Origin of the sequence: Flavobacterium sp. 22659 (assembly GCF_052044235.1) — a bacterium.
In the GTDB taxonomy this organism is placed as follows: Bacteria; Bacteroidota; Bacteroidia; order Flavobacteriales; family Flavobacteriaceae; genus Flavobacterium; species Flavobacterium johnsoniae.
In genome coordinates this window covers 57,672-115,342 of record NZ_JBQEMU010000005.1, presented here as the reverse complement: position 1 = coordinate 115,342, position 57,671 = coordinate 57,672, and the positions used below count along the sequence as shown (strand labels likewise).

At 34.7% G+C, this 57,671-nt stretch carries 49 protein-coding genes (2 of these 49 cut by a window edge); 23 read left to right on the top strand and 26 right to left on the bottom strand.

The genetic code is table 11. The features are described from left to right. The 3 genes from ACTJIW_RS07335 to ACTJIW_RS07325 all read right to left on the bottom strand — a co-directional run. Positions 1-1,555: the 5' portion of a fumarate reductase/succinate dehydrogenase flavoprotein subunit gene (locus ACTJIW_RS07335; RefSeq protein ID WP_440715941.1), read on the bottom strand. It extends 356 nt beyond the left edge of the window; only the first 1,555 of its 1,911 coding nucleotides appear in the window; its start codon is at positions 1,553-1,555; its stop codon lies beyond the left edge, outside the window. Between the two features lie 92 nt (positions 1,556-1,647). Then, positions 1,648-4,566, bottom strand: a complete 2,919-nt coding sequence (locus ACTJIW_RS07330) for a PQQ-dependent sugar dehydrogenase (protein WP_440715940.1) — start codon at positions 4,564-4,566, stop codon at positions 1,648-1,650. A 178-nt stretch (positions 4,567-4,744) separates the two neighbouring features. Next, a complete protein-coding gene (locus tag ACTJIW_RS07325; protein WP_012025308.1) occupies positions 4,745-5,116 on the bottom strand; it encodes a winged helix-turn-helix transcriptional regulator in 372 nt (123 codons plus the stop codon). 107 nt (positions 5,117-5,223) lie between these two features. Here ACTJIW_RS07325 and ACTJIW_RS07320 point away from each other — a divergent pair, with 107 nt between their 5' ends. Continuing rightward, the gene (locus ACTJIW_RS07320) at positions 5,224-5,835 is read left to right on the top strand and encodes an FMN-dependent NADH-azoreductase (protein ID WP_012025307.1); all 612 of its coding nucleotides are present in this window, start codon (positions 5,224-5,226) and stop codon (positions 5,833-5,835) included. Between the two features lie 91 nt (positions 5,836-5,926). On the opposite strand, the gene ACTJIW_RS07315 is transcribed toward ACTJIW_RS07320, so the two are convergent. Continuing rightward, entirely contained in the window at positions 5,927-7,207 is a 1,281-nt protein-coding gene (locus ACTJIW_RS07315; protein WP_440715939.1) for an acetyl-CoA C-acetyltransferase, read from the bottom strand. Between the two features lie 200 nt (positions 7,208-7,407). Between ACTJIW_RS07315 and ACTJIW_RS07310 the strand changes: the two genes are divergently transcribed. Further along, the gene (locus tag ACTJIW_RS07310) at positions 7,408-9,831 is read left to right on the top strand and encodes a TonB-dependent siderophore receptor (protein WP_440715938.1); all 2,424 of its coding nucleotides are present in this window, start codon (positions 7,408-7,410) and stop codon (positions 9,829-9,831) included. A gap of 225 nt (positions 9,832-10,056) precedes the next feature. Here ACTJIW_RS07310 and ACTJIW_RS07305 read toward each other — a convergent pair whose 3' ends face one another. The 4 genes from ACTJIW_RS07305 to ACTJIW_RS07290 all read right to left on the bottom strand — a co-directional run bounded on the left by ACTJIW_RS07305 (position 10,057) and on the right by ACTJIW_RS07290 (position 13,692). Further along, positions 10,057-11,079: an LLM class flavin-dependent oxidoreductase gene (locus ACTJIW_RS07305; RefSeq protein WP_440715937.1), complete on the bottom strand. Its 1,023-nt coding sequence runs from the start codon at positions 11,077-11,079 to the stop codon at positions 10,057-10,059. 85 nt (positions 11,080-11,164) lie between these two features. Then, a complete protein-coding gene (locus ACTJIW_RS07300) occupies positions 11,165-11,572 on the bottom strand; it encodes a DUF1634 domain-containing protein (RefSeq protein ID WP_012025303.1) in 408 nt (135 codons plus the stop codon). After that, positions 11,559-12,395 carry a sulfite exporter TauE/SafE family protein gene (locus ACTJIW_RS07295; protein ID WP_012025302.1) on the bottom strand — a complete coding sequence of 279 codons (837 nt, stop codon included), beginning with the start codon at positions 12,393-12,395 and terminating at the stop codon, positions 11,559-11,561. The genes ACTJIW_RS07300 and ACTJIW_RS07295 overlap by 14 nt, the downstream gene beginning before the upstream one ends. 304 nt (positions 12,396-12,699) lie before the next feature. Beyond that, the gene (locus ACTJIW_RS07290) at positions 12,700-13,692 is read right to left on the bottom strand and encodes a helix-turn-helix domain-containing protein (protein ID WP_149207616.1); all 993 of its coding nucleotides are present in this window, start codon (positions 13,690-13,692) and stop codon (positions 12,700-12,702) included. A 136-nt stretch (positions 13,693-13,828) separates the two neighbouring features. On the opposite strand from ACTJIW_RS07290, the gene ACTJIW_RS07285 reads away from it, so the two are divergent. From ACTJIW_RS07285 to ACTJIW_RS07270, 4 genes are all read left to right on the top strand, one after another. Beyond that, positions 13,829-16,174 (top strand): TonB-dependent receptor plug domain-containing protein, encoded by a 2,346-nt coding sequence (locus ACTJIW_RS07285; protein ID WP_440715936.1) that lies wholly within the window; start codon positions 13,829-13,831, stop codon positions 16,172-16,174. Between the two features lie 25 nt (positions 16,175-16,199). Continuing rightward, positions 16,200-17,465 (top strand): hypothetical protein, encoded by a 1,266-nt coding sequence (locus ACTJIW_RS07280; protein ID WP_440715935.1) that lies wholly within the window; start codon positions 16,200-16,202, stop codon positions 17,463-17,465. A gap of 170 nt (positions 17,466-17,635) precedes the next feature. Then, complete coding sequence (locus ACTJIW_RS07275) at positions 17,636-19,552, top strand: tetratricopeptide repeat protein (protein WP_440715934.1); 1,917 nt, start codon at positions 17,636-17,638, stop codon at positions 19,550-19,552. 81 nt (positions 19,553-19,633) lie between these two features. Next, positions 19,634-20,026 carry a hypothetical protein gene (locus ACTJIW_RS07270; protein ID WP_073409359.1) on the top strand — a complete coding sequence of 131 codons (393 nt, stop codon included), beginning with the start codon at positions 19,634-19,636 and terminating at the stop codon, positions 20,024-20,026. 66 nt (positions 20,027-20,092) lie between these two features. Here the strand turns inward: ACTJIW_RS07270 and ACTJIW_RS07265 are convergent, their stop codons facing one another. After that, positions 20,093-20,527, bottom strand: a complete 435-nt coding sequence (locus tag ACTJIW_RS07265; RefSeq protein ID WP_012025296.1) for a DoxX family membrane protein — start codon at positions 20,525-20,527, stop codon at positions 20,093-20,095. Between the two features lie 146 nt (positions 20,528-20,673). After that, positions 20,674-21,234 carry an N-acetyltransferase family protein gene (locus tag ACTJIW_RS07260; RefSeq protein WP_440715933.1) on the bottom strand — a complete coding sequence of 187 codons (561 nt, stop codon included), beginning with the start codon at positions 21,232-21,234 and terminating at the stop codon, positions 20,674-20,676. Between the two features lie 351 nt (positions 21,235-21,585). Between ACTJIW_RS07260 and ACTJIW_RS07255 the strand changes: the two genes are divergently transcribed. The 6 genes from ACTJIW_RS07255 to ku all read left to right on the top strand — a co-directional run bounded on the left by ACTJIW_RS07255 (position 21,586) and on the right by ku (position 27,228). Beyond that, positions 21,586-22,599 (top strand): zinc-binding alcohol dehydrogenase family protein, encoded by a 1,014-nt coding sequence (locus ACTJIW_RS07255; RefSeq protein WP_440715932.1) that lies wholly within the window; start codon positions 21,586-21,588, stop codon positions 22,597-22,599. 151 nt (positions 22,600-22,750) lie between these two features. Continuing rightward, positions 22,751-23,137 carry a DoxX family protein gene (locus tag ACTJIW_RS07250; protein WP_440715931.1) on the top strand — a complete coding sequence of 129 codons (387 nt, stop codon included), beginning with the start codon at positions 22,751-22,753 and terminating at the stop codon, positions 23,135-23,137. Positions 23,138-23,307: 170 nt separating this feature from the next. Continuing rightward, positions 23,308-24,534, top strand: coding sequence for a PQQ-dependent sugar dehydrogenase (locus ACTJIW_RS07245; protein WP_012025292.1), 1,227 nt, complete (start codon positions 23,308-23,310; stop codon positions 24,532-24,534). Positions 24,535-24,693: 159 nt separating this feature from the next. Next, the gene (locus ACTJIW_RS07240; RefSeq protein ID WP_440715930.1) at positions 24,694-25,539 is read left to right on the top strand and encodes a helix-turn-helix domain-containing protein; all 846 of its coding nucleotides are present in this window, start codon (positions 24,694-24,696) and stop codon (positions 25,537-25,539) included. Positions 25,540-25,838: 299 nt separating this feature from the next. After that, positions 25,839-26,333 (top strand): hypothetical protein, encoded by a 495-nt coding sequence (locus ACTJIW_RS07235; protein WP_149207608.1) that lies wholly within the window; start codon positions 25,839-25,841, stop codon positions 26,331-26,333. 115 nt (positions 26,334-26,448) lie between these two features. After that, entirely contained in the window at positions 26,449-27,228 is a 780-nt protein-coding gene (gene ku, locus ACTJIW_RS07230; RefSeq protein ID WP_149207607.1) for a non-homologous end joining protein Ku, read from the top strand. A gap of 9 nt (positions 27,229-27,237) precedes the next feature. On the opposite strand, the gene ligD is transcribed toward ku, so the two are convergent. The 4 genes from ligD to ACTJIW_RS07210 all read right to left on the bottom strand — a co-directional run bounded on the left by ligD (position 27,238) and on the right by ACTJIW_RS07210 (position 31,790). Continuing rightward, positions 27,238-29,796: a DNA ligase D gene (gene ligD / locus ACTJIW_RS07225; protein ID WP_440718445.1), complete on the bottom strand. Its 2,559-nt coding sequence runs from the start codon at positions 29,794-29,796 to the stop codon at positions 27,238-27,240. Then, positions 29,783-30,265, bottom strand: a complete 483-nt coding sequence (locus tag ACTJIW_RS07220) for a hypothetical protein (RefSeq protein ID WP_012025287.1) — start codon at positions 30,263-30,265, stop codon at positions 29,783-29,785. The genes ligD and ACTJIW_RS07220 overlap by 14 nt, the downstream gene beginning before the upstream one ends. Before the next feature lie 114 nt (positions 30,266-30,379). Next, a complete protein-coding gene (locus ACTJIW_RS07215; RefSeq protein WP_440715928.1) occupies positions 30,380-31,270 on the bottom strand; it encodes a DMT family transporter in 891 nt (296 codons plus the stop codon). Then, a complete protein-coding gene (locus tag ACTJIW_RS07210; RefSeq protein ID WP_440715927.1) occupies positions 31,263-31,790 on the bottom strand; it encodes an N-acetyltransferase family protein in 528 nt (175 codons plus the stop codon). The genes ACTJIW_RS07215 and ACTJIW_RS07210 overlap by 8 nt, the downstream gene beginning before the upstream one ends. Before the next feature lie 62 nt (positions 31,791-31,852). Between ACTJIW_RS07210 and ACTJIW_RS07205 the strand changes: the two genes are divergently transcribed. Further along, entirely contained in the window at positions 31,853-32,716 is an 864-nt protein-coding gene (locus ACTJIW_RS07205; RefSeq protein WP_073409380.1) for a LysR family transcriptional regulator, read from the top strand. A 7-nt stretch (positions 32,717-32,723) separates the two neighbouring features. Here ACTJIW_RS07205 and ACTJIW_RS07200 read toward each other — a convergent pair whose 3' ends face one another. From ACTJIW_RS07200 to ACTJIW_RS07190, 3 genes are all read right to left on the bottom strand, one after another. Beyond that, on the bottom strand, positions 32,724-33,170 hold the full coding sequence (locus ACTJIW_RS07200) for a GNAT family N-acetyltransferase (RefSeq protein WP_440715926.1): 447 nt from the start codon (positions 33,168-33,170) through the stop codon (positions 32,724-32,726). Between the two features lie 168 nt (positions 33,171-33,338). Further along, positions 33,339-33,665 (bottom strand): DMT family transporter, encoded by a 327-nt coding sequence (locus tag ACTJIW_RS07195; protein ID WP_012025280.1) that lies wholly within the window; start codon positions 33,663-33,665, stop codon positions 33,339-33,341. A 72-nt stretch (positions 33,666-33,737) separates the two neighbouring features. Further along, positions 33,738-34,301 carry a Crp/Fnr family transcriptional regulator gene (locus ACTJIW_RS07190; protein ID WP_274253251.1) on the bottom strand — a complete coding sequence of 188 codons (564 nt, stop codon included), beginning with the start codon at positions 34,299-34,301 and terminating at the stop codon, positions 33,738-33,740. Positions 34,302-34,574: 273 nt separating this feature from the next. Between ACTJIW_RS07190 and ACTJIW_RS07185 the strand changes: the two genes are divergently transcribed. Further along, entirely contained in the window at positions 34,575-35,633 is a 1,059-nt protein-coding gene (locus tag ACTJIW_RS07185) for an NAD(P)-dependent alcohol dehydrogenase (protein WP_121361484.1), read from the top strand. 102 nt (positions 35,634-35,735) lie between these two features. On the opposite strand, the gene ACTJIW_RS07180 is transcribed toward ACTJIW_RS07185, so the two are convergent. The 7 genes from ACTJIW_RS07180 to ACTJIW_RS07150 all read right to left on the bottom strand — a co-directional run bounded on the left by ACTJIW_RS07180 (position 35,736) and on the right by ACTJIW_RS07150 (position 43,763). Further along, positions 35,736-36,542, bottom strand: coding sequence for an SDR family NAD(P)-dependent oxidoreductase (locus ACTJIW_RS07180; RefSeq protein ID WP_440715925.1), 807 nt, complete (start codon positions 36,540-36,542; stop codon positions 35,736-35,738). A 114-nt stretch (positions 36,543-36,656) separates the two neighbouring features. Further along, positions 36,657-37,244 carry a TetR/AcrR family transcriptional regulator gene (locus tag ACTJIW_RS07175; protein ID WP_440715924.1) on the bottom strand — a complete coding sequence of 196 codons (588 nt, stop codon included), beginning with the start codon at positions 37,242-37,244 and terminating at the stop codon, positions 36,657-36,659. Between the two features lie 141 nt (positions 37,245-37,385). Beyond that, entirely contained in the window at positions 37,386-38,600 is a 1,215-nt protein-coding gene (locus ACTJIW_RS07170; RefSeq protein ID WP_440715923.1) for a hypothetical protein, read from the bottom strand. Between the two features lie 36 nt (positions 38,601-38,636). Continuing rightward, positions 38,637-39,539: a DUF4625 domain-containing protein gene (locus tag ACTJIW_RS07165; RefSeq protein ID WP_440715922.1), complete on the bottom strand. Its 903-nt coding sequence runs from the start codon at positions 39,537-39,539 to the stop codon at positions 38,637-38,639. A gap of 28 nt (positions 39,540-39,567) precedes the next feature. Further along, positions 39,568-41,760: a TonB-dependent receptor gene (locus ACTJIW_RS07160; protein WP_440715921.1), complete on the bottom strand. Its 2,193-nt coding sequence runs from the start codon at positions 41,758-41,760 to the stop codon at positions 39,568-39,570. Between the two features lie 9 nt (positions 41,761-41,769). After that, complete coding sequence (locus ACTJIW_RS07155) at positions 41,770-42,273, bottom strand: DUF4625 domain-containing protein (protein ID WP_440715920.1); 504 nt, start codon at positions 42,271-42,273, stop codon at positions 41,770-41,772. A gap of 899 nt (positions 42,274-43,172) precedes the next feature. Further along, entirely contained in the window at positions 43,173-43,763 is a 591-nt protein-coding gene (locus ACTJIW_RS07150; RefSeq protein ID WP_012025270.1) for a hypothetical protein, read from the bottom strand. A gap of 264 nt (positions 43,764-44,027) precedes the next feature. On the opposite strand from ACTJIW_RS07150, the gene ACTJIW_RS07145 reads away from it, so the two are divergent. Genes ACTJIW_RS07145 through ACTJIW_RS07135 form a run of 3 tightly spaced genes read left to right on the top strand, consistent with a single transcriptional unit; the run spans position 44,028 to position 48,212 of the window. Then, positions 44,028-45,509 carry a DUF1254 domain-containing protein gene (locus ACTJIW_RS07145; RefSeq protein WP_440715919.1) on the top strand — a complete coding sequence of 494 codons (1,482 nt, stop codon included), beginning with the start codon at positions 44,028-44,030 and terminating at the stop codon, positions 45,507-45,509. 21 nt (positions 45,510-45,530) lie between these two features. Then, on the top strand, positions 45,531-47,930 hold the full coding sequence (locus tag ACTJIW_RS07140) for an arylsulfatase (protein WP_440715918.1): 2,400 nt from the start codon (positions 45,531-45,533) through the stop codon (positions 47,928-47,930). 39 nt (positions 47,931-47,969) lie between these two features. Continuing rightward, on the top strand, positions 47,970-48,212 hold the full coding sequence (locus ACTJIW_RS07135) for a hypothetical protein (protein WP_052295196.1): 243 nt from the start codon (positions 47,970-47,972) through the stop codon (positions 48,210-48,212). Positions 48,213-48,309: 97 nt separating this feature from the next. Here the strand turns inward: ACTJIW_RS07135 and ACTJIW_RS07130 are convergent, their stop codons facing one another. Next, positions 48,310-50,769: an ATP-dependent Clp protease ATP-binding subunit gene (locus ACTJIW_RS07130; RefSeq protein ID WP_121361473.1), complete on the bottom strand. Its 2,460-nt coding sequence runs from the start codon at positions 50,767-50,769 to the stop codon at positions 48,310-48,312. A gap of 7 nt (positions 50,770-50,776) precedes the next feature. Continuing rightward, positions 50,777-51,829, bottom strand: coding sequence for a PKD domain-containing protein (locus ACTJIW_RS07125; protein WP_440715917.1), 1,053 nt, complete (start codon positions 51,827-51,829; stop codon positions 50,777-50,779). A gap of 346 nt (positions 51,830-52,175) precedes the next feature. Between ACTJIW_RS07125 and ACTJIW_RS07120 the strand changes: the two genes are divergently transcribed. The 6 genes in view from ACTJIW_RS07120 to ACTJIW_RS07095 are tightly spaced (at most 52 nt apart) and all read left to right on the top strand, a layout consistent with a single transcriptional unit that may run on beyond the window. Next, positions 52,176-52,817, top strand: a complete 642-nt coding sequence (locus tag ACTJIW_RS07120; RefSeq protein ID WP_044047808.1) for a C40 family peptidase — start codon at positions 52,176-52,178, stop codon at positions 52,815-52,817. After that, on the top strand, positions 52,801-53,745 hold the full coding sequence (locus tag ACTJIW_RS07115) for a type VI secretion system baseplate subunit TssG (RefSeq protein ID WP_440715916.1): 945 nt from the start codon (positions 52,801-52,803) through the stop codon (positions 53,743-53,745). The genes ACTJIW_RS07120 and ACTJIW_RS07115 overlap by 17 nt, the downstream gene beginning before the upstream one ends. A gap of 2 nt (positions 53,746-53,747) precedes the next feature. Beyond that, the gene (locus tag ACTJIW_RS07110) at positions 53,748-54,719 is read left to right on the top strand and encodes a TssN family type VI secretion system protein (RefSeq protein WP_012025262.1); all 972 of its coding nucleotides are present in this window, start codon (positions 53,748-53,750) and stop codon (positions 54,717-54,719) included. An 18-nt stretch (positions 54,720-54,737) separates the two neighbouring features. Next, entirely contained in the window at positions 54,738-55,811 is a 1,074-nt protein-coding gene (locus ACTJIW_RS07105; RefSeq protein ID WP_440715915.1) for a LysM peptidoglycan-binding domain-containing protein, read from the top strand. A gap of 52 nt (positions 55,812-55,863) precedes the next feature. Next, positions 55,864-56,358: a DUF4280 domain-containing protein gene (locus ACTJIW_RS07100; RefSeq protein ID WP_440715914.1), complete on the top strand. Its 495-nt coding sequence runs from the start codon at positions 55,864-55,866 to the stop codon at positions 56,356-56,358. A gap of 11 nt (positions 56,359-56,369) precedes the next feature. Next, positions 56,370-57,671: the 5' end (the start) of a L,D-transpeptidase family protein gene (locus ACTJIW_RS07095; protein ID WP_440715913.1), read on the top strand. Its footprint extends 1,320 nt past the window's final position; only the first 1,302 of its 2,622 coding nucleotides appear in the window; the start codon lies at positions 56,370-56,372; its stop codon lies off the right edge, out of view.

The window sequence follows — 57,671 nt, the reverse complement described above, 5'->3', positions numbered from 1 at the left end:
GGCTTCTGGATAAACCGCATTTTTCATACAAAAGCCTGCCAATGGTTTTATGAAAATAATCAGCACTAAGAGTTCCTTTACTGTTTAAAAAATTATCCAATTGTTTTCTGACAGCGCTTTCTGCTTCATCAAAAGCAGGATGCGTAATAGCAGCTTTAGGAGCATTTAATTCTCCGGCTAAATAATTTGGAATGGTATAAGGAGCAATAAAATAACCGTCTACACAGGCTTGAAGTAATGAATTGGCACCAAGCCGATTCGCGCCATGATCTGAAAAATTAGCTTCTCCAAGAGCAAATAATCCCGGAATTGTGGTCATTAGTTCATAATCGACCCAAAGTCCGCCCATAGTAAAATGAGCCGAAGGAGAAATAAGCATAGGTTCTTTGTAAGCGTTGATTCCGGTAATCTTTTCATACATTGCAAAAAGATTACTGTATTTGGCTTCGATTTTATCTTTTCCCTGCGCTTTTATAGCATCGGAGAAATCCAGATAAATAGCATTTTTCATTGGGCCTACGCCATGTCCGGCATCGATTCTTTCTTTTGCGGCACGCGATGAAATATCTCTGGGAGCAAGATTTCCAAAAGAAGGATAACGTCGTTCCAGATAATAATCCCGTTCTTCTTCGGGAATTGAATTTGGGAGTCGGTCATCTGCAGCTGTTTTGGGAACCCAGATACGTCCGTCATTACGAAGCGATTCTGACATCAAAGTAAGTTTCGATTGATTGGTTCCATGCTGGGGCAGTGAAGTAGGGTGGAACTGAATCCAGCTTACACCAGCCATATAAGCACCTTTTTTGTGAGCTCTCCAAATGGCAGAACTATTACAGCCCATTGCTAATGTAGAGAGATAATATACTTTTCCGTAGCCTCCGGATGCCAAAACTACAGCATCTGCAGCATGGCGTTCGAGTTCTCCGGTTTCAAGATTTCGCGCAATAATTCCTTTTGCTTTTCCGTCAATTACGACTAAATCGAGCATTTCATGACGGGTATGTAAGCTTACTTTTTCTAATGAAACCTGTCTCATTAAAGCCTGATAAGCACCTAATAAAAGCTGTTGTCCGGTCTGTCCGCGTGCATAAAAAGTTCTGGAAACCTGAACACCGCCAAACGAACGATTGTTTAAATATCCGGCATATTCTCTGGCAAAGGGAACGCCTTGTGCCACAGCATGATCTATTAAGGCAGCAGAACATTCGGCTAAGCGGTACACATTAGCTTCGCGGGATCTGAAATCGCCGCCTTTTATGGTATCATAAAACATTCTGAAAACACTGTCACCGTCGTTTTTGTAATTTTTGGCAGCATTAACACCGCCTTGAGCGGCAACAGAATGGGATCTTCTGGCTGAATCCTGAAAACAGAATGATTTTATATTGTAACCCTGTTCGGCCAAAGAGGCAGCGCAGGAAGCTCCCGCAAGTCCGGTGCCAACAACGATTATGTTTAATTTTTTTCGGTTGGCCGGATTTACGAGTTTAGCTTTTGCTTTATAAGTATTCCATTTTTCGGCAAGCGGGCCTTCGGGTATTTTTGACTCCATCATTTTTTAGCGGTTTAAAATGAATTCATGCAAAATTTTAAAAGTAACAGTACTTTAGAACCCTAAATTTAATATAAAAATCTTATAAAATGAAATTATTGTTTGCTGATTATTATTGCTTTAGCTGATGCATTTGTTTTTAAGAAATAAATTCCGGATGCCTGTTCAGAAATTGAGATTTCGTTTCCTCTGCCTTCTTTAATTTTACTTCCGGAAACAGAAAACACGGTCCACTCTAATTCTTTTGACAAATGAAATAATCCTTTTGACGGATTTGGATAAACAATAATCCTGTTTGATTCTTCATTTGGATTTTCGACACCCAAATTACAATTATGCACCTCAAAAGGAGAATTGTTTTTAGTATTGCTTCCAATAGAATTGCTGACTGTTAATGAAACAGTTTTAGTTCCTTCGGTGCCGTAAATCACTGTATGCGGTCCAATTCCGGCTGCGGTTGCGGGTTGAGCACCTTCACCAAAATTCCAAAGATAATTGTCTACCGTTCCTACTGAAACTGATGTAAAAGTTACAGGCGTATTTATACAGCCCATTTGAGGCGTTACTTCATAATCAGCGATAGGAGTGGTTGTACTTCCTGATAATACAAACTCCATTTTATTTACATTCGTGTCGTTTTCATCAAAATATAAAGTAATAACGTGATTGCCCTGCGTTAATGGAATATTTGGAATTGCAACAGTCTGCCAGTTCTGGAAACCTCCTGTGTTTGGAATATTCACGACTCCGGTAACATTTACACCATCGACTTCAAGATGTAATTTTCGGGTATTATATGGAGTGGCAACTCTTAGGTTTATAGTATAATTTCCGGTTGTATTTACTTTTGCAGTATATTTCAGCCATTCATCTTTTGCAACATAGGCAAGATTAAAACCGCCTTCGTTGCAGACTTCAGTTCCTACGCCGTCGCCTGGTCTGTAAGCCGTATCTCCGCCGCCGTTTTTATCCAGAAAGGCACCTGGGCCCACATCATAATTTTCAGCTTCAATAATACCCGGAATTTGGGCAATTAATCCTTGATAAGGTGCATTTTGAAGGACTGTTTCAGTATAAAATGCTGTGTATGTTATTGTTCCTGTGGCAGGAGCTTTAAATGTTTGATTGGCATTTCCTCCCTGGCTCCAATGGTCAAAATCATAGCGGATATTCCCAATATATTGAGGTGTAGGTGCATTTAAAGTTTGTAAAGCAGCATTTGCCACAACTTGTTTTGTTGAAGGTGAGGTAACTGGTTTTTGGTTGAATTCTAAATTAAGCGGAACTGGCGAACTTGCCGCTGTAACATTAACTAAATTGGGTTTAATGTCTACAAAAGCAGTTCCTGTTAAACCATTACTATCAGTTACTTTTACGGTAAATCGATACCAGACATTTGGTGTTTTTTCTCCTTGATTTGAAGCGGTAAAATTTCCTGATTTTACGCCTTGCGGACTCGCGCCCGGATGTGAGTGTCCGGCTCCGGGAATGTCTTCGTGAAAAAGATCAATATTCCATGAAAATGCACTTGCTGGTAAAGTTCCGTCTTCAACATCTGATGCCGTGGCTTCAAAAGCAACAACATCATCGGCATTCCATTTTAATGCTGGTAAAGGAGAAATAATAGATACAGTTGGCGCATTACTAAATGGCGTAACAGTTAAAACGGCAGGATTACTGGTTATATTTCCGGCAGTATTGGTAACTATAACTCTGTAATTTCCGGCATTTGCATTTGTAACACTCGGAATTGTATAGGTTGCTGCAGTTGCTCCGTTTATATTAGCATTGTTAAACTGCCATTGATAAGTTAATCCTGTACCGCTAGCCGAAACTGAAAAAGTTACAGGATTGGTTTCCATTATAGATTGAGAAACAGGATGATTAACAATTGTAGGAGCCGCTGTTTCAATATAATCAAGTTTAATTAACGAGCCGTTATTTCCGTAAGCACAGTAATAAATATAGCCATCGTTACCTAACATCATTCCGAGTGCCTGCTGCTGCGGTGCGGTAAAGAATACTGTAGAAACCGGATCGGCAATATTAGGATCAAATGATCGTATTTCTGTTCGAACATAATCCTTAATTATAAATTTCCCCTGAAGATTAGGATAACGAGAGATTGCCGGATTATAAAGTACGCCGTTTGTTAAAGCATTTCCAATACTTCCTGTTGCGTAGGTAAAAATTGGATTGGTAAAAAGATTGATTTCAGTTTGTTTTCCATCGCCTCCCTGCGGATGTCCCCATGCATAATTGCGAATAGAAGGATTGCTTATTTCGTTTACTTCTTCCCATGAAGTTCCAACATCTAAAACAAACAATTTATTGGCTGTTTCATTAGCAACCAATCGCCATGGATTTCTAAAACCATAAACCCAGATGCTTTGTCTTTGTACAGAACCGCTTCCGTAAAATGGATTTCCCGGCGCCGGCTGTCCGTCTTCAGTCAAACGAAGGATTTTTCCTTTGTAGGTATCTAAATCCTGCGAATTTGAAGCCTGCTGACTGTCTCCAACGGTTACATAAAGATAGCCGTTGAAAAATTTTAAATCGCCACCATTGTGAAATCCGCCGCCAATAGGCTCTAAAAGTAAAATTTCCTGTCTGCTGACAACCTGATTATTAGTATCGATTTTGATTCTTTCAATTCTATGTCTTACCACACCATCGTTAATGGCATAGAAAACATAAATATAGCCGTTTGTGGCAAAGTTGGGGTGAAGTGTGAGCCCAAGTAAACCTTGTTCAGCATCTGTTAATGTAGTTACTGTAAAAACTGTCGATACCGTATTGTTTTGAAAAACTTTGACAATTCCGGCTCTTTCTGCAATAAAAATTCTTCCGTCTGGAGCTTGTTCCAATGCAAGTCCTTCTTTTATGACAGCAGTGGGAGCAAGGTTTTGGGTTATGTATTGAGAATAAGATTGAGTTGAAATTAATAAAGCAGAAATCAGTAGGAAATAACTAAAAAAGTGCTTCTTAATGTTAAAATGTAAACTTTTTTTCATAATTATTCAGAAATTTTAGTGATTTGGGTAATCAAATTTAGTCTATTTCTGTATAATTATTTGTTTTACTAAAATTTCTTTACGATATCGATTGAGGACTTCAAAAGGTGCAGATTTACTACGAAACAGAGGCACAAAGTTTTTTGATGCAGATTAATTTCTTCTGTAATTCAAGGGTTTACTTACCAATAATTTCTTTTCGATGCAAAGTTCCCCATTCGTTTAATGCACTTATAACATTATACAAAGTATGACTGTGTTCTGTTCTGGCGTACTCAACAGTTGGCGGAAAGGTATCATAAACTGTTCTGGTAACCAGTTTATTTATTTCCAGATCTTTAAGTTCTTTAGAAAGCATTTTATCTGTAATTCCGTTTATGTCTTTCGAAATTTCCTTAAAACGTTTCGGTCTGTTTGATAAGGCAATTAAAATTGGGAGTTTCCATCTGCCGCTTAAAACTTCCAGAGCATCTCTTACGGGTAATAATGCAGCAAGACATTCCTCTGGCTGACAGTCCATTTCTTTTGTTAGTTCACCTTTTGTTTTCATACTAATTATGTTACTATCCTCAATGAAAGCGCTATCCTTGAGGATAGTACTATAAAAGAGATAGCAAATGTAGATAAGTTTGTATCGTAAAACAAATTATATAAATTATGAGCCAAAAAATTCTACGCATAATTACCAGTACCAATGGTGATACTTCATTTAGTAATCAGCTTTCGAATGCTGTTATTGAAAAATTAACTGCAGGAAATCCTGAAACTGAAGTAAAAACTCTTGACCTTACTAAAACACCTTTACCATATTTGACTAATTCGCATATAAGTGCTGTATATGCTCCTGAGGAAACTCATACTCCGGAACAGAAAGAAGCATTAAAATATTCAAATGAAGCAATAAAAACTTTATTAGAATCGGATGTAATTGTAATTGGTGTGCCTTTGTACAATTTTGGTATTCCGGCTGTTTTAAAAGGCTGGATTGATCAGATTGCGAGAGCAGGAAAAACTTTTAGTTACAGTGCCGAAGGACCAAAAGGATTGGTAACTGATAAAAAAGTGTATTTATCAATTGCGTCTGGTGCTATTTTTTCTGAAGGGCCTTACAAAAGCTACGATTTTTCAGAATCGTATCTTCGAGCGGTATTTGGTTTTTTAGGAATGACGGATGTTACTACTTTTCGTGTAGAAGGAACTGCAATTCCTGATTTTGCCGAAAATGCTTTACCAAAAGCCTTATCTTCTGTAGAAGAATTTGCTTTTTAAGATAAACTATAATTACGACGGTTGAACATTCTCGTATGTAGTAAACCCGGCAGGTTTTTAAAATCTGCCGGGTTTTTAATATCAAAAATAATTACTTTTCGATTATCATAGTAACACCTTGTCCGCCAGCAGCACAAATCGAAACAAATCCTCGGCCTGAACCTTTTTCGTTTAGTAATTTAGCCATTACGCCAATTATTCTGCCTCCAGTTGCTGCAAAAGGGTGTGCGGCTGCAAGACTGCTTCCTTTTACATTTAATTTTTCGCGGTCTATTGCACCAAGTGTTTTCTTTAAGCCTAACTCTGCACTTAATTCCGGGCTTTCCCAAATTTTTAAAGTTGCCAATACCTGTGCGGCAAAAGCTTCATGAATTTCATAATAATCAAAATCCTGTAAATTTAATTCAGCTTTTTCAAGCATTCGGCTTGCTGCAAATAAAGGCGCCAGCAAAAGATTCTGTTGATTTTTTACATATTCTATCGCTGCAGCTTCAGCAAAAGTAATATATGCCAAAATAGGAAGTCCGCGTTCTTTTGCCCATTCTTCACTCGCTAAAAGTACACAAGAAGCGCCATCGGTAAGGGGAGTAGAATTTCCGGCAGTTAAAGTTCCGTTTACTTTATCGAATGCCGGTTTTAGTTTTGCCAGTTTTTCGATCGAGCTGTCTTTTCTCAGATTATTATCTTTTTCCAGTCCGTTAAAGGGCGTAATCATATCATTAAAAAAGCCTTCATCATACGCTTTTGCCATATTCAAATGACTTTTAAGTGCAAAATTATCCTGATCTTCCCTTGAAATTTTATAATATTTTGCCGTAATCTCAGTATGTCCGCCCATTGAAAGTCCTGTTTGCTGCTCTTCATTTTTCGGAACTAAAGGCGAAAGGTCTTTCGGGCTTAATTTTAAAAATGCTTTGATTTTTCCGCCCAGCGATTTTGCCTGACGGGCTTCTAACAAAACTTTCCTTAGTTTTTCACTTACAGCCATTGGTATATCGCTGATAGAATCTACACCGCCGGCAATTCCAGATTCAATTTGCCCCAAAGCAATTTTATTAGCAATATAAACTGCACTTTCAATTCCGGTATCGCAGGCCTGTTGTAAATCGCAGGCAGGAGTGGCGGGATCTAGAGCGGTTTTCATTACACACTCTCTGATTAAATTATTATCGTAAGTATGTTTGATTACAGCACCTCCGGCAACTTCACCTAATAATTGGCCCTGCAGATTATACTTATCGACAAGTCCGTTTAGGGCGGCAGTCATCATTTCCTGATTTCCAACAGATGCATAAGCGGTATTTGCTCTTGCAAAAGGAATTCGGTTGTAACCTACAATAGCGACTTTTCTAACTGTTTTGCTGGTATTCATAAGATTTTGTTTTGACGGATTTGTTTTTGCAGGATTAAAGATAAGCAGACTTAATTAAAAATTAGCAATAAAATTCGGGTTTAGAATTATTTCACTAAAAAGCAGTTTTTAATTATATTTATTTAGAATGAATTAAAATAATTTGGAAAACAAAATATTTGAATCTACTTTTGCCCAACAAAACTTAAAATTTTACTAAAATGAGCATGTCTATTATTAAGAAAGTCTGCTTTTTTATAGTTCTTTTAACATCATTTAATATGATGAGCCAGGAATTAGGAAAAGTGAACGGAAAAGTTGCTTTAAGCGGAAATGAACCTTTAGAAGGTATTTCGGTAGTTCTTAAAGGAACCAAACATTCGTCTGTTACCAATGCAAACGGTCAATATGAAATCAGAAATGTAAAACCAGGTTCTTACACAATTAGTGTTCGTTCAGTAGGTATTCGTCCGCTTGAAGATGCAATTGTTGTTACAGCAAAACAAACTACAGTAAAAAACTTTTCACTTTCTGAAACTCAGGAAGATCTTGATGAAGTAGTAATTACAAAAAATAAGTACAAACAAGATAAGCCGTCGTTGTCATTGCGTCTTCAGACTCCTGTTCTTGAAATTCCTCAAAATATTCAAATTGTAAGTGCACAAACACTAAAAGACCAGCAGATTACAAGTATGAGTGACGGTGTTATTCGTAACGTAAGTGGTGCTGTACGTTTAGAACACTGGGGAGATTTGTATACCAATATTACGATGCGTGGTACTCAGATTCAGGCTTTCCGTAACGGATTTAATGTGGTGTCTTCTTTCTGGGGACCTTTAACAGAGGATATGAGTTTTGTAGATCATATCGAGTTTGTAAAAGGACCTGCAGGATTCATGCTTTCGAGCGGTGATCCAAGCGGACTTTATAATGTAGTAACTAAAAAGCCTACCGGAATTTCAAAAGGAGAGGTTACGGCAACTGTAGGAAGTTATGATTTTTACAGAGTGAGCCTTGATCTTGACGGAAAACTGGATAAAGCCGGAAAACTGCTTTACAGATTTAATGGTGCAGCTCAAAAGAAAAGATCTCACCGCCCGTTTGAACACAATGACCGTTATGTAATTGCTCCTGTAATTTCATATCAAATTGATGATAAAACAAAAATTACTGCTGAATATAATTTTCAATATGCTAACATGACTGAGGTTGGTTCTTATTATGTTTTTGGACCTCAAGCCGGCGGTTATGCTGCTTTACCGCGTAATTTTACAATGACTCAGCCAGGATTGCCTGATACTAATATTCAGGATCACAGCGGTTATTTGCAATTTGAGCATAAATTTGATGATAACTGGAAACTAACAGCTCAGACTTCATATTTTAAATACATCCAGCAGGGATATAGTTCATGGCCTGGTGTTGTAGGTCCCGGACCAGCCGACAGAGATTTTGACGGTACACCAGAAGGTAATCTTGCTTATGGTGAAATTATTAGAAACGTGGGTATCTGGGATGCTGAAAGTAATATGTATTTAGGACAGATTTTCGTTAACGGAAAATTCAAAACAGGTGCTGTCTCTCACAAAATATTAGCAGGGATTGATTTAGGAAATAAAGATTATATGGCAGACTGGGGACAATCTCATGATCTTGATACTGTAGACAATCCTTTTAATGTATATAATCCAAATTATGGAACTCCATCAAATGGTTTCCCGGCTTTTGATCATGAAACGCCGCTTAGCCAGAGAGCAGGAGGAATTATGAGTTCAGAATATGCTGCGGGTTACATTCAGGATGAACTTGGTTTCTTTGAAAATAGATTAAGATTGACTCTTGCTGCAAGATATACATGGTTAAGCCAATCGAGCTGGGGAGATACACAGGAAGATACCCATATTACGCCTCGTGCCGGACTTAGTTTTTCTATAGATTCAAATACAAGTGTTTACGGATTATACGATCAGGCATTTATTCCTCAATCTGGAATTACTCAAAATGGAGATCCTATAAAACCGCTTACAGGAAATAATCTGGAGTTTGGTATTAAAAGAGACTGGTTTGACGGATCATGGAATACTACACTTTCTGCTTATAGAATTACCAAGAAAAATGAGCTTACATCTGATCCAAAAAATGGACCTAATGATATTTATAAAGTTATTTTGGGAGAAAAAAGAGCAGAAGGTATTGAATTTGATGTTAGAGGAAAAATTATTGACGGCTTAAATGTAATTGCTAATTATGCTTTTACTGAATCTATTGTGACCTCTTCTAACGTTCCAACTATTGCTGCAGGTTCTACTGTTCCCGGATATGCAAAACATACAGCAAATGCATGGTTAAATTATACAATACAAAGCGGTAAACTGAAAGGTTTTGGGGCTTCGATAGGAGGAACTGGTCTGGTAGGCCGTCAGACTGATACTTGGAGTGTAGGTCTTGAAAGGCTTCCAAACTATTTTAAATTAGATGGAGGTTTGTCTTATGAAACAGGAAAAATTAAAGTTACGGCAAACGTATTTAATATTTTAGATAAGTATTTATACAGTGGTTCTTACTATGAGTGGCTGCAGGCTTATTACTGGCAGACAGAAGCGCCAAGAAACTTTAGAGTTGGCGTGACATACAAATTGTTTTAATTTTAAAATAATCAAAAAAAGAAAGCATCCGTTATCAGCGGATGCTTTTTTTATATAGGTTCAAAGGTTCATAGAGACAAAGGCTCAAAGTTTTTTAATTGATACATTTTTTATTGCCCGCGGATTTTACGGATGAAATGGGTTTACACTGTTTTATTAAAAAAATCCGTTTAATCTGTGTAATCTGTGGCCCAATATCGGCTATGGCCTAAAAAAACATATCGATTATCCTTTTCTGATTAAAGGAATCAGTTTTGTTCCTATAAGTTCTATGGCGTTCATTAACTGCGAATGTGTTAATCCGGCGTTATCCATTTGAAAAGTAAATCTTTCTACACCGCCAAGTGCTTCGCTGTGACGTAAAATTTTCTCTGCAGCTCTTTCCGGGCTTCCAACAATTAAAACGCCCAGATCATCAATTAATCCGTCAAATTTGCCTTTTGTTACCGGAGGCCAGCCTCTTTCATATCCTAATTTTGTCCACAATTCGGCATAACCCGGATAGTATTCTTCGACTGCTTTTTCGGTTGTATTCGACACATATCCAGGAGAGTGAAGACCAACTTTTAATTCATGCGGTTTAAAACCTGCTGCTTCACCAGCCTCACGATATAAATCAATTAAAGGTCTAAAACGATGTGTTTGTCCGCCTATAACAGCTGCCATTAAAGGTAAACCCAGACTTCCGGCTCTGATAAAAGATTCAGGAGTACCGCCAACACCAAGCCAGACAGGCATTTTTTCTTGTAAAGCTCTCGGATAAACGGGCTGATTGTTTAATGCCGGACGAAATTTTCCGTACCAGTTTATAAATTCGTTGTCCCTAACCTGAAGAAGTAATTCCAGTTTTTCCTTAAAAAGTGCGTCGTAATCCTTAAGATCAAATCCGAAAAGGGGATAAGCTTCAATAGCAGATCCTCGACCCACAACAATTTCAGCTCTTCCTTTAGAAATTAAATCTAATGTTGCAAAACTTTGATAAACACGTACAGGATCAGCAGCGCTTAAAACCGTTACCGCACTTGCCAGACGTATATTTTTAGTTCTCGCTGCAGCAGCACTTAAAATAACCGCTGTAGCTGAGTCCAGAAATTCTTTTTTATGATGTTCTCCAATTCCAAAAACATCCAGACCGCACTGATCAGCAAATTCAATTCTCTGTAAAAGCTGTTCCATGGCGTCAACACTGCTTAGCGTGTTGTTGTCTCCATACATTGCCGAAGCAAAGCTGTCTATTCCTATTTCCATACTTTTTTTTGCTTTAGGCAGTAAGCTATAAGCTTTAAGCTGTTTTTTATGCCTACAGCGTACAGCTTAAAGCTTACGGCTATTTTTAATGTGAAAAACCAAATGAAATACTTGTGATAATAATCAGGATTACAATTAATGTAATTACAACATACAGATAATCTTTTTCAAGCATGAATGAAAACAATGAAAGTAAAACCCTAAATACTGGTGTTAAAAACAATAATATGATTCCAAAGAAAATTAAAAATTCACCTCGACCATCAATTGCACCATTGACAACTGTTGAAATTACTTCGAATATATTTCGATCATTTTCCTTAAAAACCGAATAATCTTCGATTTCGCTTCCGTGGTGCATTAAATATACGATGCCGCCAATAAAAGCAACTGATAATGAAATCCAGACGCCATAACGCAATAAGTTTCCAATAATAGTTTGAAAATCTTTTTCTCCAAATTTTTCGTGCTGCATAACTTTAGATTTTTCCATTAATTCCGTTGTAGATCATATTAACTGCCAGTACGAAAATCAGGCATGCAAAAAATATTCTTAGTTTTTTTGGGTTGGTTTTTACCAAAACTTTAGCTCCGGCCATAGCGCCAAATAGTACGCCAATAACCACAGGCATACAAATTCCAGGTTCAATATATCCTTTTTGGATATAAATTACAGAACTTGCCATTGCTGTAACGCCCATCATAAAGTTACTTGTAGTAGTCGAAACCTTAAACGGAATTCTCATAATATTATCCATGGCAATTACTTTAAATGCTCCGGAACCAATTCCTAATAAACCCGACATCATTCCGGCAATTCCCATCATACTGAAACCGCCAATTACGTTTTTGGTTCCGTAACTTACGACTTCTCCTTCGTGTGTTGGATAAGTTCCGTTTAATTTTAGTTTTTTTGCCAGCGGGCTCGATTCTAAAACAATATGTTCTTCTTTCTTTCGAAGTGAATTAATAGCAGAAAAAATTAGTGTAAGTCCAAATAAAACGGCGATGAATGAAGTAGGAGCGATCGTAGAAAGCAATGCGCCGCAAACGGCTCCAATTGTGGTGGCGATTTCAAGAAAAATACCGAGACGCATATTGGTAATCCCTTCCTTTACATAAGCCGCCGCCGATCCTGAAGAAGTCGCAATTACCGAAACTAAAGCGGCACCAATTGCATAATGAATATCAACACCAAGAATAATTGTTAAAAGCGGGATAATAATGATACCGCCGCCCAAGCCTGATAATGATCCAATAAAACCGGCTAAACAAGCCCCAAGAAGCATAATCAGGGTAAAAGTAAGTACTGTCATTTAAAATATGTTTTTTGTATTTGCTAATTTACGAATACATATCTGTTCAGGAAGTTTTTTAGAACTTAAATATACCTTAAAAATTTTTAGTATTGGGTTTTTTAACCGCAAAGTACGCTAAGAATTTGCCAATAGAGTTTCACAAAATCGCAAAGTACGCAAAGCCTTATTGATATACAGCTTTGCGTACTTTGCGGTCGTTAGATAAAATAAGATAAAAATCTTAGCATGCTTTGCGGTTAAATTTCAATATTTAGCAAAACATTATAAACTGCGACTGAAAACTGCGACTGAAAACTAAATACTAAACCTTAAGTCTCAATTTAGTAGGCGGGTAGCCGAAAATCCTTTTAAAAGCGATACTAAAATTAGAAACATTTTGATAACCGGAAAGGTGGCTTATTTCCTGAATTGATAGTGAAGTATCTGATAAATAATGTCTGGCTTTATTCATTCTGATTTCCTGCAGATAACCAAAAACGGTATCGCCAAAAACAGTTTTAAAACCTTCTTTCAGTTTAGTTTGGTTTACGCCCACTTTTCTCGCCAGTTCTACAATCGTAAACGGATTATCAATATTTTCACGGATTAACTGCGCTGCAAACTTTATTTTTTCAACATCATCGCCGGCTAAGTTTCGGGATTGTTTTTCGATATCTAAATTATAATGACTTAAAGCAATAAGTTCATAGACTTTAGATTCCATGTAGATTTTTCGAGTCAGGCCTCGATAAAAACAGTTTTTAATATCTTCTATAACGCTGAATATTTTAGCGCTTATTTTTATTTCATTTTTAGCTAAAGCATTACTGCTGTTTTTCTGGATATTATTGAGAAAACTATCCATTACTTTAGATTCTCCCTCATATTTAGTAAGCACATTTAAAGGAAGATGAATATCAAACGTATTGTAAATAATATCTTTTTTGAAGTCGATTTTTGCGTGGTTGTCTTCGGCTGAAAGAAAAGTAATATTGCCGGACATTGGCGAAGCATAACCTTTAGAAGAACCCGGATTTATATATCCGATTTTTTGATTCGTAAGATTAAAGTGCATTTCTAACAGCGGAGAATCTCCATGACCAGAAATAGCAACATCATCATGCAATTGATAATTTCCCTGCAAAATAGATAATTCATCTGTAATAGTATGTTCATGAAATAAAATATCGCCTTTTGGGGTGGCAAATTTTATATCTTTTTCATCCTGAATTTCTATCCTGGACAGTTCCAGATCTGGCTTTTCATCCACTTCCAGAAAATCCGCAAAGTCATTAGAATCAATTTTAAATGCCATTCCTTATACTTCTAAATTCATAATTAAAACTTCCACTTTCATAAATGCAGCCATTAGTAATCAAATACTTTTGCACTGCAAATATAATTTATAATAAGTTTAAATAAAAACAGCTTTGACATTTAAATTAAACCTTATGTTTATGTTTCTGGTTGGCTTGTTCTCTGCAAATGCCTGTCCGGTGTATATTCATATTGAAGATAATCTCGGAAATCCAGCCTCAGGCCTGACCGTTTTGGTTAATAATAAACCAATGGGAACCAGTAATAATTCAGGTCTTCTGGAAATTTCACTTACCGATGGAAATTATACAATTGAAATTGTAAAAAATGATCTTATTAAATCCAGACAAACCGTTTCTGTTGCCTGCGGTCAGGATAATCATTTTACATTTCGTTTGGATTCATCCAACAGTGAATCGGCAAATTTAAAAGAAGTTACCGTTCAAAACAAAAGCGTAAAAAAACAGATTGAAGAATCTCCTTTTTCAGTTCAGGTTATCGATTTTAAAAAGCAGTATGACAAAGCGGGCGATGTTGGCGATTTTTTAAACAGAGCTTCTGGAGTGAAAATAAGAACTAATGGAAATATTGGCTCTCAGGTGCAGGTCAACCTTGGCGGACTTCAGGGCAAAGCGGTTCGTATTTTTAAAGACGGAATTCCAATTGAGTTGTTCGGACATGGTTTCAGTCTTGGAACAATTCCTGTAAATATGCTTGACCGTGTTGAAATTTATAAAGGTGTTATGCCGGTTTATCTGGCCTCTGATGCATTGGGCGGAGGGGTTAATCTTGTTACCAGAACTTCTAATAAAGATTTTGCCGAAGTATCGTATGAAGTCGCTTCTTTTAATACACATCGCGCTACAGCCAATCTTTATCTTCAAAATAAAAAGAATTTTTACGGAGGTTTTAACGGTTCTTTTAATTATTCTGATAATAATTACAAAGTACGTGTTCCAATTGAAAATGTTGAGAGAGATGTAAAACGTTTCCATGACATGACGAGATCTAATTACGGAGAAGCATTTATTGGATTAAAAGAAAAATCATGGGCAGATGATATTCGTTTGACCTTAATTTATTCTGATTTCTACAAACAGATTCAAAATGATGCGGGAATGGTAAGTGTTTACGGAAAGGCATTTTCGAAAGAACAAAATTATACGGGAATGATTAATTATCGTAAGAAGTTTTTTAACGATAAACTAAAAGTTTCTTTTTTAACCAATTACAGTCATTTTAATACCAAGTTTATTGATACAACAAGATTACGTTACAATTGGCTGGGCGAAACTTACAATTTAAAATTTCAGCCGGGAGAGATAAGAACAGGAAATGATCAGCGAATGAAATTCAATTTTGTTTCATCGAGATTGAATATGGAATATGAACTTTCTGATCGTAACTTTTTAGAATTTAGTGAATTATATTACTCTCAAAGAAGAAAAGGGAGCGATCCTCTAGGTGCCGTTTCTATAGTTACCGGTGTTGATGTTTTAACGGTTCCGGCAACGTATCGAAAAGATAATATGGCATTTGCGTGGCGTTCACTATTTCTGGATAAAAAGCTGGAAAGCATTGTGGCAGCAAAATACTACCATTATAATGCAGAAGGCTACACAACCGACAAATTTGGTTTTGCGTGGCAATCCTCAAAAGAAGACAGCCAGTTTGGATATCTGGGAGGGTTGAAATGGGAACAAAATAATTATCTATTGAAATTTTCTTATGAATATGCCACACGTCTTCCAGATGAATACGAGATTTTTGGTGATGCCAGACTGGTTAAAGAAAACTTAGATCTTAATCCTGAAAAAAGCCATAATCTAAATTTAAGCGGTCAGTATTCGATACTCAAAGAAAACAGCAGTTTAACCTTTTCGGCTAATTTATTCTACAGAAAAGTACAGGATATTATCTTTTTACAGCTTGATATTCCGTTTAACCGATACATCAATTATGAGAATTCTACAGTAAAAGGTTTTGAGTTTGAAACTAATTATGCTCCAGTAAAATGGCTAAACATAGGGTTTAATATGACCTATCAGGACCTTCGAAGAATAGAAAGAGAATCTAGATATGCCTACTTAAATGATTCGAGAGTTCCTAATATTCCGTTTTTGTTTGGCAACTTTTGGGCAAATACTTTTTTCAAAAATGTTTTCAAAAATGAGGACAGTCTAAATTTTACCTGGAATGCCAATTATACCCATAGATTTTTCTTAGTAGAAATACCAAAAAGTCAGGAACCCTCTTTATTTGGTCCGGTAAAAGATTTTCAAACTTCATTAATTATTCCTGATGACGGCAGAATAGGACAGTTTTCTAATGATGTTGGAGTTTATTATCATTTTGCCGATAAAAAAACAACGGTTTCAGCAGAATGCAGGAACGTTGGAGATGTACGACTGTATGACAACTTTAATGTGCAGAGACCCGGAAGATCATTCCACCTTAAGTTAGTTTATAATTTTTTTTAAATAAAACCAATAAATCAGATCAACTATGAAAAGAAGCAACTCACTTCGTTCAGTACTGGCAGGAATCGCTGCTTGTATGCTTTTATTTTCTTGCAGCAGCAATGACGATAACAACACTCCGGAAAACGGAAATAACGACGATACTTTACCAAAAAACGAAACTTGGATTATATACAATGGTGCTGCTAACTGGAGCGGTGGTGTTTATGCATTAAAAGATAACAAATCAAGAGAAATCAACCTTTCTGGATTGCCATTTTTGCAGGTAACTTCTTCTTTAGGAGGAAGAACATTTGAAAAAAGTCTTTTTAAAGTAAATGATGTTTCAAATGCAAAACAAGGAATTAACAAAATGGGGCTTGATGCATCTGGTAAAGTGGTAGATCAGGGATTTTTACCATCTCTTTCTAATGCTTACGAAACTAATTTTTTAATTGCCAGCGCAACAGAAGGATACTACTGGGATAGAGTAAGAGGAGGTTTAAAACTTCAGACTTTCAACCCAGCAACAATGGAGAGAACAGGAGAAATTGATTTTACTTCACTTTCAGAAGGACAGCCATTAGAGTCAATTGGGCAGTTGATAATTGCAAAAAGAGACAATAAATTATACTTAGATTTATTATTGGGAGACAAAGCTTCAGGAAACTGGCAGGTAACTCCAGTAGTTAAAGAAGTTGCTATTGCAGTGTATGATTTAACTGCTAAGAAAATCGAAAACGTTACAAAAATGGGTAATACAACGAATTTAGGTGTATTTATTGACCACGTTTTATGGAGTTTAGACGAAGTTACAGGAGATTTATATTTTGCTTCTGTTGGAGACATGAAAACGCAGCCAAGCGACTATTCTTCAAAAATTCTTAGAATTAAAAAAGGAGAAGTTAATTTTGATACTACGTTTGCAATTGACATGAAATCATACCAATTTCCTGCTGAATTCAACAGACTTTTTGCTTACAACAACAAAATTTATACTACAATTCCATCAAGAGCAGTTTCTTACTATGGAGGCGGACAGCACGGAGTTAGATACAGAGACGATGTTTGGTTCTGGAATGAAATCGATGTTACGACTAAAAAAGCAACTCGTTTAAATATCCCGCCGGATAATTTCTATACAACTCAAAATCCATTTTTCCATAACGGAGATATCTATTTCTTATCAAACAGTACTACAGATGGTTTTTCAGGAGTTAATCAGTATAACCCTGTAACAAAAGAAATTAAAGAAACTTTCCGTTTAAAAGAAAGCGGAAGAATCCAAGGATTTAACATCATCAAAGACTAATTTTAAGTTTTGTCTTAGATATTTAGCCCTAAATACTATTTTTTTTAACAGAAGTAATTTTTAAAATTACTTCTGTTTTTTTTTGAATATTACTTTTTAAAAATCACTATTTATGATGACTTCTGTGGTTTAGCGAACCTTTACATTTGCTTTTTTAACTCAAGAATATCATGAAAACTTACCGTTCGTATAAAAAAGTTGATCCCGTTTATTTTAGCGGTGAAATTTTCTTTCCCGTCGGATTATTGTGTGCGGCCGCACTTATAAGTTATGTACTGCTTTATTTTATCGGGCTGGGATTTGCAGTGTTTTTTAATGCAGCACTTGCCTGGTGCGGTTATTTTTACTTTTATTATTATGGAAGATCCCGCGCCGGAATTACTTTAGAATTCCTGACAGGAGTTTTTCTGCTCACAGCATTTTTACTCTTTGCAGATTATGGTGTTTATGCTTTGGTGCAGTATCAAAAAACAACACTATTTAACGGTTTGTATTTTTCAATCTGGTTAACGATTCTGCTGGGAACACCAATAGTTTATTATACTTATTATTTCGGGTCGCATTATTATGCAAAAGTTCGTTTGGCCAATACGTATTTAAAAGCATCATTTAGTGTTTATCACGACAGAGAACACCTTATGTATATTGATTCGATTGCTTTTATAAATTCGGATAAACATTTAATTTCTGATATAGAAGTAGAAAATAATATTCCATTTTATTCAGATCAAGAATTAGCAGAAATGGAAATATCTTCTAAATATTATCATTTGCAGCAATCTGCTTTTTCAGGTTTAATTCATATTCCTTTTGATGCAGATCGTTTTGAAATTTCATGGTATTCTATAATCGAAGATCAATATTATAAAATCAATATTCCTTTCCCTTTTACTAAATTAAAACTCGAAGAAGAGAAATATCCCTTAAACGAATCCAAAAACATAAGAGGCCAGAAAATAAAACGCACTTATCTTCATATTTACCTAAACGGAGGTTTTAAATTATATAATGATGACGCGGTTTTGCTTGACTTTTCGACTAATAAACCAACCGAGATAAGTGAAGAAGAAAAGAATGAAAAAATTATCACACTTCAGCTTAGTCATAAATATTATAATAACAAAGAACATTTTTCTCAGTTAATTGAAAGCATCAGAAAATCAAATAATATTCAGGAACGTTTCGAACTGAAAGATAAATCAGTAATTTGGAATTTAGAGTTTTCGGGTTTAGATGAAAATCATTATTTGGAAATTACCGACACAAATTTTAGAAATGACAAGATCGAAAAAGCTGCAGTAGAAATTTCACCGCGTTATCTGCCTAAAAAAATCACATTTGTTTATAGAGGTTCCTATTTATTTCCGTGGCTGAAACTGCACATAAATACACAAAAACTAAATCAGTTTATTGAGCAGGTTTTACCTGATGATTTTGAAAATAGGGTTTTGTTTTCTCTTGATTTTAAAGACAGTAATCCAAAAGATCTTGTTTTTACAATTTCATCCAACGCAAAAAAAGTTGTTTTTGAGGATTGGGAAATTGAAATTGATGAATACCGCAAAAAGGAAATGGACGAAGAACTGCTTGAAAAAAGAATGGACAATACAAAACGTACACTTTTAAAAGAAGGCTGGGATTTTGTTTTTGCGAAAAATTATAAAGCCGCCCAAAAGAATTGCGAAGCTTTACAAGTTATAGATCCTCAATATGCATCGGCTTATTTTCTGGAAGCACGAATACTTTGGTATACAAAAGGTTTTGAAATTTGTTACAGTAAAAGAGATTACTTTATTGCAAAAACAGAACATGAAGCACCAGTTAATGCTCTTATTTACAATAATTACGGATGTATTTTAGATCGGGAACTGCGTTATGAAGAATCACTTCCTTATTTTGAAAAAGCAATCGAAATAAATCCTAAAGAACCCATTTTTGTCTGCAATCTGGGAGAAATGTATTATAAACTAAAAGATCCGGCAAAAGCTTTAAAAGAAGCCAGAAAAGCTAAAATGATGGGCTATGAATCTGATATGTTATCTGAAATTTTAGCAAACAAAGGAGTAATTGATTTGATAAATCATTAAAGTAAAAATCACTATTTATAGTGATGCAGGAAATAAATCCGGAAGATACATTTGCCAGCGTAATTAATAACTAAAATCAATATGGGATTAGCAGAAAAACGTTTAGCAGAATCAATTAAAGTAGAAAAACTTCCGGCTTTTGAAGCAAAATTAAAAGAAAGAGCCGGTTATGATATTAAAGTAGATATTGACTGGAATACTTTTACAGCTTATGACGAATATCCATTATCAAGACTGGAATATGTTTTTGATGATGTAGAATCATTTGTAAAAAAGATTTGTATAGATGATATGGGAAAAGAAGCACTACAGGATAAAATGAGTACAATTCATTTAACCAATTCTGAAAATAATGACGATGTTAAGGTGGAATTAAAAGAGGACACATTGTTTTTAACCGTCCAATTAGTCCAGTCCTCTTTTAGTTACCAAACAGACTCACAAATTGCAAGTTATGTAGAATCCCTATTGTAGGAATTAATGGTGTTTTAAATATTTTGTTGGGGCAGAAAGGGATAGAGTACTCTATCCCTTTTGTGTTTATATTCTGTTATCTACTGCAAAAACAGTTTTTCCAATTGTAGAAAGCAGTAATGCCGCAGCGGCACTCGTTAAAACCGAATAATCAAAAGGGGCTTTTACCGAAACTGAAATTGCCATAGCCAGTGCGAAAAGCAGCATCAAAAAAGCAGTTCCCAAAGCGGCGATTCTGGTTTTGAATCCAAAAAGTAATAAAAGAGATAATAAAACTTCAAAGAAAGTAGCAATAGATCCTAGTATTTCTGCCACAGATTTAGTTGCAAAAGGATTGAGGGTTTGTGTATAAACAACAAAATTTTCCCAATTTCCCCAGGCAACACCATTTGAACCCGGCGCTCCCCAAATTCCAAATCGATCAGCCACCGCTGAAAGCATTGTAATTGCTAAAACTATTCTTAAAATTAAACCTGCTTCTAATATGGTTATGTTTTTCATTCTGATTCTTAGTTTTTATTTCAATACGTCATTAAAAGGCTTTTTCAAAATTTAGAAAAAAAGCCTCATTGTTTTTTATAACGACAGAATTATCGTCAAATTGTTTAAAATAAACGATAAAGTGCACAAAACAAGGAATAGAGTTTTTATTTATGACTTATTTGAAGATGTTCTAGCTTTTTGCCAACCAGAGTTTTTTTGCCCACTATTTCAAATCCCAGCTTTAAATAAAGACTTTTTGCCAAAGGATTATCTTCTTCAACAAGCAGTCCTAAAGTCTGCTGATTTTTATGTACATATTCATCAATTAAAAAACGAAGTATTTTAGAACCAATTCCTTTTCCCTGATGATTTGGATTAACGCCTAATGAATCTATATAAAACTCTCCTGCGCGGGTTTCAAATTCGGGATTAAATTCAGGATTATAATTCTTTCGCACATAATCGATAATAGGAGCACGTAATGTTTCTATATCAGATCCATTATAAATATTTACTGCACCAATAATTTCATTATTTTCTTCGGCAACAAAACAATTTTGATAAGAATATTGATTGTTTTCTCTTGAAGCGAAATACTCCAGAAAGTCTTTGGCAGCGGCGTAATCTTTTTTAGCAATAAATTTGTAAATTATATCTTCCATTGCTAATAATAATATAGGAGCAATATATTTAGAATCGGATATTTCGGCTTTTCTGATATTCATTTTTAAAAGATTTTTGTTTAGCAAATTTAATGCTTTATAAACACATAGAACCCTGGTTTTTCTTTGCTGCGACATTCATAAGTTATTTAGTTATGTGTGAGAAACTAGTTTCTTTCTCAATTCTTTTTTCAAAATAATTCCGAAGTTTCTGCAGTATGTTTCTATGTGTTTAATTTTTCAGTAAACATCTGCCCAGTTTGCGTGAGAAAAAAATGTCGAATCTCAAGAACTTTAGCATTTTAGAACTTAAAAAATGCTGAATTTGTACAAATATTGCATAAAATTATACCAATTATAAGAATCAAACCGCTCGTATCTTTGTTAGTATATTTGAACCAAAATTTAGAAACAATGAAAGCAATAGGATTCAAAACCTCATTATCTATAGAAGAAAAAGACAGTTTTATTGAATTTGAAACTGTAAAACCAACGCCAGGTCCGCACGATTTATTAGTAAAAATTGATGCGATTTCAGTAAATCCGGTCGATTTTAAAATTCGCCAGAGCGGTGCAAAAGACACCGTATTAGAAACCCCAAAAATTATTGGCTGGGATGCAGTTGGAATTGTGCAGGCCGTTGGCGAAAAAGTAACTTTATTTGAAGTTGGCGACCTGGTATATTATGCCGGAGATATTACCAAACAAGGAAGCAACGCCGAATACCAAATTATTGACGAAAGAATTGTTGGAAATAAACCAACATCCTTAACTAATGCCGAAGCAGCTGCTATTCCGTTAACAGGATTAACAGCTTGGGAAATTCTGTTTGACCGAATTCGAATTAATCCTGAAAAAGACAAAGGAAAATCAATTCTTATTATTGGAGGTGCCGGCGGTGTGGGCTCTATTGCTATCCAGCTGGCAAAGAAAATTGCGGGATTAACCGTTATTGCCACAGCTTCACGTCCGGAAACCATTGACTGGTGTAAAAAACAGGGAGCTGATTTTGTTGTCGATCATAAAAACTTAATTGAATCGGTTAGAGAAGCTGGTTTTCAAAACGTAGATTTCATTTTAGACTTTGTTGATACCAATGCGTATTGGGACATTATGGCCGAATTAATAAAACCTCAGGGACATATTGCTTCAATTACCGGAAGTGCTGAACCCGTTGTTTTGAATAAATTGAAAGGTAAAAGTGTTTCATTTTCATGGGAATTGATGTACACACGTTCAATGTTTCAAACAGAAGACATGATCGATCAGCATCATATTTTAAACAAAATAGCCGATCTATTAGATGAAGGCGTTTTAAAAACGACTTTAAAAGAAACATATAAAGGACTTACTGCTGAAAATTTAAAGAAAGCACATCAGCTTTTAGAGTCCGGAAAAACAATTGGAAAAATTGCAATAAAACTTTAAAAACAGCATTCTGGATAAGTGTGTGATATATGAGGTTTTTTATTTAGAATTAATTTAAATAACATATTTTTTATCTTAACAATTTTTGTATTTTAGCGGCCTTACAAGCCAAATTTGTATTTAATTTTTTAAAAACCAAAACAAAATTGTTATGATTTCAAAAAACACAGACCTTGGATTATTACTAATCAGAATCAGCGTTGGAGGTTTAATGCTATTTCACGGAATTTCTAAAGTTCTTCATGGAATTTCTTTCCTGGTAGACAATATGGGAGCATTTGGATATGCTGTTTATATTGGAGAAGTTTTAGCTCCAATTGCTGTTTTATTAGGTTTCCGTACCAGAATTGCTGCAGTTCTTCTTGCTGTAACTTGTGTCGTTGCCATTGCCGTAGCACATGCTCAGGATATTTTCTCAATCAGCGAACACGGAGGTTATGCAAACGAATTATTGATGCTTTATCTTTTAGGTTCAGTTGGATTGTTCTTTACAGGAGCAGGAAAATATGCTGTTTCTAAAACCAATAAATGGGATTAATTTCTTTTTAATACTATATACAAAAAGAGACCGTTTTTATTTAAAACGGTCTTTTTTTATGTTTACTGATAAGAATTCTGTAAGTCTTTCCTTAAATTATATAAAATAAGCCGTTTTTAATTTTAGACATTTGACGCTTATAACCCAAATTAATTTAATAAATAACTACTATGAAAAATTTAAAGTACATTTTTATTCTTTCGAGTGCATTATTTGCCTTTAGCTGCAACAACGATGATACTCCTGCAAACGGAGGCGGAACAGTAACTGATCCCGTAGAAACTAATCCTGCAAATACTCAATATAAACCTGCATTTAACGGACAAACCAGAATTGCTGGTATGACAACAGATACAGAATTTAAAGCTGATATTATTACAAGTGCACTAACAAGTCCATGGGGCGTTAAAGCGCTTCCTGACGGTCGTCTTTTGGTGACTCAAAAAACAACGGGAACTTTACGTATTGTCACAACTGCCGGAGTGGTAAGTGAACCAATTACGGGTCTTCCGGCTGTAAATCCTGCTAATCAGGGAGGTTTGTTAGGTTTGTGTCTTGATCCGGATTTTGCATCAAACAGAATGATTTACTGGGTATTTTCTGAAGCTGTAACAGGTGGAAATATTTCATCTGTAGCCAAAGGAAAACTGGCTGCTAACGAAAAAACAATCGAAAATGCAACGGTTATTTACCGTTCAAGTCCTGCAAATCCTAGTGATCTTCATTATGGCGGACGTATTCTTTTTGACCAGACAGGGAATCTTATTGTTAGTACTGGAGAACGTTCGGTTTTACAAACCCGACCTTTGGCGCAGTCGCTTACAGCAAGTTTAGGTAAAGTTTTAAGAATTACAAAAGACGGACAGCCGGCTTCTGGAAATCCAACTTTTAGCGGCGCCGGAGCTTTACCTGAGCTGTACACATACGGACATAGAAATCCGCAGGGATTAGCAATTCACCCGGTTACAAAAGAGATCTGGCAAAGTGAACACGGACCAAGAGGAGGTGATGAGTTGAACCGTTTAAAAGCAGGTTCTAATTACGGATGGCCGACTATTACTTACGGAATTGAATACAGCGGTGATCCAATTGGTGACGCTATCCAGCAGAAAGAAGGAATGGAACAGCCGGTTTATTACTGGGATCCGGTTATTTCTCCAAGCGGTATGACTTTTTACACAGGAAATCGTGTTCCGGAATGGGAAAACAACCTTTTCATTGGTTCTTTAAGCGGTCAGCATATTGCAAGATTGGTAATTAAAGACAATAAAGTTGTGGGAGAAGAAAGACTTCTGGCAGGCGAAGGCCAGCGTTTTAGAGATATTACGCAAGGCGGCGACGGAGCTTTATATGCCGTAACAGATCAGGGAAGACTTTATAAAATAGATAAGAAATAAATTGTTGATGGTTGATGATTAATGGTTGATGGTTAACTATTAATTATTAATGATTGATTATCTTATAAATTTAAGAATGGCGCTTTTTGCGCCATTTTTGTTTCTTTTCATATCGCTTTCATTCGTTATCTTTGAGTATCATTATTACAAAAGACAACTTTGAAAAATAAAATTCAAACGTATTCCTTAACACAGCATAAAAGCCTTTTTTCGAGTACTGATAAAGAGGATTATTTCTACACTCAAACCACAGAACATCCTTATATAAGTGAACCCTATCGTGCAGAAAGCTATGCAATTGAATTTTTAAGAAAAGGTTCAATTATTATGCAGACACATTTGGATAAAAAAATAATCCATGCGCCTGCTGTTATTGCTTTGGGCCCAACAGTGACAAGAAGTTTTACTAAAAACAGCGATGAAATTTTAATTGATATTATCTTCTTTAAACCGCAGTTTTTTCTGGAAACCCAAACTAATGTTTTCTTTTTATCGCAATATGAATTTTTCGAAAATAATAATGTTCTGGAACTGAAAGGAAGTTTAAAAATTAAATTTGAGCGCATTTTCAATTTGATTAAAGAACTTTTAGAAGGCGATTCAAAGCATCAATCGGCGACTTTGATAAGTTATTTGTATATTTTGATATACGAGCTCGATTCGGTGCAGGAATCCGTTTCTGCTGAGGGAACTCAAAATCCAATATTCGAAAATTTTAAAAAGCTTCTTTTTAAAGATTTCCTAAAACAAAGATCAGTCGAATATTATGCCGATTCCTTAAACGTAACCCGAAAACACCTCTCAGAAGTAATTAAAAAGAACAGCGGTAAAACCGCAAGCGACTGGATTAATGAAGTCGTAATTCTGGAAGCTAAAGTTTTATTGCAGAATAAAAGCTTAACCATCAATCAAATCAGCGACGAATTGAACTTTCAAAATCAATCCGCTTTTGGAAGGTTTTTTAAAAATCATACTGGTATTTCACCTTTAGAATATCGGAAGTAGTTTTTTTTGTTTTCAGTCGCAGTCCCGGTTTTTAGTTTTTTTTGAATCTCGCAAAGTCGCAGAGTCGCAAAGTTTTTTTCTTAATTTAAAACTTATTAAAGTTTGGTAAGACTATAGTTTTTGCGACTCTGCGACTTTGCGAGATTAAATCAAAAAGTATAAAAACTCAGTACCTTAGATCCTCAGCCCCTTAGAACCTTAAAAAAAAAAGCCTTTTTGCACAAAACAACCGTCATATTGCTCTTTTCTTAAAACCATAATCCCTGCAAATTTGCTTTTTCATCAATACTAAAAAAGATATGAGTAAAACGGCACGATTTGTAGTTATAATTAATGATAATGTGTTTTGGATGGAGAACCAGGCACTTCAGTTTTATGAGCGTTTATTTGAACAGAAAGATGCAGCGGTACAAACTGCAGAAGAAAGATTTTCTCAAAAAGAACTGTTTCGAATACAGAATGATTTTTCAATTGAAATTCTGATGGTTTATGAAGGAGAAAATCCGCAGTCATTTTTAAAATTAGATTCTTCCAGACTTTCCAATGAAAATCTCGAAGCAGAAAAAGCAATTTGTTTAAAAGACATCATTTATTTTAATGAAGAAGATTTAGCAGTGCTTTTTAAACGTGCCGAAGAAATTGCATCGCAGCGAAAACACGATTTAATTTGGGTAAAAGCTTTTGCTGTTGACGAAGTTTTAATAAAAACACTAAAAAATTTAGACTATCAGGAATTTGAGTTTCAGGAAAATACTATAGAAAAACAAATTTATTTCAAGAAAAAACTACGCTGATTTTGGTTTAGAGTGCTGATTTTGAGTCGGTATTTTATAAAACATTCCTATGATAGTATAAAGCAATATTGATTGATGTGATTTATTTTTAAGTGAAAATTTAAAGGAAAAAATTATGAGATCGATATGGACAGGTTCAGTGAGTTTTGGGTTAATTAATATTCCAATAAAAATGTTTTCGGCAGTTCAGGAAAGCAGTCTCGACATGGATATGCTGGATAAAAAAGACAATGCCAACATTAAGTTTAAACGTGTCAATGAAAATACGGGCAAAGAAGTCGATTTTGCCAATATTGTAAAAGGTTATATGCTGAATGATAAATATGTAATCCTAGACGATTCTGATTTTGAAGCCGCAGATGCCATTAAAACGAAAACAATTGATATTGAAAGTTTTGTTTTAGAAAATGAAATTCAAAGCATTTATTACGAACAGCCGTATTATCTCGAACCAGACAAAGGAGCGATGAATGCGTACGGACTGCTTCGAGATGCGCTTGAAGCATCTGGAAAAGTAGGAGTTACGCGTTTTGTTTTGCGAAACAAAGAAAGCCTTGCCATTTTAAAACCGTACAAAAATGTGATTGTTTTAAACCGAATTCGATTTGAACAGGAAATACGAAGCACCGATGAATTAAAACTGCCTCCGATTTCTAAAAAAGCAACAAAAGAAATGGATATGGCCGAAAAACTAATCGACCAGCTTACTGAAAAGTTTGATATTACAGGTTTTAAAGACGAATATACAGCCAAACTTTTGGATATTATTAAAAAGAAAGCCAAAGGGAAAGTTCAAAAAACGGCTCCTAAAATGAAAGTGGTTCATAAACAAGGCGACGATTTAATGTCAATGCTAAAAGCCAGTTTAGAGACTAAGAAGAAAAAATCTTCTTAGTCTTAGATTTTAATTTTCCAGTTGTTTTTCCTCCAATTTCTTGATAATCTTTTTGATATTGACACCTTTTGATAAAACAGGTTTCCATAAATCGCCCTTTTTCTCAAAACGCTGCAATACATTTTTTATCGTAAACTGCGACGGATGAAGTTTTTCATTTACTTCATTCCATTCTAACGGAGTCGAAACTGTTGCGCCTGGTTGCGGGCGGACAGAGTAGGGCGCGGCCAAAGTTTGTCCTCTTCGGTTTTGAAGAAAATCGATATATAATTTATTTTTTCTCTTTTTGATGCTTCGTTCAATTGAAGTGGTTTTTGGCAGTCTTGTGTGCACTTCTTTTGCAATTAATTCGGCCAGGATTTTAATAGAATCATAGTCGTATTGTGCGCCAAGCGGTATATAAATATGCAGTCCTGAAGCTCCGGAAGTTTTGCACAAACACTCGGTTTCCAATTCATCCATAACTTCTTTAACTACTAATGCTGTTTCGATTACAGATTTAAAAACATCTTCTTTCGCAGGATCTAAATCGATTACCAGCCAATCCGGATTTGAAATGTTTTTTATAGTGGAATTCCACGGATTGATTTCTATACAGCCCAAATTTGCCATATAAAGCAGCGTTTCTTTATCATTACAAATAAGATAATTAACATCGGCATCGTTTGATTCTGAAAAGATTTTTTTGGTTTTCAGCCATTTTGGAGTTTTGTCAGCATCAATATCTTTTTGGTAAAAACCAGGCGAATCAATTCCGTTAGGAAAACGATTCATCGATTCTGGACGGTCTTTTAAATAGGGCAGAATTAACGGTGCGGCTTCATTATAATATTGAATAATATCGCCTTTTGTAATTCCGTCCTGCGGGAAATAAATTTTATTTTGATTGGTTAAATGCAATATCGTTTTTCCAATTTTTAAATCGTAATCATTTTCAGTATGTTCTTTTAAATTTTCCATTTTTTCCTGATTGTGATTTATAGTTTTAGTTTTATCATTTCCATTAAAAACAACCTCTTCTGCTTTTTTATCAATTCGTAATCCCAGATAAACCGGATGTCTTAAATTGTTATCCTGCGTCCATTCAGAGTATTTTACCTGACAGACTAATTTGGGCTTTACCCATTGAATAGTATCCCGTAAAGGAACTTTTTCCTGCAATGGTGATTGATCTGTAAAAAGAGGTTTTAATTTAGTATAAAGTTCTTTTAAAACAGCTTCGGTAAATCCAGTGCCGCATTTTCCTATATATTGCAGATTTTTACCGTTGTATTGACCCAGCAAAATTGCTCCAAAATATTTTCGGGAATTTTTGGGTTCTGTAATTCCGATAATAATGGCTTCTTCTTCGTTAGAAATCTTTATTTTCAGCCAGTTATTGCTTCTTCCGCCAGCGGTATAAGAACTGTCTGCTTTTTTGGCAATTATTCCTTCGCTGTTATTTTTGCGGGCCTTTTCAAATTGCTCAATTCCATTTGCAATTGTATGTTCAGAATAGAAAATATTCGAAAAAGAATATTTATTAAATAAAATTTTAAGCAGTTCTTTTCGATCGAGGAGAGACAATTCTGTCACCTCATTTCCGTCTAAATTGAGTAAATCAAAAACATAATATTTTAAATTTCCAATTCCGGTTTTTAAATAGTTTTGAAGCAGTTGAAAATCGGCTCGTCCAGATTCATTTTCCACTACAATTTCGCCATCAAGAACTACGGTATGATCTATTTTTTTTAATTCGTCTGCAATAGGTTTAAAATTAATATCAAAAGAAATTTTATTTCTGCTGAATAATGCTGTTTTATCAGAGTTAACAACAGCAATCGTGCGGTAACCGTCGTATTTATTTTCAAAAATCCATTCCTCGTCATCAAAAGGTTTTTCTGTAATATTGGCAAGCATGGGTTTAATGAATTCGGCTTTTACAGTTTTTGCTTTAGGCTTTTTTTTTATGGCTTTTAGTTTGGTTTCTTTCTCTTCAGATTTGGCGGTCATCTTATCTGATTTTTTCTCCAGTTGTTCCAGACTTCTTTTAGAAATAACCGATTTGTCTTTTTCTAATATATCTGATTCTGAAGCATATTTATCCTGTTTTTTGATTAAAAGCCAGGCATTTTCCTGTTTTCCATGAAGTTTTACCAATGAAAATTCACCTTTCAGTTTTTTTCCTTTTAAGATAAAACTCAGACGGCCTTTTTTAAGATCGGCTAAAAGCTGTTTTTCATCAGAAGCTGTTTTTTCGTCAGAAGTATACGTTCCATTATCCCATACAATTACATTTCCGGCGCCATAGTTTCCGGCCGGAATTGTTCCTTCAAAATCTTTATAACTGTAAGGATGATCTTCAACCATCATCGCGAGACGTTTTACTTCGGGATCCATTGAAGGGCCTTTTGGAACTGCCCAGCTTTTGAGAACGCCGTTCATTTCCAGTCTAAAATCATAATGCAAATGCGATGCAGCATGTTTTTGAACGACAAAAATCAATTCATCGGCCGATTTTTCAACCTTGCCTTTTGGCTCGCGTGTTTGCTTAAAATCTCTCTTTTCGTTGTATTTAGACAGTGACATAGGCATTTGTTAATATTAAAATTGTCATTGTAATAGAGTAGAGAACTGTTGCGACAATAGCAAAAATTATATGAGCAAAGAACAGCTGAATATAATAACCTTTAAAGTCTATTGGGGGTTGATGATGGGTTATTTTAAACATAAATACCCAGCTGATAATACCAATCACACCGCTTATTACTCCTAGTAGGAGAGCACTTAACGGAGAAATTGGTAATATGTCCTTTACCCAAATAATGTGATACCCAAGAACAAACAAAAAACCGATTATATAATGCAGTAACCAGCCCCAAGTTTTTTTTGATTGTTCTGTAAGATTCAGTTTTAATTTCTCTAAAACAAAAGCAAGTAATACAGGTTCTTTATACAATTCCCTAAAGTTTTTTGACATAGCGTAACTAAACCAAGTCATGGCTGAAGTTGCGGCAATAGAAACCAGCAGTAATTGTATAATGATATATATAACCATACAAGCTTTTCTGAAATTAAATTGAATCGTATATCAAAGTTATTTCAGAAAAGCTTATTGTGCTTATACTATTAAAAGTTGTAATTATATAATTATCAGTATGTAAGAATTGGATTAAGAGGTTTTTTTACTCCCTAATTTGTAATTGGAGTTTTTAAGGTTTACTTCGGAAATGAGAGTCGCAGCAAAAATAAGACTGCCTCCCAAAAGCAATCGCAGCGAGAGATTTTCTCCAAGAATAAAGAATGCGGCTATGGCGCCAAAAATAGGTTCAAATAAATAAATTACCGCAACTCTTTCTGCCGATAAATATCGTTGTGATATATTTGAAATGGTGTACATGTATGCTGTAGAAAATAAGGCACAATAAATAACTCCAAGCCAAAATGTATTTCTTTCCGGAAACCAATCTGCGTTTTGATCTGTAAGTGCCAAAATGAAAGTGAATAAAGCACAAAATGCAAACATGGGTACAATTGACGTTAAAAGGTTTTTTGCAGCTGAATGTTTTTCTACAGAAATTAAATAAACAGCAAAAGCAAATGCTCCGGCAATGGTATATAGATCTCCCAGATTTATGGTGAATTTCTCTTTTACAGCAATAATAAATAATCCCGATAATGCTGTTAAAGCGGCAATCCAGATTTTTAAAGGCGGACTGGTTTTGTAAACGGTAAGTTTTATCAACGGAATTATAATAACACATAATCCGGCTATAAAAGAACATTGAGAAGCATCGGTATATTTTAAACCAACTGTCTGCAAATGAATTCCTAAAAACATAGGAACGGCCAAAACTGCACCGGTTTTAATAGATTCTAAATTGGTATTTCTAACATATTTCCAGAAAATCACAGTTAGAACCATTACAGCCATTAAAAAGCGATAAAATAAAAAAGTGGATGGCGAAAAATTTCCAATTGCTAATTTGGTAACAGAATAGGATATGCCCCAAAAGGCAGTGCCAATGATAAGTAAAACCAGTAAAATCTGCCTTTTATTCATTGATTAAAATTTTCTTCATCATTAAATCGGTTTGTTCGTCATCGCCCAATCTGAAAATATGGGTGTCAAATTGTACAAAACCATTTTTGGTATAAAAACTTACTGCCCTGAAATTCTTTTCCCAGACACCAAGCCAGATATAATGTACCTTTATTTCTTCGGCTTTTTTTAAAGCCTGCTTGTAAAGTTCCTGAGCGATTTTTTTACCGTGAAATTCCTTTAAAACATAAATTCGTTCTATTTCGAGCGCATTTTTTTCTTTCAATTCGGTTTGAGCTTCTCCAGTATTTAATTTTAAATAGCCAATTACTTCTCCGTCTAATTCTGCTAAATAAAAATATGAATCTTTATTGTTGAGTTCAGAAACCAGTTTTTCCATCGCAAAACTTTCATCCAGATATTTAATCATATTTTCTTCTGAATTTACATCCGAAAATGTTTCAGAAAAAGTTATTCTTCCAATGTTTTGAAGTTTTTCAGCATCACTAATCAGCGCTTTTCGGACTTTTATTGTGTTCATTTTTTTTATTATTAATGCATTAAAATCTGTTTTTTGTTTTTATAAATGCGTAAATTGCATCAATGGATTTACAGCAGATTAAATATTTTCTGGCTCTGGCCCGCGAACTTCATTTCTGGAATACTGCCGGAAAAATGAATATTACACAATCGGCTCTAAGCCGTCAGATTCAGTCTCTTGAAAATCAGCTTGGTGTTCAGCTTTTTGAACGTAATAAGCGAAATGTCAAGCTTACGTCGGCCGGCAGATTTCTTCAGGAAAAATGGGAAGTAGAGCTCAGTAAACTGGAGTATATACATCAATCGGCGCGTCAGATTCATTTAGGCGAAAGCGGTACACTTACCATTTCTCATCCGGATTCTATTTCGGCTTCTATTATGCCCGATATTTTATCGCGTATTTCTGATGCGTTTCCCAAATTAAAAATCAAACTGGTTCAGGTTTTGTATGAAAACCAGCAGGAATTTCTCCGCAATTATAAAATTGATCTGGCGATTACAAGAGATATTAACCACGCCAGAGATATAAAATCAGAAAAAATCTATACTGATAACCTGGCGATTGTAGTTCCTGAAAATCATCCTTATCAAAAGCCCGAAGATCTTACGAAAGAATCATTGGCAAATCAAAAATTTATACTGCCTACTACAGATGAAGGAAGCAGTTACAGTGATTTAATTCAACGATTGTTTAACTCTTTTGAAAATGCGCCCGAAGTTTATCTTCATTCTGAATTTGGTTCGGCTATAATTGCATTAGTTCGAAAAGGACTTGGTATAGCGATATTACCGGATTCGTATGTTTTTCATGAAATTTCAGGAATCAGATTTATCAAACTTCCGTTAGAAACCGATCTTTATATCAATTGGAGAGCCGAAGATCATAATCCGGTTTTGGCCAATGTTTTAAAACTGGTTGTTCCTTAACTTGTATTTAAGCTCTCAGCATTTCAATATGCGGAATTCCGTCTTCATCATATTGTTCTCCCTGCTCAACAAATCCTAATGACTGATAAAATTTTGATAAATGATACTGTGCACCAATTCTAATAGGACCATTTCCAAATTTTTGCTGACAGCCTTCTATTGCAGCTTCCATTAGTTTTACTCCTAATCCTAATCCGCGGTGAGAACCGGCAATAACAACTCTGCCTATAGAGATTTCCTTAAAAGACAAACCAGCCGGAACCAGCCGTGTGCTTCCGGCAAATTCGTTATTTACATAATACAGCAAATGAAAACTTTTCTGGTCTTTATTATCTAAGTCAAGATAAGCACAGTTTTGTTCTACAACGAAAATCTCGCTTCTTAAACGAAGCAGACTATACAATTCGTTATTGGTTAATTCATCAAAAGATTTAATACAATAATTTAAGGTCATATTCTAAGTTTACATTTTTGACAAAGATAAGACAGAGAGTAATGATATAAAATGCTTATTTTTTATCAAGTAATGCATGAAATGCATTAATGAATAGTTTGGCAAAAAAAAAGCAGATTACTTTTTCTTAAAAGTAATCTGCTTTTTTAAATAGTATTGTTATTTCTATTAATGAGAAACCGCTTTAAGCCCAACGATAGAACTTACTAAGGTTACAAGGAAAAACAATCTCCAGAAAGTTGCCGGTTCTTTAAAAACAAATATTCCCATTAACACAGTTCCAACCGCACCAATTCCTGTCCATACGGCGTATGCAGTTCCCATTGGGAGCGTTTCGGTAGCTTTTATCAGCAGCAGCATACTTATTGTTAAAGAGGCAAAGAAACCAATATACCAATAATACATTTCCATTCCTGCGGTTTCTTTTGCTTTTCCAAGGCAAGTTGCAAAGGCTACTTCAAAAAGGCCTGCAATAATTAAAATAATCCAGTTCATATAGTTAAAATTTATGGTACAAAGTTCCTTCTCTCAATTCAGAAAAAATTTAACAAATGATAAAAAAGTATTTTATTTTAATTCAGCCCGTATTCTGCTTAAGCTGACTTGTGTTATGCCCAGATAAGAAGCAATATGTCCTAACTGAATTCTTTTAATGAGTTCAGGATTGTTTTTTAAAAGATCTAAATAACGTTCAGAAGCATTTTTAAAAAGCTTGGATATCAATCTTTCTTCGGTTTTTATAAGTTCTTTTTCGGCAAATTTTCTACCCCAGTTGGCAATGTGAATGTCAGAATTAAACAATCGTTCTAAATCGGCTGTTTTTAATTCATACAATTCGCATTCTTCCAGAAGTTCTATGTTTTCATAACCATTTTGGTTTTCGACATAACTTTTCATCGAGATAATGGTTTCTCCTTCTTTACCAAACCAAAAAGTAACATCATTATTATCGTCATCAATATACGCCCTTACAATTCCTTTTTTAATAAAATAAATGCTGGATTCAACTTTGCCTGCTTTTAGTATTATATTACCTTTTGGACGACTTATTAAATTGATTGTCAGTAATAAATCTTTTTTTGACTGCTCTGGTAACTGATATATATGGTCGAGAATTAGAGAAATATCCATTTTAGGGTATGATTCGTTTTTTAAAATAATAAAATTCTTATTATTCAGGATAAAGTTATTAAATTTGATAGAAGACAAAATATAAAATCGAATTAAATGATTCTATTGCAGGTATATTATTTACCTTAAACTTCTCTCTATAGTTTAGCTTTTGTCGATTTTGCCCCTCTGATAATGTTTTAAAATTGTTTGAATTTCATAAGTAAATGTTTCTTTTCTGTTATTTTAAGGCAAGAAGCTGTTTTAATTTTACAACTTAATAATCTAAAAAATATGAATACAAGTAACACAAAAGCATTTGGTACAAAAGCAGCAGACGCATTGCTGGAAGAAATGACAATTGCACGCAGAGAGGTTTTAGCAAAAGATGTTGAGATCGAAATTTTATACTGTGGTGTATGTCATTCTGATTTGCATACAGCCAGAAATGACTGGGGAGGGAGCCAATATCCAGCAGTTCCGGGGCATGAAATTGTAGGAAGGGTAACAAAAGTGGGAAATGAAGTTACGAAACTTAAAGTCGGTGATTTAGCAGGAGTGGGCTGTATGGTTGATTCTTGTCATACCTGCGAAAGCTGTAAACAAGATTTGGAACAATATTGTTTAAACGGATTTACAGGAACTTACAATGGTAAGGATAAAAATATTGGCGGACACACTTTTGGTGGTTATTCTGAGAAAGTGGTAGTTGATGAGCATTTTGTTTTAAAAGTACCTTCAAATTTAAATTTAGCTGCTGTTGCTCCTTTACTTTGTGCAGGAATTACAACCTGGTCACCTTTAAGACACTGGAAAGTTGGAAAAGGAAGTAAAGTTGCTGTTGTCGGCTTAGGCGGACTTGGACACATGGCAATTAAACTTGCAAAAGGTTTAGGTGCCGAAGTAACTTTGTTTTCAAGAACTCCGGATAAAATACAAGATGCAATCGATTTGGGCGCTGATTCTGTAATTATTTCTACAGATGACCAGCAGATGAAATCAGTACACGGAAGATATGATCTTATTATTGATACAGTTCCTTATGTACATGATGTAAATCCGTATGTTTCTACTTTAAACATCAACGGAACTCTTGTATTAGTTGGTTACTTAGGGGGTTTAGAACCAATTTTAAATTCAGTGCCAATGATTATGGGAAGAAAATCTGTTGCTGGTTCTGTAATTGGAGGTATTGCAGAAACACAAGAAATGCTTGATTTTTGCGGTGAACATAATATCGTTTCAGAAATTGAAATTATTAAAATGCAGGAAATCAACGAAGCGTATGAAAGAATGCTGAAAAGCGATGTAAGATATCGTTTTGTAATTGATATGGATTCTCTTAAATCTTAAATAAAGATTAAAAAGGCAAAAAAGGCTTTCTGAAAATTATTTTCAGAAAGCCTTTTTTATTTAGATGAATGAACCTTTCGGGATGAAATATTTATAGATTAATTATCCGTGAGCTTCTACAGAAACATCATTCCATTCTTCCCACACTTTTAATTTTTGTTCATAGCTGTGTTTTACAAAAGGCAGAGCTACTCTTCCTAAAAATAAGCGTAAAGGAGGATTTTCACTTTCAACTAGTTTTACGATTGCCGGAGCAGTTGCTTCTACAATTCCGAAATCATTTTCTGATTCTGAAAATGCTTTTTTAAGACCATCATAAACCGGGTTACTTTCGCTGCTTATTCCGGTATGCCAGATATTCGATGCATATCCGTTTGGTTCAACCAGCGTAACATTGATTCCAAATTGTTTTACTTCTGCAGCCAGAGTTTCGCTTAAACCTTCAATAGCAAATTTTGAAGCGTTGTAAAGCCCCATGGTTGGTAAAGCTGCTAAACCTAAAATTGAAGAAACCTGAATAATGTGTCCGCTTTTTTGATTTCTCATAATAGGTAAAACAGCTTGAGTAAGCCATAAAGTTCCAAAGAAATTAGTTTCAAACTGCGCTCTGGCTTCATCTGGAGTTGCTTCTTCAATTGCTCCGGTTAAGGCATAACCGGCATTGTTGATTAAAATATCGATACTTCCAAAATGGTTTTGCACTTTTTCGACAATTGATAATGATTCTTCGCGATTGTCTACATCCAGTTTTAAAGTTAAAACCGATTGACCGTATTTTTCTTTTAAATCATTTAAGGTATCTACGTTACGGGCTGTAGCTGCAACGTTATATCCTTTTGCTAAAAATGCTTCTGCCCAGGTTTTTCCAAAACCTTTTGATGCTCCTGTAATTAAAATTGTTTTTGACATGATGTTTCTATTGTTGTTAATTAATGTTTATTGTTTATTGTTTATTGTTGGTTGTTGGTTGTTTACGATTGTAATTTGAAAATGACTGATCGGTCATTTTTTTAATAAAAAAAATTAGATGCTGTTTTGTTCAATTAAATTTTTAAGCGTTTTGGCTACGATTTTCATTTTATCATTACTGCCAGAAACTCTGGCCATTAAATGACCGCCTTCTAACATTGCAAACATTGCAGTGGCAAATTCTGCGGGGTTAAAATCTGTTTTGAATTCTTTATTGGCAATTCCTTTTTCTATAATGCCGGATAATAATTGTTGTCCTTGTTTAATAGCGCTGTTAACTTTTTCTTTTACGATTGGGTTAGTATCATCAGCCTCAGTTCCGAAATTCAATAAAGGACAGCCGCCAATAACGGGTGGGTGAGTAGGGTTGCTGAAAAAATCGATATAAGCAAATAAAGCTTCTTTAGATGTTGAGCTTCCACTTAAGGCATTTTGAAGTTTAGAGCTTAATATTTTCATATTATGATCGACAGCAGCGCAGGCCAATACTTCTTTATTTTCAAAATGAACATACATGCTTCCTTTAGACAATTTGGTTGCCTCCATAATGTCGCTCATAGAAGTAGCTGCAATTCCTTTTGTGTTAAAAATAGGAGCCGCTTTTTCTATAATAAACTGTCTGGTTTCTTCACCTTTTGCCATGATAGCTGAATTTTACACTGCAAATATATGACCGATTGGTCATAAAAACAAATATTTTTAAAGCTTTTTTACTTTTAGGATATTTTAAACCAAAAAAAGCGTGCCGTTAAGCACGCTTTTCCAATAGCTTAAGCCTTATTTTTAATGGCTTTCACTATTTTCAAACCCCAGAATTGTAATCATATAAGGTGTGTTAGAAACTTTGATTTTATTTACAATTGACATTTTTTCAAAACTCAATTGTAACAATTCTCCTGTTGATGGCGAAGTAATGTAAGCAAAGTTCTCTGTTAGCTGTATTTGAGGTTTTAATGCTGCATCGTTTGCAGTTTCACCAATAATTTTAGCTTCTTTTTCAACCTGCAGACTGTTTAGGTTAAACAACTTAAATTCACCTGAATGCAGTAAAACACCTAATTTTTTATGGTTGTAGCTTACTTTACACTGCATAATTGTTGTATTTTGGATAATAGGTTTTATAGTTCCGTTTACAACATCAATCAAATAAGCACCTTTTGCGGCAGTAAAACCAACAAATTTTCCGTTATAATCTGTTTCTAAAATAGTTCCAAACCAAGCTGTTCCAAAATCTTCTGGAAAAGCAATCAGTTTTTGTTTTCCATTATTTTCTACAACTAAAACACCGCTTGCAGAACCAAAAACGGCATAAGTTCCATCAGAAGCATTTCCGTGAATTCCTTTTGTAGCAAGAGTCGGCTCAAATAAAGTTTTACCTGTATTATCGATAATTTTTACTTTTTCAGGAAGTGTTCCTGTAACCGAATTATCTTTTACTGTAATAGCATACGTTCCGTTTCCAAAAGCGGCCATAGCACCATGATGTGCCAAAAGTCCGGCGTTGATGATTTTGAATTGCGCTCCGGCAGTATTTACATCCTTTTCTTTTGCAACAGATAAAGTTCCGTCACCGTCATTAAAAGTCAGGATTTCACCAATTTTACTTTTAAAATGCGTTGGAAGAGCCGATTGTCCAGTTAAAGCACCAAATTTTGGTTGTCCGTCAACATCAACATGATCGCCGTGGCTTTCAAATCCGCTGTCAAACGTTTCTACCGTATTATCCAGTCTGTGAACAATTCCTGCATATCGTCCGGATTCAGTTGTATAAAGTGAAGATTTTGCAAATTTAGCATTAAAGAAAGAAGATGTGGCATCAACCGGATTTACAAGCGTAAGCTGTGTAGTTTTCTCATCAGAAAGTAAAATTCTCAGATATTTAAATTCTGTTAATGCTTCATCTGGAGTTTCTGGAGTGGTATCATCATCATTGCTGCAGGAAACGGCAAAAAGCGATAAAGCAAATAAGAAAATCAGTTTGAAATAAGTTTTAGTCATTGTTAAAATGTATTTAGGGTTAATATTTACTTGATTTTAAAAGTTTATTGTAATAGGCATCGATTTATAGACGCTCATGCTGTAAGAAGTATTTTTGTACAGTAACACCCAGTTATATTGACCAGATTCCCAAGCCTTTTCAGCAGTTATAGCATTTCCTTCATTGTCTTTATCAGTACCAAGAACAATACTTTCGCCGCCATAGACATCATTTATTTTTTGAAGTGTTGTAATCTTTGACGCCGGTCCAAGATCTTTATGCTCTACTTTTGAAATAATGATTACTTTTTTAAGATCCAGATTGTCAATGCTTTCAGGGTGATAATTAAGGCTTTTTTTAATCAAAATAGAATACAGTATTCCGTTGCCCATAATCTGGCTGATTTGTGCATGAGCCGTTAGTTTATCATTCTTCTTATAGATTAACTGAGGTTCAACCCAGGTTTCCATGTAATAAATCAGATCATCATTTCGCGAAAGCATATCACGGCCAATAACGGGATCAACCGGCATATTAGCCGGATCTGTAATAGTAATGGTCTCTTTAATTTCGAGCGCAGTTCCGTTTTCATCAGTTACAATAAATAAGAAATCAAATTTACCTTCGACAGCATCGGCGGGAATGGTAAAGTGTTTATGAACATTGGTGTTTTTTGTTCCAATGTATTCCGGCCAGGTAAATTCGAGTTTCCAGTCTTTAGAATAAGTTTCACCGGTTTTAGGTAGTATTTTTAATTGTACATTGGCAATTTTGTTTCCGGCAGTGACATCGGCATTAAAATGAAAATCACGACCAATTAAAGCTTGTTTATTATCTGCCGTTCCAATTTCAATATTTTTGGCAGTTGGTTTTAAGACTTCGTTATCATCGTCATTGCTGCAGGCAGTAAAGACAGAAGCTGTCAATAGGAATAAAAAAAATGATTGTACTTTTTTCATGGTTTTGAGGTATTAAAAATTTGTTGTTTTATTGATGAATTAAAAAAGGAACTTTTACAGAAAGAATAATATTTCTGCCCATTTCCGGAAGTTCTATAAGTCTGTAAAAGCTTGTATGATTCAGGTATCTTGTATTAAATAAATTCTGAACCTGAAGCGAGACCGCAAAATCTTGTTTTCCGGCTTGTAATTTTGTTCCTAATGCCAGGTTGAAAACATGACTGCTTTCTGTTTTTTTTTCGGGCGGTACAATCTGATTTTGCTGAGCCGTAAAACGATAATCCAGCGAAAAATAAGTTTCTCTTAAATTCCTGATTTCGGGATTATAATTGATGCCAAATAAAACCGAAGCAGGAGGAGAGAATGGAAGCGTATATCCTTTTTTACTGCCCGATAATTGTTCAGAATAAAGATATTCGGCCAAAATCTCACCGCTTAGATTTTTTAGAAACTGATAATGTATCTGTAACTCGCTTCCGTAACGCATAACTTTACTCTGCTGATATTCAAAAACCTGATTTCCTGCTCCATAATAAATATCATGTTGTGAGGTTGGGTTTAGGTAAATGAAATTTGGGAAATAATTAAAAAACGGACTCAGCTGCACAGACCATTTGCTTTCCTGCCAGTCAATTCCAAGATCCAATTGATACGAACGCTCGGCATCAAGATTTGGATTTCCTTTTTCAAATCGGAAATAATGATAATTGACACCATTTGAAGCTAATTCTTTTGCAATGGGCATTCTAAAACTCGTTCCTGCATTAGCTTTAAATGAAACTTTACCCGGATTGTAATTTATCCCTGCTGACCATGTAAAACTTTTAAATGTTTTGTTTAAATCTTCAGACCGTTTTAAATATTCCTGAGTTGTCTGCCCGTTTTGAGTCACATCACTTTTAAACCAGTCTGAATATTGTTTCATTTCGATTTGGCCATAATCCATTCTCACAGCTCCGTGCAGTATCCATAAATCATTCAGCTGTATTTTATCATAGGCATACAATCCTGCATTCAGCTGATTAAAAGCGGGAATTAGAAAACTCCAGCCGTTAATTTCATTCTGCTGTTTTTCTCCGTTTAAGCCAACTGTAAATTGATGTCTGCCAACAGAAAACCCATCTTTTACAGAAACCGAAAAAACATCTTTGTCGTATTGTCTTTCCAAATCCTGCGGTGCATACATATCTGCAGGATAAATTGGCGGCATATAACCATGATTTACATAATGACTCCATTCTCTGCGGAAATTCTTTTGAAAACCCAATTGTGTCTGCAACAGATGATTTCCTATTTCAAATGAAGTTGTATTACTGATTTTAGTATGATTAACTTCCTGAAAAGGCATCAAAATATCACGACTCGATTTATCATGAAGTTCAAGATTTACATTACGAGGTTCAAGCCCGTGTGCATTCGCAAAAAAACCGCTTTTGGTATGTATATTACTGAAATACAAAACCGATTTAAACTTTTCGCCCACAAATCCTGTACTGGCATGCAAATCCAGTTCACGTCCTGCAGTATTGCGCAAATGATTTTTGTATAAAGGCACTGTATAATTGTAAACCTGAACCTTATCAGCCGGAACCCTGTAATCACCATAATCCTGTGAAGTAATTCTGGTATCGAAAAACCAGTTTTCATTTCGTCCAAACAAATTCAGCGAACTTCCAATTTGTTCATTATTACTTTTAGCAGTAAAATCTACATTACCACCTAAAGTATTTTTTTTAGGAAAAGGCACAGGCTTGATATTAACTGCACCGCCAATAGCATCAGAACCATAAATAAAGGATGAAGGACCTTTTATAATTTCCACCCGATTAACAGCATATTGATCGATTTCAAGCCCGTGATCTGCGCCCCATTGCTGACCTTCATGTTTAATGCCGTTTTCGACTACAATAACCTGATTAAAACTCAGTCCTCGAATCGATGGCTTTGAACCTCCTGAACCTATCGAAATGGTTTTAACTCCAGGAATTCGCTGTAAGGACTGCATCAGGCTTCCGCCGAGATTCCGCTGAATAAAAGTGCTGTTTACTGTTTCTGTATTTAATGATGCTTCTTTTTTGGCACGTTTTTCTGACTGGTCTTTAATCACTACTTCTTCAAGTTCCTTTATTTCCGAATTGGTGTTCTGAGATTGGACTTTTGTCAAAAAAGCAAAGCCGAATAACACAAAAATCAATATGCTGTTTGATTTATTTTCAATCATTAAGCGGTTTTATAAAATTTTAATACTTAAGCCTTTAATAGTCTGCCAGCCTTCTTTATCAGTCAAACGAATCATAAAATGATAATCTCCCGGATCAATATCTTCCGGAATAGTAATTTCCTGAACTGCTTCATATTTTTTTAAACCTTCGGGAATGGTAACCGAATTAATGTAAAGCATTGGTTTTACAGGTTTTTTTACCGGATCTGTTTCGCAGTCTGATACTTCGGTACTGTGCGTATGATGATCAAAATTGTGATGAATATCAACACTGTACGATCCTAATGCGGCATTGTCGCTGAATGCGGCACGAAAAGTAATTTTCTGTCCTCGATTCATTTGACTGCATTGGATAGGAAATGCGTTTGAAGCCGAAATATCAATTACAGGATATTCTGTATCAACAGAATCATTGTCACTGCTGCAGGCTGTAAATACCAGAAAGCCGAGAACTAAAGCGGCAATTTTTTTTGCAGTTGTTATTCTGCTCCATTTGATTTTGACATTTTTCATATAAATTATTTTGGGATTACTTGGCGATAACAGCTTTTGTCCGGATTTAAGAATTGGACATAGTAATTCCTTCTCAGATGCAGAAGCGCTGAGAGAAATCCAAATACAAAATTGAATTGTATCAGGTTACAAAAGCATGTTTTTTGAAGTGAAAAAAAGTCATTGCATCAGTCAAAAAAAGATGAAATTCTATTTAAGAATGCCAGTTTTTTACTGAATAAGTTTTGGAATGTTACTGATTCTGCTCAGATTTTCTGAAAAGATTAAACTATTACAGATAATCAAAATTGTGCCTGTTAGTTTAACACAAGCCAATAGATTCCCGGTAATTTAGAGTTTAAATACTAAGCAAAACATAATTCTTCCTTTTAGGAATGACTATTTCTGCTTAAATTCTGGGAGGAGCCCGAAGTGAAAATAACGCACCTTTAAAAAAACTAGAATAAGATTTAGAATAGAAAACAACAAATGAAGTTATGCTGCTGTTTTTGTAAAAGGTAAAGGGTTCAAAACTAAAAGTGGTAACAGGGCTGAATTTAAAATGACAGATTGCACATTCTTCTGAATGCTTTTTAATTTTAAATTCAGTTTTTGCTGTATGATGCAGCTCTGTTTTTTTAGAATTTGAATTGTGATTGTGGATGTGTTCATAAGAATGTATAACCGGAAATAGTATTGCAAACAATACTATCAGCGGAAACAGAAGATTAATGCATTTTAATTTCTTTTTCATTCAGATGAACCTGCAGCTGATTAATGCCACAGAGTTGCAAATATAAAATTCTTATTTGTAAATGCAACAATGTTTCAGTAAAACTTTTTCAAAAAAATAAAAGCCTTAAAAAAATCCAAACTCTTGTTAGATTTTTTAAGGCTTTACAGTAATTAAAATTTAGTTTTTATTCTTTGTATAATATGATAACAGCTTTATAGCCGGTACCCACATTCCATTGGCTCGATTCTATAACTGCTCCTTTATCATCAAAAACCTGAAATTCGGCAGTATTTGGCGAAGCAGAACCTTCATTTAGTGCTTCAAAATCAATTTTATTAATTCCTTTTACCAGATTTATTTTAAAACCTTTAAATTCTCCGTCTAATAAAACTTCAGGTTCAATTACCTTATCATTTAAATACACTCTGATTTTATCGCCGTCAACAAAAGCGGCATCCCGATAACGAACAGTAGAAACTGCTCCCTTTGTGATAAAACCTCCTAAATATTCATTTCTTCTGTAAAAGATACCTTCAACATTAGCTTCCTTTTTATATAAAGCATTATTCTTAAAAAGTTCTTCGGGATTTATTTGTAAAACAATTGGATCTTTTGCCAGTGCAGGCGGTTCTGCAGATGGATTAGTTTCTGGCGGAACCACTTCCTTAGTTTCTGATTTTTTTTGCTGTACCGGCTGGTATTTTCCTTTAAGCTCATCTTGTGAATATACTTGCAGGGAAGCGGTAATTATAATTAAAAACAATATTCTTTTCATACTTTATTTTTTATTTATCATATAAATGTGCTGTTAATTAAGCACATCAACTCTTGGTAATAAAAACAGCTAAATAGGGCATTTATTGCCTTTGAGAATAATTATTTTGCGTTACTACAAGATACGAAAGAAAGTAAAATGAACATAAAACTTTGTTTCAAATTATAATATGAAACCTAATTGAGGCTCTAAAAGTAATTTAAAACTGATAGGTGGTGATAACTTTGATAATGTTTTGAAGTTTAACCATTTAAATCAATTTACATGAAAAAATTATCAGTTTATATTTGTTTGATTTTTTTGGCTTTGACCAGCTGTAAAAAAGAAACAGAAGTTACAAAAAGTACCGACAGTTCTGTAGATTTAACTTCGGATTATGAATTTACAGGCGGTTATCCAACCGAAGCGACTATTAAAAAAGCTTATGATGATGCCGACTTAACTCGAGCAATACAGGCTTATAAATTTTTCTATCCAACGGTTTCCGGTGAAGGTCTGGTGAAAGGGAATGATAGCATTAAAATTATTCCTAACAAATCATTTGGAACTTTAGACACCAAACCAGGACAAATTGGTTTTACCCTTAATTCAGACACGCCTTACGGACCAATCCCTATTGATTTATCAGATGGGCCTATGGTTATAGATATCCCAAAAGGACCGCTTATTGTTGTGGCAATGGATGTAAATCAACGCTGGGTAGCTGATATGGGAATTCCGGGACCTGATGCGGGCAATGGTGGTAAACATCTGCTATTACCTCCTGATTATAAGGGTGTCGTCCCTGCTTCGGGTTATCATGTCTGGAAATCTTCATCCAATAATTTAACTGTAGGGATACGTTCGCTTCCTGTTGGCGGTGATGTAAATGCGGCTATAACACGTATTAAAACCGTTAAAGTATATCCGTTAAATAAACCGGCAAACTGGAAAGACCCAGACTGGCTGGATCTTACTAACAAACCACAAAATACAACACCTCTTGGCTGGGAAAATAATATAAAATACTGGGAAAATTTAAATGATGTTATCCAGCGAGAACCAGTTTTTGAAGGTTATAGAAACTATTATGGAGAACTGGCTGTGTTAGGTATTAAAAAAGGAAAATCATTCAGCCCCGATGCGCGTATGAAAGCAATATTAGAAAAAGCCGCTAAAATTGCCAATGCACAAATGCGTGTACAATCGTTTGCAGATCGTCGCGAAGATCGTGTGGTTTGGAAAGACCGCCAATGGGAATGGGTGGCACTTCGATTTGAAGACGGCGATTTTAATACTCCAGATTATGTAGATCTTGATGGCAGGGAAACCTGGTTTTATCAGGCAATTGGTGCTTCACCGTCTATGTTTAGAAGAAAAGAAGGCGGAGGATCTTTATACTGGCTTGGACTTAAGGATAATACAGGGAAATATGTAGACGGAAGTAAAACATATAAATTAACAATACCAACACCTGTACCTGCTAAATTATTTTGGTCGGTTACCATTTATGATGCTAAAACGAGAAGTCAGGTTATAACAGATCAAAATAAAGCCGCGCTTCGTTCTTTATTTGAACTAAAAGATAAAATAGGCGGTAAAACGGTTGACTTATATTTTGGACCAAAAGCTCCGGCCGGAAAAGAAGGTCAATGGATTAAAACAATTCCAAATGTGGGCTGGTTTGCTTATTTCCGAATTTACGGACCAGAAAAAGACGCATTTAACGGAAGCTGGAAACCAGGTGACTTTGAAGAAGTAAAGTAACACTTAACCCATCATACTATCATGAAACAACTATTTAAACTTTTGATATTTTTGTTCTGTTCCTTTTTAATGGCACAGAATCCTCCTAAAAAACAGGAAGAAAAGAAATTTGGCGGTGATATTAAACTCGATATTCGGGATTCAAAAGGCGACTGGCCTGCCTTTCTGGAGACGAAAGCTCCAAAAGATGCTCCAAATGTACTTATTATTTTATATGATGATACCGGTTTTGCCGCATGGTCACCTTATGGGGGGCGTATCAATATGCCCACTATGGATGAACTGGCAAAAAACGGATTAACGTATACGCAATGGCATACTACATCGGTATGTTCGCCTACACGTTCTACACTTTTAACAGGGCGTAATCATCATCAAAACGGATTTGGTTCTATATCAGAATCTGCGGTTGGATTTCCGGGCTACAGCGGGCATATCCCAAAAGAAAATGCTACACTTGCTACTGTATTGCGAGAAGCCGGATGGTCTACTTTTTGGATCGGTAAAAACCATAATGTTCCTGTAGATGCACTTGATATGGCTTCTTCTAAAGAACGCTGGCCTCTTGGACTTGGATTTGATCGTTTTTACGGATTTATTGGAGGAGAAACTAACCAATGGTACCCAAGTCTTATAGAAGATAATCATTTTATAGAACAGCCTTCTCAGCCGGAAGAAGGCTATCATTTAAGCAAAGATTTGGCCGATAAAGCAATTGCGTATATTCAGGATTCAAAACAATCAAAACCGGATAAGCCTTGGTTTATGTGGTATAATCCGGGAGCAAATCATGCACCGCATCATGCACCAGCCGATTATATTGCGAAATACAAAGGGAAATTTGACGATGGTTATGAAGCTTACAGAGACTGGGTTTTAAAACGCATGATCGATAAAGGAATTCTGCCAAAAGGAACAAAAATGACACCTTTAAACCCTATGCCGAAAGGTAAATTTGCTGAAAGCGATATGGTAAAACCATGGAACAGTCTCACTGCCAATGAAAAAAAATTGTTCAGTCGTATGGCCGAAGTGTATGCGGCTTATTCAGAATTTACAGATGCGGAAGTGGGTCGTGTAATTAAATATCTAAAAGATTCAGGTCAGTTTGATAATACTTTGATTATGTATTGCGCTGATAATGGTGCTTCCGCAGAAGGTTCTCCAAATGGTTCGGTAAACGAGAATAATTTCTTTAATGCCTATCCGGATGACATGAGTGTTAATTTAAGCATGATTGATAAACTGGGTTCAGAAGATACTTATAATCATTATCCAACAGGATGGGCAGCTGCTTTTTCGACACCATTTAAAATGTTTAAAAGATATTCTGGCTACAGTGGAGGAACTGCTGATCCTCTTGTAATCTGCTGGCCAAAAGGAATTAAAGCCAAAGGTGAATTAAGAAGTCAGTATTACCACTGTACCGATATTGTACCTACAATATTAGAAGCCTGTGGTTTGACGATGCCGGATGTAGTAGATGGTGTCAAGCAGACGCCCCTTGCAGGTGTTTCTATGATAAGCAGTTTTAATAATGCAAAAGCGCCAACTGCTAAAAAAGTACAATATTATGAAATGGTGGGCACAAGAGGAATCTGGAAAGACGGCTGGAAAGCTACAGCTGTTCATGGGGCTTTACCTGTAAATATTGGAAATTTTGATAAAGATCAATGGGAGTTGTATAATGTAGATGCTGATCGTTCAGAGTCTACAGATCTTGCAGTAAAATATCCTGATAAAGTAAAAGAGCTGCAGCAAATTTGGATGGACGAAGCAAAAAAATACCATGTACTGCCGCTTAATGATCTTTCTATTCCTGAATTTCACAAATTAGAATATCATAAAGAAGTTCCGGCTGATGGTCGATTTATTTATTATCCGGGAACCACAGAAGTTCCTGAAGCTTCTGCCGCACCAACTCTTGGACGTTCATTTAAAATTCTGGCCGAAGTAGATTTTACTAAAGATTCAAAAGGAGTTATTGTATCTCAGGGATCACGTTTTGGCGGTTATAGTTTGTTTGCAAAAGACGGAAAACTGACTTATGTCTATAATTTCCTCGGTCTTGCGCCAGAACAGGTTTTAAGCACTTCAATTCCTTCTGGTGGGAAACATATTGTAGGTGTTGAATTTATAAAAGAAAAAATGAGTGACAAAAACGAGACTTTAGGAAAGATGAGGTTGTATTTAGACAATAAAGTAGTTGACGAAAAACCTTTTCGAACTCAGGCAGGACATTATTCACTTTCAGGAGAAGGTTTATGTGTAGGCCGTGACAGCGGTGATCCGGTAAGTAAACAATATAAAGCCAAATTCGATTTTACTGGCGGTAAAATTGCAAAAGTAGTTTATGATGTTAGTAATGATGCTTATCAGAATGTTGAAAACGAATTTAAAGTAAAAATGGCAAAAGAGTAAAATGTGATTTCATTAGAGAAATATTTAAACTTCAAGACTATGTCCTTACCTGACGAACTATATAATGTCAAATTTGCAGAATATTTTGAATCAATGAGAAAGATGTATTTGCTCGATTCCAGATTTAAAACGATGTGTGATGATTATTGCGAAAGTATTGTAAATGCTGAAATTTATAAGAAGAAATTTGAAAAAAACTTTCGTCAAAAACTGGAATGCGAGAACCTTGCAAAAGAATTAGAAGAAGAAATATTATTTTATATTGTTAGGAATAGTTCATAAAAAGGAAATTTTACAAAATACTTACAACCCTAAAAAACGTCGCAAGACGTTTTTTAGGGTTTATAAACTAACTAAACTGGATTGATTATTTTACGATTTAATTTACAGTGGTAAATTCTTCTTTTACCCATTTTACTTCATTGTTTTCTATGGTAACAGAAATTGTATCGCCGTCTTTTACTTCTCCTGAAATTATTTTTTTTGCCAAAGGTCTTCTTAAATGACTTCTGATAATACTTTTTATCGGTCTTGCACCATATTTAGCATTATATCCGTTTTCAGCAAGATAAAGCTTAGCTTCCATTGGAATTTCAACCTTAATATTGATGTTTTTTAATAAATCCATGAACTCTTTTTTGAGATGGATTTCGAATATTTTCAATGCATTTTCTTTACTGATAGGAGCAAAAGGTACAATTTCAGTTAAACGTCCTAAAAATTCAGGTCTGAAATAATTCCCCATAATTTCCATTAAAGAACCAGATGTTGGAATTTCGCCGTTATTAAAAGTATTTACAATATGATCTGCCCCAATATTTGAAGTAAAAAGTATAATAGCATTCGAAAAATCACCTTCTTTTCCTAAACGATCATGTAGTTTTCCTTCGTCCATAATTTGAAGGAATACGTCAAAAACAGAAGGATGTGCTTTTTCAATTTCGTCAAATAAAACAATAGAATAAGGTTTCTGTCTGATTTTGTTCACCAGCAGACCGCCTTCTTCATAACCTACATAACCAGGAGGCGCACCGTAAAGAAGCGCAGCTGAATGCTCTTCTTTAAACTCAGACATATCAAATCTAATGATGGCATTTTCATCCTGAAACAAAAACTCGGCTAAACTTTTGGCTAATTCTGTTTTTCCTGTTCCCGTTGGTCCAAGAAAAAAGAAAGATGCAATAGGCTGTCCGGCTTTGCTTAATCCCGATCTTGACTCTAAAATTGAGCCTGCAACCGTTGCTATACAATGATCCTGCCCAATAACTCTTCGGTTTAGAACTTCCTCAATATTGTTTAATTTCTGTTTTTCTTCTTCCTTAAGTTTTCCTGCCGGAATTCCGGTTTTTTTAGCAATAATTAAAGACAAATCAAAAGCTTCAATATGAGAGCGTTTATCAAGTGCCTTTTCTTCAAGCGTATTAATCAGGTTTTCAATATAATTTAAGATCGATTCTGATGTTTCAAAATTTCTTTTTTCATTTTGTTCATCAACATCCATCAAAAATGTTGTTTTGTTTATTAAATCAACCAGAAACCAATTGTATTCTTTTATCAATTGATCTTCAGATAAATTGCTGGTATTTTCTTTTAAAAGATTTAATCTGTTGATAATAGATTGTTTTTCATTAAGAAAAGTTTCTCCTGAAGTTTTTAAAACCGACATCGTATGATCGATCAGATTAATTGCAGATTCAGGAAGGCTTTTTTCTTTTAAATACCTTCTGGATAAGCGGATAGATTCTGAAATGGTTTCATCATCTATCTGTATTTTATGATGTTCCTGATAGATTTTGATAGATTCGCGAATCATTCTGAACAAAGTCTCATCATCAGATTCTTCTAATTTAACGATTTCAAACATTCCAGAAAGTCCTTGTTCTTTTTCAATTCTTTTTGAAAATTCATCAATTGTTGAGGTCGCGATAATATTTAATCCTTTTGCCAGTTCGCCTTTAAGAACATTTGAAACGCCGGAATCTCCTCCGTTTTTATCGAGTAAAATATGAATTTCTTCAATAATTAAAATAGCTCTGGGGAATTGTTTTAATTCCTGAATGCAGTTTTTTAAACGGTCTTCAATTTCGCCTTTGTATGAAGCTCCGGCAATAAGAGAAGATAAGTCGAGTTCAAAAAGCTGTACTTTGTTTAAAGCATCTGGAACCTGATTTGTTATTACATTTTGAACAAGAGTATCAATTAAAATCGATTTTCCAATGCCTCGGTCGCCAATAAGCAGAACATTAGGTTTAGAGAATCGGCAGAGAATTTCTTTTATGGCATTCAATTCGGCTTCACGCCCAATTGCGGGGATTCTTTTTTTATTTTTCTCCAGATTTTTGTGGATACAGTATTTGCTTAAAAAACCTTTTTTTACTTCTTGTTTTGCGCCACTCTCGGTTTGCGGAACAACTATCTGATCTTCTAGCAATTCATTTCTTGAGATAGGATAGGATTTCATTTGATCGAAATTGAAACCTACACCCGGAGAACTTAAAGCAATTATAACAGCATAAAGACTAATTTCATCTTCATTAAGTGCTATACGTACTGATTCTGCCTCTTTTATGATGTCATCAATTAAATCACTTGGCTCAGCATCAAGAACATGAGTGGTCTTTGGTTCTTCTTCAATTCGTACTTCTGCCCATTCATCAAGATAATAAACATCTTTGCCCATAGCCTCAAGACGTTTTAAAAGTGATAAATCCCTGTTTAAAACTGCTTTTAACAAATGTGACGCCGAGTAATATTTATTTAAATTGGTTTTAGCGATTTTCTTCGCAATTTCTAATGCGCTTAATAATTCTGCACTGAAAACGTTTTTTTCTTCTTCCATACCAAATTTAATCTTTAGACCATACCAGATATTTTTTTACTTTATAGCTGATATTTAATCCTTTAATGCAGTTAGTTTGTTTGTCCTTGTTTAAGCGTATTGACTCAATTTTTATTTTTTTCCCTTTTACAGAAGCACATAATTGTGCAAAAGTTAAGAGATCTTTATCATTTTTTACAACTGGAATATCCAGATCATCACATAAAAACTCAGCAAAATCATCTTTAACTTTACTGCCTTCGGCTACTTTTTTAAACAAAATTTCAAACTGGTCTTCAGACATTTTAGGTGCTTTTTTGATCGTGGCAACAGTGTCTTTTACAGTTTTTGCTTTTGGAGCAACCGGAACATATTGCAGCATTTCTTCAAGCGGATCTTTTTTAACAGGTCCTCTTGGCAAAGCAAAAGCTTCGGCTTTTTTCTCAAATTCATAAGAGCTTACATCCAGCGGATTCGTCTTTTTTATAACTCTTGGATGTACATAAATTATCTTTTTTGCTACACGGCTGAAATCTCCGTTTATGACTAAAGTAATCGTTTTTTCGCCCGGCGTGATAAAGCTGTAAACTGGGTTAGAAGAGGTTTTATCAATGCCTTTATTTTCACCAAATGCCCATTCCCAAGTTCTGGCATCATCAGAAATTGATTTAAAATAAGCGGGCTGTCCAACAGTAATAGTTTTGGGTACAATAATTTTTGGAGTGCCTATTTTATCTGCAGCAAATTTATCCTTTATCGTGATCTCTTTTGTATGGGTGCAATTACCGTTTATTGTTAAAGAAACATAGTATTTTCCCGGATTTTTATAGATGTGAAAAGTGTGTTTTCTGACATCTTTTTCTGATCCGTCTCCAAAGTCCCAAATCCATGATTTTGCATTTGGAGTTTTGTCGTAAAACTCAATCGATTCTTCGGATTGAGAATGGTCTGCAAAAATATAAAATTTAGCATCATCACAGTCGACATGATTAAAAAGCTGCACTATAAATGCAATGATTCCAGCTAATAAGAGAATTGCGAAAAAAAACACAACCCTGATATCAATATTTTTTTGATTCATTTTTAGACTTTGGATATTTTACTATTAGTAAGATAATTTTAACAAAAAACGGAAGCAAATGTAGTTTTAATTATTTTAAAAAACTTAATATTTATCATATAAATTTTACAAAAAATATTTGTATTCTTACAAAATATTTTGTTAGGTTTGTAACCACCTCGTTCCAAAAAGTAAATAAATTCATAATAAACGAGTTACGTTCAAAAATGAGAATTTTCTCAGGGTTAAAAATGGAAAGCTAACTCAAAAGTTTGTTTTTTATTGTTGCTAAAATTTAAAAATTACCCATTTTGGGTGTGAAATAATATTTTAATTATCTAAAAAAAGAGTACTAAATAATATTTTTATGAGGCAGATTGTTATAATGATTCTTATGATGCATTTATTTACAGAATGCTATGCTCAAAAATATATTTCGCAGATTCCGTTTAAATATGATTATTCTTTAGAGCTGTTAAAGAAACAGTCTCAAATGAAAGAAACAGGTTTAAAAAACAAAACCGTTGTTAATGACAATTCAGAGAATTTGAGTGACGAAGTTCTGGCTCTAAAAGAAAAATACTCTATTATTCTGGCTGTAATGCCAAATAAAATTACCAACTACAAATTATACTCTTACATAGATCCTTGGCTGAATACGCCATATAAGGAGAAAAGCTTTTCTAAAAAAGGAATTGACTGTTCTTATTTTCTTCAGTCTCTGTACAGTGATGTTTATAAAGTTACGCTTCCTAAAGACCCGGCTGGAATGTGGAAATCAAAATCTATTCAAATTTTTACCGGTCGCAGTTTCCTTGCAGAAGGCGATCTGGTTTTCTTTAGATACGACAAAGATCATCCCATATCAGATGTTGGTTTGTATCTGCATAATGACCGAATTCTGGCTTGTACAGACAAAGGTCTGGCAATATATAATTTTAATGATGAATATTTTCAGTTACGATACATAGGCGCAGGACGAATTAACGAAGATGGAAAGAAAAAGTAAAAAAAGTCTTGAAGATCTTGCGTACGAAATTGAAAATATTTCGTACGATATTAGAGCGGAAGTTATTGCTAATGAGCTTCTTGAAAATAAAGCTGTGGTTCAGGATGAAATTACGATTTCGAATCATGGTCAGTTTTCACGTGCCTACAGAAGCGATATTCTGGGAGCGGCAATTCAGGATGATAATTACGACAAACAAGAATATCTAAATATACGCTTATCTCGAGACAGTATGTATGACGCACTTCCGGAAGGTTTTGTGCATAGTCTGACCGAAAATAACTCTGATAAATCTGTAAAACAGATGATAAGGGAGCATAAACACCAGAAAAAGCAAGAGGCTGAAGCACGTGTTTTTTTTACTCCTTTTGAAAACGAGATTTTTCATTATCGGACTAAAATAGAAAGTGTTGAAAGGAATTTTTTATATAAGCTGAACGGGAGTAAACCGTTAGATTTTTTCTATGATTTTTGGGGGTTATCACACATTTACCCAGAGATTTTAGTTTCAAAATTTATTCAGTTACTGCCTTATGCCTACAAGATAGTTGGAGACATTGATCTTGCCTGTAATTGTTTATCAAGTATTATAGAAGAAAAAGTAACCTATACAACAACAAGTTCTAAAGAATACAGTGAAGAAGCAGAACAGATAAAGCTGGGTGAAAACAGGTTAGGAGTCGATTTTATTACCGGAAAAGATTATATGGATTATTCTATGAATTTAAGGATAGAAATAGGTCCTATAACGAACAAACCTTATCAGCATTACCTTAAAAACGGCGATATAAAAATATTTATAGATTGTTTTTGCGAACATTTTTTTCCAATGGAAGTAGAAGTAAAAACAGTGTTATTGATTAATGAAGAAACAGAAGAGTTTAATTTTAGTAAAGAACCTGTGTTAGGGTATACAACACGAATTTAGTAATGGTAAAAAAGCATTTATTAGCCCTTATTGATATTAGGCTTATTGTATTTTTAGTAGTAATTATAGCGGTAAGTTTTATACTTACCATGGTATTCAGCGATAAAATAAAAGAATTTGCGGTACAGTATAAAAGAAAGTTTTACATCTATGTTTTTTCATTTGTATTGATTTATGCCCTGGTTGGTTTTTTGGGCTATAATAAATTATTTACAGAGTTGTCAGACGAGTTTCGATTTTATCAAATTGCATCACTGCTATTCGGAATCCTTAATGTTTACTTGTATAGATGGTATTTTAATGAGTTTAATTTAAAAGGCGTTGTAGGTATCGAATTATTGTTTTCACTTTTAATAACACTTTATTCAAGTGTATTATTTGTGATTATTTATACTGCCTTAAACGGGATTGCACTGACTTTTTTAATGTGTTCTCATTTCTTGGTATTTATAGTTCCGACAGGCGTTTACGCAGTTTTTAACTATATGATGCAGATACCTCCGAAAGAATATGTTACGTGGAAAATTCCGGAAAGAAAAAATCCTTTTCCTGAGATAGAAAACGTTGAAATGAAAGATTTATTGTTGATTACCTTATTAATTCAGAAAAAAGAAACCGATACAAAATATACTTCTTTAAGATCCAAAGGTCCGGTAAGAATTGATTTTGGGGCACTTTTTTATCATACCGTTTCAGGATATAATGAACATAATGCCGACAGTAAAATTGATTTAAAAGAAAATGGTGAAAATTGCAGCTGGGTATTCTTTTTACAGCCAAAATGGTATCAAACGGCAAAATATGTAGATGCAAAATATACTTTGAGCATGAATGGTATTACTGAAAACTCAGTTATCATTTGTAAAAGACAAAAGATTAAAAAAGTTAATCAAACGAAAAAAGCAGAAGGAAAAGGAGAAGATTTTATGTTTGAACCAAAAGTTGAAAAGAAGGAAAAAGAGGCTGCAGTTTAATATTTTTTTTGAAATGTTATGTACTATATAGATAAACCTGAAAAGTCATCATACGACAAGTTTCGTATTTATAAAATCAAGAAAGGAGATACGCTCGAAAGTGTTGCCCGTGATCTTGGCATCGATGCTCAGGAACTTAGAAGGTATCATAATATGTACTGTGAAATTTCTGATTTAATAGAAGCTGATTTTAAGAGTTATTTAGAGTATTTGATTTTAGCACCCGAAAAAGCTATTGAAGCTAAAAATGAACAAACAGAAAAAAAATATCAGAAAGTTAGTTTAGCTAGTAATTATACACTGCCATTTGTTGCAGACAAAATTAATAATGATTACCAGGTTAACTATACAACTGTTTTTGGAGATGATGTAGATACAATAGAAATGAAAGTAAGTGTAAAATGGCTTGCTACTGATAGAAATAATTATCATTTGTTTGAAATAAATAAAGGATCTATTTATGTCAACAATACCATACCAGATACAGTTATGGATGAACTGGCAGCTAAAACCGCTGCTGTTTTATATCCATTAAAGATTGTGGTAGATGAATCTGGAAAGTGGGTTGATATTTACAATTATGATGAAATAGAAAATCGATGGAAGGATACTAAAGAAGAAGTTCTGGATTATTTTGAAGGTGAGGTTGCAGAAAATTATATTGAACATACAGAATATGCTTTAGAAAATTCTGAAACATTATTTGAGTCTCTTTCTTCAGACTATTTTTTAAGAGCTTTTTTTAACGGCATTTACGTTAGTTATACATCAAATTATTCGTTTCAAAACGAAGTCTTTTTTCCATTAGAGAAAGATGAAGAATCGAAGTTTGCGGTACAGCAAAAGATAGATTCGATTTTAGATGAATCAAATTTGGTAAAAGTAGAACAAAAAGGAGATTATGTAGATTCTGGAGGTGAAGCCAGTTTTGGATTTGACCCGTGGAAAGGAAAAATCAACGCTTCATATTTTCTTGATGAACATAGTTATTGTATCGAAAAGATAAATTTAGAATGCAGTATCGAGTATGATGAACCAATAAAAGTTATCGTACAAATAGAATCTTTAAAGAATGAAGAAACTCAAAACTAAAGAGTTAAAAACAGAGTAGTTAGCGAATGTAATATTCATAAATGGTAAGGCAATGAGTGAGAAACATATAGTAGTTCAGGGAGCTTCACTTAAATGTAAATTTAGCGTAGAACCAAAAACAGATATATTAAAAGTAAAATCGCAGGATAAACATTATGCTAATGATAAAGATGCAAAGAAAAAACTCATTGCTACTGACAAAGAAATTGGGCAGACATTAGAGAAAAATACCTTCGGAAAATGTAAAATGCAGCCAAATGGAAGCGGTGATTATCTGCCATGTCAGGCCACAATTACAAAGTGGAGTGCTTTTTACGAAAAAGTAACCTTAAGTAATCAGGGGAAAATTCTGCTTGAAGACAGTAAAGGAACCTGTCCTATTGGAGGACCAGATTGTATAGAAGTAGACAAACACGGTCAAAAAGCAGAAGCGAGCAAACAAAATGCAAAAAAGGCGAAGCCGCAAGTAAATAATCAGTTAAATCCGCTGGTTAATACATCAAAATTTCAAGAGAGTTTAGAAGAGAGTGATTCTATTTGTAAATAAAATAAAATAGTATGTCAGATTTTAAAATAATTGGAAATCCTGATCCTGTTGTAGGTAAGGAAGAATTCTACTCAGTAAATACTTTTTTACCGAGTGTTCTGCCTTTTCAAAATTCAGCTTCTAGTAATAGTTTTGAACAGCCTGTAAAGTGGGAAATATATATTCTCGAAAATGGAAGATGGCGCAAGACAAAAGAAAATGATAAAACAGGAAAAAGAATCTCATACACCTTTCTTCAAAAAAGTTTAGAAAGAAAAGGAATCCGTATTCTGGCAAGAAGAGGAGAAGATGTAGCGCGTTTGAATGTAACGACACATCCCGCCGAAAAACCAAAAATAGAGAACGTAGAATTACTTGATAAAAGTGGCAAAAAGCCGACTGCGCCCTTATCGTACGGACAAACAGTTAAAGCCAGAGTGCATTGTTTACATATGGAAAAACACAAAGTGTATGTAACACTTTGGGAAGATGATGCTCCTAAAGGAGGGCACAATAAGGCAAATGAAAAAAATATAATACAAACACTTTCAGGAGTTGTTAAAAATGGTAAAGCAGATGTTGATTTTTTACTTAGGCCAAGTTTTGCCAAGATTGCAAAAAAAGATGGGGTAGAAGATAAAATTCATGAATATTATGTTACAACAGATTTTAACAAAGAGAAAATTGCAAGTAACAATGTAAATGTAAATGATATTGAAGCTCCTGTAGCTCCCTATAAGGGAAAGACAACACCAAAGGAAGCTGAAAAGCCAACGATTCCTTCTAAGAAAGATTCTCCAAAGCAAGATGCATCAGGTGCTAAAAAAGAAAAGGGTCGAATCAATTCAGTGAATCTTACTGACACAACTGGAAATAAGATTAAAGGAGTATTTAAAGAAAAACAGATTAAAGTCTGGATTAACTCAACGGGATTAAAAGGAAAGGATATTAGTCTAAAACTATATGATGAAGATGTAGCTAGCAACGATTTACTGTTTCAGCAGGAATTTACGCTTAAATCTGATTTGCATGCGATTGTTGTGCCTCTAGATACAATTCCTCGAAGCCTTGGAGGAAACTTTTGGACTGAAGGTGCAGAACAGGAGCTATTTGCAGAAGTTAAAGTGTTGCAGACAAATGATCTAAAAAAGAGTGAAGTTGTAGATGTAGATGCTAAAGTTTTTAAACCGGATCCTGTAGAGCAGACTAATAAGACTGCGAAGGTTGGAGAGGGTGAAAAGAGTGGCGGGAAAAATGAGAAAAAGGGCACTTGTGATGAATGCACTAAGCCTATAACAGCTAAGCAATTAAAAGATATTTTCCCTAAAGCTGAT

Bases quoted from the DNA above. Each gene is read 5' to 3' on its own strand.
- ACTJIW_RS07130 (WP_121361473.1), bottom strand. From the start codon at position 50,769: ATGGAAGAAGAAAAAAACGTTTTCAGTGCAGAATTATTAAGCGCATTA.
- ACTJIW_RS07270 (WP_073409359.1), top strand. From the start codon at position 19,634: ATGGGATTAGCAGAAAAACGTTTAGCAGAATCAATTAAAGTAGAAAAA.
- ACTJIW_RS07235 (WP_149207608.1), top strand. From the start codon at position 25,839: ATGAGTAAAACGGCACGATTTGTAGTTATAATTAATGATAATGTGTTT.
- ACTJIW_RS07290 (WP_149207616.1), bottom strand. From the start codon at position 13,692: ATGGCATTTAAAATTGATTCTAATGACTTTGCGGATTTTCTGGAAGTG.
- ACTJIW_RS07280 (WP_440715935.1), top strand. From the start codon at position 16,200: ATGAAAAGAAGCAACTCACTTCGTTCAGTACTGGCAGGAATCGCTGCT.
- ACTJIW_RS07110 (WP_012025262.1), top strand. From the start codon at position 53,748: ATGGTAAAAAAGCATTTATTAGCCCTTATTGATATTAGGCTTATTGTA.
- ACTJIW_RS07325 (WP_012025308.1), bottom strand. From the start codon at position 5,116: ATGAAAACAAAAGGTGAACTAACAAAAGAAATGGACTGTCAGCCAGAG.
- ACTJIW_RS07305 (WP_440715937.1), bottom strand. From the start codon at position 11,079: ATGGAAATAGGAATAGACAGCTTTGCTTCGGCAATGTATGGAGACAAC.
- ACTJIW_RS07285 (WP_440715936.1), top strand. From the start codon at position 13,829: ATGTTTATGTTTCTGGTTGGCTTGTTCTCTGCAAATGCCTGTCCGGTG.
- ACTJIW_RS07180 (WP_440715925.1), bottom strand. From the start codon at position 36,542: ATGTCAAAAACAATTTTAATTACAGGAGCATCAAAAGGTTTTGGAAAA.
- ACTJIW_RS07190 (WP_274253251.1), bottom strand. From the start codon at position 34,301: ATGGATATTTCTCTAATTCTCGACCATATATATCAGTTACCAGAGCAG.
- ACTJIW_RS07120 (WP_044047808.1), top strand. From the start codon at position 52,176: ATGAGGCAGATTGTTATAATGATTCTTATGATGCATTTATTTACAGAA.
- ACTJIW_RS07175 (WP_440715924.1), bottom strand. From the start codon at position 37,244: ATGGCAAAAGGTGAAGAAACCAGACAGTTTATTATAGAAAAAGCGGCT.
- ACTJIW_RS07200 (WP_440715926.1), bottom strand. From the start codon at position 33,170: ATGACCTTAAATTATTGTATTAAATCTTTTGATGAATTAACCAATAAC.
- ACTJIW_RS07160 (WP_440715921.1), bottom strand. From the start codon at position 41,760: ATGATTGAAAATAAATCAAACAGCATATTGATTTTTGTGTTATTCGGC.
- ACTJIW_RS07210 (WP_440715927.1), bottom strand. From the start codon at position 31,790: ATGAACACAATAAAAGTCCGAAAAGCGCTGATTAGTGATGCTGAAAAA.
- ACTJIW_RS07100 (WP_440715914.1), top strand. From the start codon at position 55,864: ATGAGTGAGAAACATATAGTAGTTCAGGGAGCTTCACTTAAATGTAAA.
- ACTJIW_RS07310 (WP_440715938.1), top strand. From the start codon at position 7,408: ATGAGCATGTCTATTATTAAGAAAGTCTGCTTTTTTATAGTTCTTTTA.
- ACTJIW_RS07295 (WP_012025302.1), bottom strand. From the start codon at position 12,395: ATGACAGTACTTACTTTTACCCTGATTATGCTTCTTGGGGCTTGTTTA.
- ACTJIW_RS07150 (WP_012025270.1), bottom strand. From the start codon at position 43,763: ATGAAAAGAATATTGTTTTTAATTATAATTACCGCTTCCCTGCAAGTA.
- ku (WP_149207607.1), top strand. From the start codon at position 26,449: ATGAGATCGATATGGACAGGTTCAGTGAGTTTTGGGTTAATTAATATT.
- ACTJIW_RS07265 (WP_012025296.1), bottom strand. From the start codon at position 20,527: ATGAAAAACATAACCATATTAGAAGCAGGTTTAATTTTAAGAATAGTT.
- ACTJIW_RS07215 (WP_440715928.1), bottom strand. From the start codon at position 31,270: ATGAATAAAAGGCAGATTTTACTGGTTTTACTTATCATTGGCACTGCC.
- ACTJIW_RS07195 (WP_012025280.1), bottom strand. From the start codon at position 33,665: ATGAACTGGATTATTTTAATTATTGCAGGCCTTTTTGAAGTAGCCTTT.
- ACTJIW_RS07260 (WP_440715933.1), bottom strand. From the start codon at position 21,234: ATGAATATCAGAAAAGCCGAAATATCCGATTCTAAATATATTGCTCCT.
- ACTJIW_RS07145 (WP_440715919.1), top strand. From the start codon at position 44,028: ATGAAAAAATTATCAGTTTATATTTGTTTGATTTTTTTGGCTTTGACC.
- ACTJIW_RS07300 (WP_012025303.1), bottom strand. From the start codon at position 11,572: ATGGAAAAATCTAAAGTTATGCAGCACGAAAAATTTGGAGAAAAAGAT.
- ACTJIW_RS07320 (WP_012025307.1), top strand. From the start codon at position 5,224: ATGAGCCAAAAAATTCTACGCATAATTACCAGTACCAATGGTGATACT.
- ACTJIW_RS07245 (WP_012025292.1), top strand. From the start codon at position 23,308: ATGAAAAATTTAAAGTACATTTTTATTCTTTCGAGTGCATTATTTGCC.
- ACTJIW_RS07140 (WP_440715918.1), top strand. From the start codon at position 45,531: ATGAAACAACTATTTAAACTTTTGATATTTTTGTTCTGTTCCTTTTTA.
- ACTJIW_RS07135 (WP_052295196.1), top strand. From the start codon at position 47,970: ATGTCCTTACCTGACGAACTATATAATGTCAAATTTGCAGAATATTTT.
- ACTJIW_RS07255 (WP_440715932.1), top strand. From the start codon at position 21,586: ATGAAAGCAATAGGATTCAAAACCTCATTATCTATAGAAGAAAAAGAC.
- ACTJIW_RS07165 (WP_440715922.1), bottom strand. From the start codon at position 39,539: ATGAAAAAAGTACAATCATTTTTTTTATTCCTATTGACAGCTTCTGTC.
- ACTJIW_RS07220 (WP_012025287.1), bottom strand. From the start codon at position 30,265: ATGGTTATATATATCATTATACAATTACTGCTGGTTTCTATTGCCGCA.
- ligD (WP_440718445.1), bottom strand. From the start codon at position 29,796: ATGTCACTGTCTAAATACAACGAAAAGAGAGATTTTAAGCAAACACGC.
- ACTJIW_RS07115 (WP_440715916.1), top strand. From the start codon at position 52,801: ATGGAAAGAAAAAGTAAAAAAAGTCTTGAAGATCTTGCGTACGAAATT.
- ACTJIW_RS07170 (WP_440715923.1), bottom strand. From the start codon at position 38,600: ATGACTAAAACTTATTTCAAACTGATTTTCTTATTTGCTTTATCGCTT.
- ACTJIW_RS07105 (WP_440715915.1), top strand. From the start codon at position 54,738: ATGTACTATATAGATAAACCTGAAAAGTCATCATACGACAAGTTTCGT.
- ACTJIW_RS07250 (WP_440715931.1), top strand. From the start codon at position 22,751: ATGATTTCAAAAAACACAGACCTTGGATTATTACTAATCAGAATCAGC.
- ACTJIW_RS07330 (WP_440715940.1), bottom strand. From the start codon at position 4,566: ATGAAAAAAAGTTTACATTTTAACATTAAGAAGCACTTTTTTAGTTAT.
- ACTJIW_RS07125 (WP_440715917.1), bottom strand. From the start codon at position 51,829: ATGAATCAAAAAAATATTGATATCAGGGTTGTGTTTTTTTTCGCAATT.
- ACTJIW_RS07185 (WP_121361484.1), top strand. From the start codon at position 34,575: ATGAATACAAGTAACACAAAAGCATTTGGTACAAAAGCAGCAGACGCA.
- ACTJIW_RS07205 (WP_073409380.1), top strand. From the start codon at position 31,853: ATGGATTTACAGCAGATTAAATATTTTCTGGCTCTGGCCCGCGAACTT.
- ACTJIW_RS07155 (WP_440715920.1), bottom strand. From the start codon at position 42,273: ATGAAAAATGTCAAAATCAAATGGAGCAGAATAACAACTGCAAAAAAA.
- ACTJIW_RS07275 (WP_440715934.1), top strand. From the start codon at position 17,636: ATGAAAACTTACCGTTCGTATAAAAAAGTTGATCCCGTTTATTTTAGC.
- ACTJIW_RS07315 (WP_440715939.1), bottom strand. From the start codon at position 7,207: ATGAATACCAGCAAAACAGTTAGAAAAGTCGCTATTGTAGGTTACAAC.